At 69.3% G+C, this 55,991-nt stretch carries 53 protein-coding genes (2 of these 53 running past the window's edge); 35 read left to right on the forward strand and 18 right to left on the reverse strand.

All coding sequences use genetic code 11. The annotated features are described in order from the left end of the window. The 5 genes from rplL to ACIRCZ_RS13590 form a co-directional block, all read left to right on the forward strand. On the forward strand, window positions 1-112 hold the final stretch of the coding sequence (gene rplL / locus ACIRCZ_RS13570; RefSeq protein WP_402853966.1) for a 50S ribosomal protein L7/L12. The gene continues 275 nt to the left of window position 1, outside the view; only the last 112 of its 387 coding nucleotides appear in the window; its start codon lies beyond the left edge, outside the window; its stop codon occupies window positions 110-112. Between the two features lie 232 nt (window positions 113-344). After that, complete coding sequence (locus ACIRCZ_RS13575; protein WP_157480029.1) at window positions 345-488, forward strand: hypothetical protein; 144 nt, start codon at window positions 345-347, stop codon at window positions 486-488. A 67-nt stretch (window positions 489-555) separates the two neighbouring features. Continuing rightward, window positions 556-1,197, forward strand: a complete 642-nt coding sequence (locus ACIRCZ_RS13580) for a class I SAM-dependent methyltransferase (protein WP_055890387.1) — start codon at window positions 556-558, stop codon at window positions 1,195-1,197. A gap of 32 nt (window positions 1,198-1,229) precedes the next feature. Continuing rightward, a complete protein-coding gene (locus ACIRCZ_RS13585) occupies window positions 1,230-1,694 on the forward strand; it encodes a MarR family winged helix-turn-helix transcriptional regulator (RefSeq protein WP_055890389.1) in 465 nt (154 codons plus the stop codon). Between the two features lie 44 nt (window positions 1,695-1,738). Next, on the forward strand, window positions 1,739-2,977 hold the full coding sequence (locus ACIRCZ_RS13590) for an MFS transporter (RefSeq protein ID WP_055890391.1): 1,239 nt from the start codon (window positions 1,739-1,741) through the stop codon (window positions 2,975-2,977). A gap of 245 nt (window positions 2,978-3,222) precedes the next feature. Here the strand turns inward: ACIRCZ_RS13590 and ACIRCZ_RS13595 are convergent, their stop codons facing one another. The 5 genes from ACIRCZ_RS13595 to ACIRCZ_RS13615 all read right to left on the reverse strand — a co-directional run bounded on the left by ACIRCZ_RS13595 (window position 3,223) and on the right by ACIRCZ_RS13615 (window position 7,812). Then, window positions 3,223-4,230, reverse strand: coding sequence for a LacI family DNA-binding transcriptional regulator (locus tag ACIRCZ_RS13595; RefSeq protein ID WP_402853973.1), 1,008 nt, complete (start codon window positions 4,228-4,230; stop codon window positions 3,223-3,225). Between the two features lie 15 nt (window positions 4,231-4,245). Continuing rightward, window positions 4,246-4,494, reverse strand: coding sequence for a hypothetical protein (locus ACIRCZ_RS13600; protein WP_055890395.1), 249 nt, complete (start codon window positions 4,492-4,494; stop codon window positions 4,246-4,248). Window positions 4,495-4,496: 2 nt separating this feature from the next. Continuing rightward, window positions 4,497-5,411, reverse strand: coding sequence for a carbohydrate ABC transporter permease (locus ACIRCZ_RS13605; RefSeq protein WP_055890397.1), 915 nt, complete (start codon window positions 5,409-5,411; stop codon window positions 4,497-4,499). Beyond that, window positions 5,411-6,445 (reverse strand): carbohydrate ABC transporter permease, encoded by a 1,035-nt coding sequence (locus ACIRCZ_RS13610; protein WP_055890399.1) that lies wholly within the window; start codon window positions 6,443-6,445, stop codon window positions 5,411-5,413. Before ACIRCZ_RS13610 ends, ACIRCZ_RS13605 begins: the two co-directional genes overlap by 1 nt. Before the next feature lie 83 nt (window positions 6,446-6,528). Further along, window positions 6,529-7,812, reverse strand: coding sequence for an ABC transporter substrate-binding protein (locus ACIRCZ_RS13615; protein ID WP_055890401.1), 1,284 nt, complete (start codon window positions 7,810-7,812; stop codon window positions 6,529-6,531). Window positions 7,813-7,948: 136 nt separating this feature from the next. Here ACIRCZ_RS13615 and ACIRCZ_RS13620 point away from each other — a divergent pair, with 136 nt between their 5' ends. Continuing rightward, window positions 7,949-9,835: an ABC transporter ATP-binding protein gene (locus tag ACIRCZ_RS13620; RefSeq protein ID WP_055890403.1), complete on the forward strand. Its 1,887-nt coding sequence runs from the start codon at window positions 7,949-7,951 to the stop codon at window positions 9,833-9,835. 38 nt (window positions 9,836-9,873) lie between these two features. Continuing rightward, window positions 9,874-11,139, forward strand: a complete 1,266-nt coding sequence (locus ACIRCZ_RS13625; protein ID WP_402853979.1) for an Nramp family divalent metal transporter — start codon at window positions 9,874-9,876, stop codon at window positions 11,137-11,139. A gap of 5 nt (window positions 11,140-11,144) precedes the next feature. Here the strand turns inward: ACIRCZ_RS13625 and ACIRCZ_RS13630 are convergent, their stop codons facing one another. Beyond that, on the reverse strand, window positions 11,145-11,813 hold the full coding sequence (locus ACIRCZ_RS13630) for a metal-dependent transcriptional regulator (RefSeq protein ID WP_402853982.1): 669 nt from the start codon (window positions 11,811-11,813) through the stop codon (window positions 11,145-11,147). A gap of 49 nt (window positions 11,814-11,862) precedes the next feature. On the opposite strand from ACIRCZ_RS13630, the gene ACIRCZ_RS13635 reads away from it, so the two are divergent. The 11 genes from ACIRCZ_RS13635 (at window position 11,863) to ACIRCZ_RS13685 (ending at window position 24,715) form a co-directional block, all read left to right on the forward strand. Beyond that, window positions 11,863-13,227, forward strand: a complete 1,365-nt coding sequence (locus ACIRCZ_RS13635) for a cystathionine beta-synthase (RefSeq protein ID WP_402853986.1) — start codon at window positions 11,863-11,865, stop codon at window positions 13,225-13,227. 20 nt (window positions 13,228-13,247) lie between these two features. Beyond that, window positions 13,248-14,387: a cystathionine gamma-synthase gene (locus ACIRCZ_RS13640; RefSeq protein WP_402853988.1), complete on the forward strand. Its 1,140-nt coding sequence runs from the start codon at window positions 13,248-13,250 to the stop codon at window positions 14,385-14,387. A 34-nt stretch (window positions 14,388-14,421) separates the two neighbouring features. Then, the gene (locus tag ACIRCZ_RS13645; RefSeq protein WP_402853991.1) at window positions 14,422-15,108 is read left to right on the forward strand and encodes an alpha/beta fold hydrolase; all 687 of its coding nucleotides are present in this window, start codon (window positions 14,422-14,424) and stop codon (window positions 15,106-15,108) included. A gap of 294 nt (window positions 15,109-15,402) precedes the next feature. Continuing rightward, window positions 15,403-16,719, forward strand: a complete 1,317-nt coding sequence (locus tag ACIRCZ_RS13650) for a sodium:proton exchanger (protein ID WP_402853994.1) — start codon at window positions 15,403-15,405, stop codon at window positions 16,717-16,719. Window positions 16,720-16,726: 7 nt separating this feature from the next. Further along, entirely contained in the window at window positions 16,727-17,239 is a 513-nt protein-coding gene (locus tag ACIRCZ_RS13655) for a GNAT family N-acetyltransferase (protein ID WP_402853996.1), read from the forward strand. Beyond that, window positions 17,236-18,378, forward strand: coding sequence for a glutamate--cysteine ligase (locus ACIRCZ_RS13660; protein ID WP_402853999.1), 1,143 nt, complete (start codon window positions 17,236-17,238; stop codon window positions 18,376-18,378). The genes ACIRCZ_RS13655 and ACIRCZ_RS13660 overlap by 4 nt, the downstream gene beginning before the upstream one ends. Before the next feature lie 69 nt (window positions 18,379-18,447). Continuing rightward, window positions 18,448-18,726, forward strand: a complete 279-nt coding sequence (locus ACIRCZ_RS13665) for a hypothetical protein (RefSeq protein WP_055890417.1) — start codon at window positions 18,448-18,450, stop codon at window positions 18,724-18,726. Between the two features lie 92 nt (window positions 18,727-18,818). Beyond that, the gene (locus ACIRCZ_RS13670) at window positions 18,819-20,120 is read left to right on the forward strand and encodes a glycosyltransferase (RefSeq protein ID WP_402854002.1); all 1,302 of its coding nucleotides are present in this window, start codon (window positions 18,819-18,821) and stop codon (window positions 20,118-20,120) included. Then, complete coding sequence (locus tag ACIRCZ_RS13675; protein WP_402854005.1) at window positions 20,117-22,222, forward strand: glycosyltransferase family 39 protein; 2,106 nt, start codon at window positions 20,117-20,119, stop codon at window positions 22,220-22,222. The genes ACIRCZ_RS13670 and ACIRCZ_RS13675 overlap by 4 nt, the downstream gene beginning before the upstream one ends. Before the next feature lie 49 nt (window positions 22,223-22,271). Continuing rightward, window positions 22,272-23,609 carry an APC family permease gene (locus ACIRCZ_RS13680; RefSeq protein WP_402854007.1) on the forward strand — a complete coding sequence of 446 codons (1,338 nt, stop codon included), beginning with the start codon at window positions 22,272-22,274 and terminating at the stop codon, window positions 23,607-23,609. 125 nt (window positions 23,610-23,734) lie between these two features. Next, a complete protein-coding gene (locus ACIRCZ_RS13685; RefSeq protein WP_055890426.1) occupies window positions 23,735-24,715 on the forward strand; it encodes a LacI family DNA-binding transcriptional regulator in 981 nt (326 codons plus the stop codon). A gap of 4 nt (window positions 24,716-24,719) precedes the next feature. Here the strand turns inward: ACIRCZ_RS13685 and soxR are convergent, their stop codons facing one another. Next, on the reverse strand, window positions 24,720-25,169 hold the full coding sequence (gene soxR / locus ACIRCZ_RS13690; RefSeq protein ID WP_402854010.1) for a redox-sensitive transcriptional activator SoxR: 450 nt from the start codon (window positions 25,167-25,169) through the stop codon (window positions 24,720-24,722). 36 nt (window positions 25,170-25,205) lie between these two features. Between soxR and ACIRCZ_RS13695 the strand changes: the two genes are divergently transcribed. Together ACIRCZ_RS13695 and ACIRCZ_RS13700 are read left to right on the forward strand one after the other, a co-directional pair. Then, window positions 25,206-26,675: an MFS transporter gene (locus tag ACIRCZ_RS13695; RefSeq protein ID WP_402854013.1), complete on the forward strand. Its 1,470-nt coding sequence runs from the start codon at window positions 25,206-25,208 to the stop codon at window positions 26,673-26,675. Between the two features lie 184 nt (window positions 26,676-26,859). Next, a complete protein-coding gene (locus ACIRCZ_RS13700; protein ID WP_235500292.1) occupies window positions 26,860-27,279 on the forward strand; it encodes a DUF5684 domain-containing protein in 420 nt (139 codons plus the stop codon). Between the two features lie 79 nt (window positions 27,280-27,358). Here ACIRCZ_RS13700 and xylB read toward each other — a convergent pair whose 3' ends face one another. The 4 genes from xylB to ACIRCZ_RS13720 form a co-directional block, all read right to left on the reverse strand. After that, window positions 27,359-28,798 (reverse strand): xylulokinase, encoded by a 1,440-nt coding sequence (gene xylB / locus ACIRCZ_RS13705; protein WP_402854017.1) that lies wholly within the window; start codon window positions 28,796-28,798, stop codon window positions 27,359-27,361. 66 nt (window positions 28,799-28,864) lie between these two features. Further along, entirely contained in the window at window positions 28,865-30,055 is a 1,191-nt protein-coding gene (xylA, locus tag ACIRCZ_RS13710; protein ID WP_402854019.1) for a xylose isomerase, read from the reverse strand. An 11-nt stretch (window positions 30,056-30,066) separates the two neighbouring features. Beyond that, window positions 30,067-31,326, reverse strand: coding sequence for an endo-1,4-beta-xylanase (locus ACIRCZ_RS13715; protein WP_402854021.1), 1,260 nt, complete (start codon window positions 31,324-31,326; stop codon window positions 30,067-30,069). A 76-nt stretch (window positions 31,327-31,402) separates the two neighbouring features. Continuing rightward, on the reverse strand, window positions 31,403-32,431 hold the full coding sequence (locus tag ACIRCZ_RS13720; RefSeq protein ID WP_055890436.1) for a LacI family DNA-binding transcriptional regulator: 1,029 nt from the start codon (window positions 32,429-32,431) through the stop codon (window positions 31,403-31,405). Window positions 32,432-32,598: 167 nt separating this feature from the next. On the opposite strand from ACIRCZ_RS13720, the gene ACIRCZ_RS13725 reads away from it, so the two are divergent. From ACIRCZ_RS13725 to ACIRCZ_RS13740, 4 genes are all read left to right on the forward strand, one after another. Next, window positions 32,599-33,894, forward strand: a complete 1,296-nt coding sequence (locus ACIRCZ_RS13725; protein ID WP_055890438.1) for an ABC transporter substrate-binding protein — start codon at window positions 32,599-32,601, stop codon at window positions 33,892-33,894. 8 nt (window positions 33,895-33,902) lie between these two features. Next, window positions 33,903-34,925 carry a carbohydrate ABC transporter permease gene (locus ACIRCZ_RS13730; RefSeq protein WP_402854024.1) on the forward strand — a complete coding sequence of 341 codons (1,023 nt, stop codon included), beginning with the start codon at window positions 33,903-33,905 and terminating at the stop codon, window positions 34,923-34,925. Window positions 34,926-34,963: 38 nt separating this feature from the next. Then, a complete protein-coding gene (locus tag ACIRCZ_RS13735; protein ID WP_235500368.1) occupies window positions 34,964-35,797 on the forward strand; it encodes a carbohydrate ABC transporter permease in 834 nt (277 codons plus the stop codon). 101 nt (window positions 35,798-35,898) lie between these two features. Then, the gene (locus ACIRCZ_RS13740) at window positions 35,899-38,310 is read left to right on the forward strand and encodes a glycoside hydrolase family 3 N-terminal domain-containing protein (RefSeq protein ID WP_055890442.1); all 2,412 of its coding nucleotides are present in this window, start codon (window positions 35,899-35,901) and stop codon (window positions 38,308-38,310) included. 4 nt (window positions 38,311-38,314) lie between these two features. Here ACIRCZ_RS13740 and ACIRCZ_RS13745 read toward each other — a convergent pair whose 3' ends face one another. Then, window positions 38,315-39,283 carry an acetylxylan esterase gene (locus ACIRCZ_RS13745; RefSeq protein ID WP_055890444.1) on the reverse strand — a complete coding sequence of 323 codons (969 nt, stop codon included), beginning with the start codon at window positions 39,281-39,283 and terminating at the stop codon, window positions 38,315-38,317. A 76-nt stretch (window positions 39,284-39,359) separates the two neighbouring features. Between ACIRCZ_RS13745 and ACIRCZ_RS13750 the strand changes: the two genes are divergently transcribed. The 9 genes from ACIRCZ_RS13750 to ACIRCZ_RS13790 all read left to right on the forward strand — a co-directional run bounded on the left by ACIRCZ_RS13750 (window position 39,360) and on the right by ACIRCZ_RS13790 (window position 50,434). Continuing rightward, window positions 39,360-40,367, forward strand: a complete 1,008-nt coding sequence (locus ACIRCZ_RS13750; RefSeq protein ID WP_402854027.1) for a LacI family DNA-binding transcriptional regulator — start codon at window positions 39,360-39,362, stop codon at window positions 40,365-40,367. A gap of 106 nt (window positions 40,368-40,473) precedes the next feature. After that, on the forward strand, window positions 40,474-41,694 hold the full coding sequence (locus ACIRCZ_RS13755) for a Gfo/Idh/MocA family protein (protein ID WP_402854029.1): 1,221 nt from the start codon (window positions 40,474-40,476) through the stop codon (window positions 41,692-41,694). After that, complete coding sequence (locus ACIRCZ_RS13760; RefSeq protein ID WP_402854032.1) at window positions 41,691-42,383, forward strand: ThuA domain-containing protein; 693 nt, start codon at window positions 41,691-41,693, stop codon at window positions 42,381-42,383. Before ACIRCZ_RS13755 ends, ACIRCZ_RS13760 begins: the two co-directional genes overlap by 4 nt. Continuing rightward, window positions 42,368-43,465: a Gfo/Idh/MocA family protein gene (locus ACIRCZ_RS13765; RefSeq protein ID WP_402854035.1), complete on the forward strand. Its 1,098-nt coding sequence runs from the start codon at window positions 42,368-42,370 to the stop codon at window positions 43,463-43,465. The genes ACIRCZ_RS13760 and ACIRCZ_RS13765 overlap by 16 nt, the downstream gene beginning before the upstream one ends. 85 nt (window positions 43,466-43,550) lie before the next feature. After that, window positions 43,551-44,723, forward strand: coding sequence for an ROK family protein (locus ACIRCZ_RS13770; RefSeq protein WP_402854038.1), 1,173 nt, complete (start codon window positions 43,551-43,553; stop codon window positions 44,721-44,723). A 205-nt stretch (window positions 44,724-44,928) separates the two neighbouring features. After that, window positions 44,929-46,158 carry a multidrug effflux MFS transporter gene (locus ACIRCZ_RS13775; protein ID WP_055891522.1) on the forward strand — a complete coding sequence of 410 codons (1,230 nt, stop codon included), beginning with the start codon at window positions 44,929-44,931 and terminating at the stop codon, window positions 46,156-46,158. Window positions 46,159-46,288: 130 nt separating this feature from the next. Then, a complete protein-coding gene (locus ACIRCZ_RS13780; protein ID WP_402854041.1) occupies window positions 46,289-46,990 on the forward strand; it encodes a phosphatase PAP2 family protein in 702 nt (233 codons plus the stop codon). Window positions 46,991-47,036: 46 nt separating this feature from the next. After that, window positions 47,037-48,305, forward strand: a complete 1,269-nt coding sequence (locus ACIRCZ_RS13785) for a saccharopine dehydrogenase family protein (RefSeq protein ID WP_402854044.1) — start codon at window positions 47,037-47,039, stop codon at window positions 48,303-48,305. Between the two features lie 119 nt (window positions 48,306-48,424). Further along, on the forward strand, window positions 48,425-50,434 hold the full coding sequence (locus ACIRCZ_RS13790) for a helicase HerA-like domain-containing protein (RefSeq protein ID WP_402854046.1): 2,010 nt from the start codon (window positions 48,425-48,427) through the stop codon (window positions 50,432-50,434). A gap of 46 nt (window positions 50,435-50,480) precedes the next feature. On the opposite strand, the gene ACIRCZ_RS13795 is transcribed toward ACIRCZ_RS13790, so the two are convergent. Beyond that, complete coding sequence (locus tag ACIRCZ_RS13795) at window positions 50,481-51,344, reverse strand: aminoglycoside phosphotransferase family protein (protein ID WP_402854049.1); 864 nt, start codon at window positions 51,342-51,344, stop codon at window positions 50,481-50,483. Beyond that, window positions 51,344-52,309, reverse strand: a complete 966-nt coding sequence (locus tag ACIRCZ_RS13800; protein ID WP_402854052.1) for a helix-turn-helix domain-containing protein — start codon at window positions 52,307-52,309, stop codon at window positions 51,344-51,346. Before ACIRCZ_RS13800 ends, ACIRCZ_RS13795 begins: the two co-directional genes overlap by 1 nt. A 17-nt stretch (window positions 52,310-52,326) precedes the next feature. On the opposite strand from ACIRCZ_RS13800, the gene ACIRCZ_RS13805 reads away from it, so the two are divergent. Then, a complete protein-coding gene (locus tag ACIRCZ_RS13805; RefSeq protein WP_402854055.1) occupies window positions 52,327-52,935 on the forward strand; it encodes a GNAT family N-acetyltransferase in 609 nt (202 codons plus the stop codon). Between the two features lie 30 nt (window positions 52,936-52,965). Here ACIRCZ_RS13805 and ACIRCZ_RS13810 read toward each other — a convergent pair whose 3' ends face one another. Then, entirely contained in the window at window positions 52,966-53,502 is a 537-nt protein-coding gene (locus ACIRCZ_RS13810; protein ID WP_235500294.1) for a hypothetical protein, read from the reverse strand. A 50-nt stretch (window positions 53,503-53,552) separates the two neighbouring features. Then, window positions 53,553-53,789 (reverse strand): hypothetical protein, encoded by a 237-nt coding sequence (locus tag ACIRCZ_RS13815; protein WP_157480031.1) that lies wholly within the window; start codon window positions 53,787-53,789, stop codon window positions 53,553-53,555. A 515-nt stretch (window positions 53,790-54,304) separates the two neighbouring features. Here ACIRCZ_RS13815 and ACIRCZ_RS13820 point away from each other — a divergent pair. Continuing rightward, the gene (locus ACIRCZ_RS13820; protein ID WP_055890471.1) at window positions 54,305-54,811 is read left to right on the forward strand and encodes an FBP domain-containing protein; all 507 of its coding nucleotides are present in this window, start codon (window positions 54,305-54,307) and stop codon (window positions 54,809-54,811) included. Window positions 54,812-54,942: 131 nt separating this feature from the next. On the opposite strand, the gene ACIRCZ_RS13825 is transcribed toward ACIRCZ_RS13820, so the two are convergent. Both ACIRCZ_RS13825 and ACIRCZ_RS13830 read right to left on the reverse strand, forming a co-directional pair. Next, window positions 54,943-55,428, reverse strand: coding sequence for a carboxymuconolactone decarboxylase family protein (locus ACIRCZ_RS13825; protein WP_235500296.1), 486 nt, complete (start codon window positions 55,426-55,428; stop codon window positions 54,943-54,945). Window positions 55,429-55,557: 129 nt separating this feature from the next. Continuing rightward, a protein-coding gene (locus ACIRCZ_RS13830) for a DUF5996 family protein (protein WP_402854060.1) crosses the window boundary here: on the reverse strand, window positions 55,558-55,991 show its final stretch. It continues 490 nt past the right edge of the window; the window shows 434 of its 924 coding nt (coding positions 491-924); its start codon lies off the right edge, out of view; it ends in the stop codon at window positions 55,558-55,560.

Genomic DNA, 55,991 nt, shown 5'->3' on the forward strand with positions numbered 1-55,991 from the left:
GGCCCTCGTTGACGGCGCTCCGAGCACCGTGCTCGAAGGCGCCAACAAGGAGACCGCAGAGAAGGCAAAGGCTCAGCTCGAAGAGGCTGGCGCCACCATCACCCTCAAGTAGTCTGCGCCCCATCGGGGCTCTTTCTACCGCAGGTTGACTGCCGGAACGCGACGCGGACTCCTCGCAAGACGAGTATCCGCGTTGTGAAGGGCGTCGCCCCCGCAACGGGGCGACGCCCTTCGTGCGTTTAACGACGCCGATCGACGTGGATGCTCGACCACCCACCGCGTCCGATCGCGCCCGCCTGCGTGCATCGGTGTGCAAGGACGCACAACCGTAAGGAAGAACCACGATGAACCGATCCAGGTGGCGTGCATACGCCGCATACTGGCGCGACCTGACCGTCGCGACCCTCGCGGGCGAGACCAGGGAGAGCTCTGCTCACCCGCCGGATCTGTACCGCAGCATCGCTCTGTACGAGCGATTCCTGCGGTAGCCCCCGACCCGTGAGAACGCCCCCAGTCGGTAGCTGGGGGCGTTTCCTCTTTCTCTAGACTGCTGGCATGACCGAGCATCCCGATGTCGTCGCCACCAGAGCGGCTTACGACGCCGTCGCCGTCGACTATGCGGCGCTGCTGCGCGACGAGCTGGCGGGGAAGGCGCTCGACAGGGCGATGCTCGCGGCGTTCGCCGAGCACGTGCAGACGGCAGGTGGGGGAGAGGTGGCCGACCTGGGCTGCGGACCAGGGCGGGTGACCGTGCACCTGGCGGGGCTGGGGCTGGACGCGTTCGGCGTCGACCTGTCGCCCGCGATGGTGGAGGTGGCACGCGAGACATACCCGGAGCTGCTGTTCGAGGTCGGCACGATGGCCGCGCTCGAGCTTCCCGATGCCGCCCTCGCCGGGGCTGTGGCCTGGTACTCGATCATCCACACTCCTCGAGAGCGGCAGCACATCCTGTTCGCGGAGTTCGCGCGGGTGGTGCGCCCAGGGGGCTGGCTGTTGCTGGCGTTCCAGGTGGGCGACGACGTCGTGAGCCTGCGGCACGCGTACGGCCACGATCTGGAACTGGATGCGTACCGCCAAGACCCCGACCGCATCCACGAACTGCTGGCGGCGTCCGGTTTCACCGAGCATGCACGGCTCGTGCGCGAGCCCGTCGCGCCGGAGAAGGTGCAGCAGGCGTACGTGCTCGCGCGCCATTGATTTATATAGCAAAGCTATATATAATTGTCAGCATGACACACAGCACCCCCAGTGATCTCCGGAACACGATCGGCGACCTCGTGGTCGCCAGTCACCGGCTGACACGTCTCGCCGTCCGCGTCACGGGCAACACGGAATCGCCGGCCGTCTGGCGCACCCTCAGCGTCCTGCAGGCCTCCGGCCCCATGCGCCTCGGCGAACTCGCCGCGCAGAGCAGGGTCTCTCAGCCCACCATGACCAAACTCGTCCGCAATCTCGTCGAGTCCGAGTGGGTCAAGCGCATCGCGGACACCGACGATGCGCGGGCCTGGCAGATCGCTGCCACCGCCAAGGGTGAGACCGCGCTGCAGAACTGGCGCGACGAGCTGTCCGGGGCCCTCGTGCCGATGTTCGAGGACCTCACAGAAGACGAAGTGGCCGCCCTGCGTGCCACCGTGCGCATCCTCGGGTCCCGCGTCGGCCTCTCCGCCCCGGCGGAGCCCGTGATCGCGCACTGACGAAAGCACCACCCACCACCGAACCATCGGAGCCCATCACCTCTATGTCTCACGACAAACCAAGCAACCTCCTCAAGCAGCCGACCGCCGTCTGGGCCGTCGCCTTCGCCTCCGTCATCGCCTTCATGGGCATCGGACTGGTCGACCCCATCCTCCCCGCGATCGCGAAGAGTCTGCAGGCCACCCCGACCGAGACCGAGATGCTGTTCACCAGCTACCTGCTGATCACCGGCATCGCGATGTTCTTCAGCAGCTGGATCTCCAGCCGAATCGGAGCGAAGAAGACCCTGCTCATCGGACTGGCGCTGATCGTCGTGTTCGCCCTCGCGGCAGGGCTGTCCCAGAACGTCGAGTCCATCATCGGCTTCCGCGCAGGCTGGGGACTCGGCAACGCGCTCTTCATCTCCACCGCTCTCGCCACGATCGTGGGAGCGGCTGCGGGAGGAACGTCGTCGGCGATCGTCCTCTACGAGGCCGCGCTCGGTCTCGGCATCGCGATCGGCCCCCTGCTCGGCGGCCTGCTCGGCAGCTGGAGCTGGCGCGGACCGTTCTTCGGCACGGCCACCCTCATGGCGGTCGGCTTCATCGCCATCGTCCTGATGCTCAAGAAGTCGCCGGAGAAGCCGCAGCCGACCAGCCTGGGCGCGCCGTTCAAGGCTCTGGCGAAGCCGGCGCTCGGCTTCCTCGCCGCCGCGGCCCTGTTCTACAACATCGGCTTCTTCGTGCTCCTGGCGTACACGCCGTTCGCCCTCGTTCCGCTCGGCGTCGAGGACGCGATCTCGCTCGGCCTCATCTTCTTCGGGTGGGGCGTCGCGCTCGCGATCACGTCGGTCTGGGGTGCGCCGCTCCTCACCAGGCGGCTGCCGCGCACCAGGGTGCTCTGGATCGTGATGCCGCTGCTCGCCATCGACCTGCTCGCCGCCGGCCTGCTGATCGGCTCGCTCGTCGGACTCATCGTCTGCGTCATCGTCGGCGGCCTGCTGCTCGGCGTGCTGAACACCGTGCTCACCGAGTGCGTGATGGAGGCCACCGACCTGCCTCGGTCCGTCGCATCCAGTGCGTACTCCGGCGTCCGGTTCCTCGGCGGAGCCATCGCACCGCCGGCGGCGACGCTGCTGGCCGACACGATTTCGCCCGCGACGCCGTTCTTCGCAGGAGCCGTCTCGGTGCTGGTCGCGGTCATCCTGATCGTGGCCGGGCACCGCTACCTCAAGCGGGTCGACGGCGTCGAGGAGTCGGGGGTCGAGGAGGCGGAAGCCGTGTCCGTCGGCGACGCAGTCTGACGCCGAAGCGCGCGCAGCCTCGGTCGCAGCGTCCGCGAATTCGAAGAGCCGCCCTGTTCCTAGGCAGGGCGGCTCTTCCCGTTCCCGAGTTAGGAGCTCACGAACGGGCGACATCGACAGCAGTTGATCGCGCCTACCCGAAAGGCACGATCAGCCGGACGTTCGCTCGGCTATTCTTTCAGATCGGTAAGCACTGCACCTATCAGGCAGGCCGCCGCGCGTGTCGGGACGCGAATGAGCGAGGCTCAGGGCCGTGGCGCCGTCGACCCGCGGAGCGTGAGTTTCGCGCTCGAGCGGACGGACCGGCTGCGCGGTTCTCCGCCTGCCAGCTCGTCCAGCAGGATGCGGGTGGCCACCGACCCCTGATCGAACGGGTCCTGCGACATCGTCGTGAGCTGGAACGACTCCGCGAAATCGTGGTTGTCGATCCCGATCACGGACAGGTCGTCCGGCACGGAGAGACCGTGATCGGCCGCAGCGAGCATCGCGCCCATCGCCATCTCGTCCGACGCGGCGAAGACGGCGGTCGGGCGCGGACCAGGCCGGTCGAGCAGGGCGTTCATCGCCGCGCGCCCGAGCGGGAGGGAGAACCCGCCGGGGACCACCCACTCCGGCCGCACGGGGAGTCCGGCGTCGCGCATCGCCTGCTGGAAGCCGTGCAGGCGTCCGACAGGGACCTGCTTGTTCAGGCCCTCTTCGTCCTCGCCGCCGATATGCGCAATGTCCGTGTGTCCCAGCCCGATCAGGTGCTCCGTGGCGATGCGCGCGGTGGCCTTCTCGTCGATGCCGACGCTGCGCAGTCCCTTCACCGGCCCGCCGACGACGATGGTCGGGTGGCCGAGCGAGGCGAGCTGGTGCCGTTCATCCGCCGTGAAGTCGAGGCACAGCGCGAGCAGAGCGTCCGTCCTCTTGCGCAGGATGCTGCGGTGGAAGACCCGCTCTCTGTCGCCGCGGTGCCCTCCCAGATTGAACAGGATCATGTCGTAGCTGGCGGCGCGCAGCTCGGCGTCGACGCCCTCCAGGACCGACGTGTAGAACCAGCGGCTCACCGAAGGGACGACGACGCCCATCGCGAGCGTCCGGCCGCTCGCCAGCCCGGAGGCGCTCGATGAGGCGACGTAGCCGAGCTCGTCCGCCGCACGCCGCACGGCAGCGCGTGTCTTGTCCGACACGTTCGGCAGCCCGCGCAGCGCCCTGGACACGGTCGCCGTCGAGACGCCCGTCGCGCGCGCGACCTCGTCGATCCCTGCCATGCTCGTCCCTCGTCGTCAGGAGCCCTGGTGGGGCATGGTGACGCGTTCGTCGTCCCCCTCCGGCCGACGCGACGCCGCGATGCGGAGCCGCGCCTGCCAGAGGAGCACGAGGATGAGAACGAGAGCCAACAGTGTCAATGCCCAGCCGAGGGCATCGGCGCCCGTGAGCTCGCTCACGATCGTAACGATCAGGAACGCGAACGCGAAGAACCCGACGATGCCGATGCCGACGTCGACCACTTCCAGCGAATCGTCCCAGCGCATGATCAGCCCTTCACACCACCGGCGGTGAGCCCGGCGACGATGCGGCGCTGGAAGATCAGCACCAGGATGACCAGAGGAACCGTCACGATCGTGCCGGCCGCCATGACGGCGGTGTACGGCTCCTGGTGCGGCTGGCTGCCGGCGAAGGAGGCGATGGCGACGGTGACGGGCTGCGTGGCGTCACTCGACAGCTGACTGGAGATCAGGTACTCGTTCCAGGAGGAGATGAACGCCAGGATCGCCGTCGTGAACACCGCGGGAGCGGCGAGCGGCAGGATGATCTTCCGGAAGGCCTGCGCCTGCGTGCATCCGTCGATTCGTGCCGCCTCCTCCAGGTCCCACGGCATCTCGCGGAAGAACGAGGTGAGCGTGTAGACCGTCAGCGGGAGCACGAACGAGATGCTCGGGATGATCAGGGCCTGGTACGTGCCCATCCAGCCGATGTTCGTGAAGAGCTGGAACAGCGGCGTGATGAGGGCGACGCCGGGGAACATCGACGCACCGAGGATGAGCCCGAGCACGATGCCCTTGAACTTGAATTCGAGGCGGGCGAGCGCGTACGCGGCGAACGTGCCGACCAGGAGGGCGATGATCGTGACGCAGGCTCCGATGAACAGCGAGTTCAGGAGCGCCTGGCCGAGATGGTTGCCGAGCTTGGTGGAGAACGCCGTCGCGTAGTTGTCCCAGGTGAAGTGGGTGAACCACGGCGTGGTGTCGAAGGTGTACCCGACATCGCGGAACGAGGTCACGACCATCCAGTAGAACGGCAGCAGGCACCAGAGCACGATGATGATCGCGCTGATCCCGGTGCGGATGCCCGCGTTGCGCTGGCGCGACTTCGTCTTGGACTTCTGCTTGGTGCGGGGGAGGGCGTTCGCTTCGGCGGTGGCAGCTGCCGGCCCGGCGACGGTGGTCATCACTTCGCTCCCTTCTGCTGGGCTTCCTGGGTTCTGACGACGTTGGTCCCGAGGAACCTGACGAAGATGAACGCCACGAGGAAGATGAGGATGAACGTGATCGTCGACAGGGCGGAGGCGCTGTTGAAGCCCTGCCTGATCTGATCGACCACGAGGATGGAGAGGGTGGTCGTGGCATTACCGGTGCCACCACCTCCGCCGGTGAGGATCGCTGGCAGGTCGTAGATGCGGAGGGCGTCGAGCACGCGGAACAGCACGGCGACGAGCAGAGCCGGTTTCACCAGCGGCATCGTCACCCGCCAGAACCGCTGCCAGGTGGTGGCGCCGTCGACCTTGGCGGCCTCGTACACCTCCTCCGGGATGATCTGCAGCCCGGCCAGGATGAGCAGGGCCATGAACGGCGTCGTCTTCCAGGTGTCGGCGATGATCACCGCGAACCTGGATGCCCACTCATCACTCGTCCAGAGGATGTGCGCGCCGAGCACGGCGTTGGCGATGCCGGCGACCGAGAAGATGAAGTACCAGAGCTTCGCGGTGACGGCGGTCGGGATGGCCCACGGCACCAGGATGGCGGCGCGGACGAGGCCGCGGCCGCGGAAGGTGCGGTTCATGATGAAGGCGAACCACATCCCGAGCACGGTCTCCAGGACCACGGTGGTGACGGTGAAGAAGAACGTGACGAAGACGGCGTTCCAGAACTGCGAGCCCAGGTTGCCGGGCGGGCAGGTGATGCTCTCGCCGTTGGGGCCTGCGCACTGCTGGAACAGCCAGTGCGCGTAGTTCTGGAATCCGGCGAAGCCGCCCTGCACGAACAGGCCGGTGGCCGGGTCGAGTCCGGCGTCCTTCTGGAAGGACATGATGATCGCGCTGACGACCGGGTAACCGATGACGACAGCGAGGAGGACCAGGGTGGGGAGGATGAGATAGAGCGCCCAGCGACCTTGCTGACGGCGGTTCTTCTTCACCCCGGCGCGCAGTTGCGGCGACTTGGGGTTCTGGGTTCCTGGCGGGGCGACGACGTTCGACGTTGACATGTGAGGCCTCCGAGACGGGGTTCAGGGGAAGGGGACCGGGCGGCGGGAGAGTTCCCGCCGCCCGGTGGCCGCATCCGGTCGGGTTATCCGGCGCTCGCGGTCTTGATGGCCGCAGCCATGTCCTTCAGCGCCTGGTCGACCGACTTGTCACCCTTCAGCGCTGCGTAGGAGTTGTCCTGCACCGCCTTCGTGATGGCCGGGTAGAACGGCGACACGGGACGCGGGACGGCGTTCTCGATCGACGTCTTCAGGGTCGACAGGTACGGCAGCTGCGTGTTCAGGCTCGCGTCGTCGTACAGCGACGACAGCACGGGAGCCAGCGAGCCCTGGGTCACGAAGAACTTCTGGGTCTCTTCGCTCTGCAGGAACTTGAGGAACGCGAACGCTGTCGCCTTGTGCTTCGAGTAGACGCTGATCGCCGCGTTGTGACCACCGAGGCTGGAGACGCCCGGCTTGTCGGCGGTGACGCCGGGAAGCGGTGCGATTCCGAAGGTGTCCTTCACGGTCGAGCTGCCGTCCGTCTTGGCCAGGTTGTACACGTACGGCCAGTTGCGCAGGAACAGGAGCTTGCCTGCCTCGAACGCCTGGCGTCCCTGCTCCTCCTGGTATGTGATGGCCTCAGCCGGGATCTGCCCGTTCTTGAAGCCGTCGGTCAGACGGGTGAGTCCGGCGTTGGCCTCGGAGCTGTCCACGGTGACGGTCTTGCCGTCGTCGCCGACGATGGTGCCTCCGTTGGTGTTGATCGCCTCAGCCACGTTCACCGTCAGACCCTCGTACTTGGCGAACTGTCCTGCGTAGCAGCCGATGCCCTTCGCCTTGGCGATGTCGCAGTCCTTGAGCATTTCGTCCCAGGTCTTCGGCGGCGTCGGAACGAGGTCCTTGCGGTAGTAGAGGATGCCGCCGTCCGAGGTCTGCGGCGCCGCGTACTGGGTGCCGTTGTACGTGCCGGACTTGACGGTCGGTGCCAGAAGCGCCGAGTTGTCCATCTTGAGGTCGCCGGTCAGCGGCTGCAGCCAGCCCTTGGCGGCGAACTCGCCTGTCCACACGACGTCGACGTCGACGACGTCGTAGCCGGAGTCCTTGGCCTGGAAGTGCTGGACGAGGTCGTCGTGCTGCTGGTCCGCCTGGTCGGACTGCTCCTTGAAGGTGACCTTCTCATCCGGGTGGGCCGCGTTCCACTTGTCGACGAGCGGGCGGACGACGTTCGAGTTGTCCTTGCCCTGAACGTAGGTGATCGGGCCTTTCGACGTGAGGTTGGCGCTGGCGTCCCCGCCCCCGCTGCCCCCTGAACCACCACCGGTGCATCCCGCCAGCGCGAGGCCGACGACGGCCACTCCGGCGATCACCGAGAGACGTGCTGCTTTCATTTCACTCCTCGTTGAGCTCTTGGTGCAGGCGCGGGTGCGCCCTGCACGGACGCTACCCCCGTGTGCGGGTGCAATGCAAGCGTTTACGTCAAGCGCTTGCATCACGGTTGTGTCACGCCGGGTCTACGCTGAAACCATGAGCGGGATGCGCGGCATGGCCGGCGGTGGAGGCGGCGGTCGCGGCCGGGTGAGCGGCGGAGACGCGGAGGCGCAGAAAGCGCTGAACGCGACGGCGCCCAAGATCCCGCACCTGTTCCGGCGCATCACGACGCTCTTCGCCCCCCACAAGACCGCGATCATCGTCACGATGGTGCTCGTGCTCATCGGAGCGGCACTGTCGGTGGTGCCCCCGTTGCTCACCCAGCGGGCGTTCGACGATGGGCTGTTCCCGAAGAGCGGCAAGCCGGACATGGAGGCGCTGATCACGATCGTCGTCGTGATGATCGTGGTGTTCGTCGGGTCGGCGCTGCTCGGCGTGTGGCAGACCTATCTGACCTCGTCGGTGGGCAACAAGGTGATGGGCGCGCTGCGGGTCCGGCTGTTCTCGCACCTGCAATCGATGGAGCTGAGCTTCTTCACCAAGACGAAGACGGGCATCATCCAGTCCAGGCTGCAGAACGACGTCGGCGGTGTGGCCAACGTCCTCACCAACACGATGTCGAGCATCCTGGGCAACACTGTGACGGTGATCGCGGCGTTCGTCGCGATGATCCTGCTCAACTGGCAGCTCACCATCGTGGCCGTCATCCTGATGCCGATCCTGGTCATCGCGCAGCGCAGGGTCGGCCAGGTGCGCGCGCGGATCGCGACGAAGACGCAGGAGTCGCTGTCCGATATGACGGCGATCACGCAGGAGACGCTGAGCGTGTCCGGCATCCTGCTCTCGAAGAGCTTCAACAGGCAGGCCGCCGAGGTCGGCCGGTATTCCGACGAGAACGAGAACCAGATCCGGCTGCAGGTGTCGCAGTCGATGAGCGGTCAGTGGTTCTTCGCGATGGTGAACATCTTCCTGTCGTCCATCCCCGCCATCGTCTATCTGGTGTCCGGCTGGCTCGTGCTCGGCGGCGCCACCGACATCACCGCGGGCACGATCGTGGCGTTCACCACCGTGCAGGCCAGGCTCCTGTTCCCGCTGCTCGCCCTGATGCGGGTGGCGCTCGACCTGCAGACCTCCGGCGCGCTATTCGCCCGCATCTTCGAATACCTCGACCTGAAGCCGGCCATCTCCGACCGTCAGGATGCGACCCCCGTCGACCCGGAGCGGGACCTCGGCCGCGTCGAATTCGACCACGTCGTGTTCCGCTACCCCGATGCGCGCGAGGGGGAGAGGAACACCCTCGACGACGTCTCCTTCGTGATCGAGCCCGGCGAATTCGCCGCGTTCGTCGGCCCGTCCGGTGCAGGCAAGACGACCGTCTCGTACCTCATCCCGCGGTTCTACGACGCGACGAGCGGACGCATCCTGTTCGGCGACACGGACATCAGGTCGCTGCAGCAGGACTCCCTGGTCTCGCACATCGGCATCGTGAGCCAGGAGACATACCTCTTCCACGCCACGATCGCGGAGAACCTTCGATACGCCAGGCCGGATGCGACGCAGGCGGAGATCGAGGAGGCCACCAGGAAGGCGAATATCCACGAGACGATCGCGAGCTTCCCCGACGGCTACGACACGCTCGTCGGAGAGCGTGGCTACCGGCTCTCCGGTGGGGAGAAGCAGCGCATCGCGATCGCCAGGGTGCTGCTCAAAGACCCGGAGGTGCTGATCCTCGACGAGGCGACCAGCGCCCTCGACTCGATCTCGGAGCGGGTGGTGCAGCAGGCGCTCGACACCGCATCCAGGGGCAGGACCACCATCGCGATCGCCCACCGGCTGTCCACGATCGTCGCGGCCGACGTCATCTTCGTGATCGACCACGGGCAGCTCGTCGAGCACGGAACGCACAGGGAACTGCTGGAGCGCGGCGGCGTGTACGCGGGCCTCTACCGCGAGCAGACGGAGGGCGCGCTGCTCGACGACTGAGTGTTAGGCTTGCCTAACAATTCAGTTAGGGGCTTGCAATGGCGGATGCGGTGACGGCGAAGGAGCAGCGCTCCTCCCGCGCGCGCCGCCCGTCCACCCGCCTCTGGTTCCTGCTCGGGCCGGCGTTCGTGGCCGCCATCGCCTACGTCGACCCCGGGAACGTCGCCGCCAACCTCACCGCTGGCGCACAGTACGGCTACCTGCTCGTCTGGGTACTGGTCGCAGCCAACGTGATCGCTGTCTTCGTGCAGTACCAGTCGGCGAAGCTCGGGATCGTCACGGGCCGCAGCCTTCCCGAACTGCTCGGCGCACGCCTCGGCACCGGGGGCAGGCGGGCGTTCTGGGTGCAGGCGGAGCTGGTCGCCGCCGCGACCGACCTGGCGGAGGTGATCGGCGGAGCCATCGCGCTCAATCTGCTGTTCGGCCTCCCGCTTCCGCTCGGCGGCCTGGTCGTCGGCGTTGTCGCGATCGGCATCCTCGCCATCCAGTCGCGCAGGGGGCAGCGGCCGTTCGAGGCGGTCATCCTCGGGCTGCTCGGCGTGATCTCGATCGGCTTCCTCGCCGGCCTGTTCGTGAGCCCAGTCGACTGGGGCGCGGCGGCAGGCGGACTCGTTCCCCGGTTCGACGGCGCCCCGACCGTCCTGCTCGCGGCGAGCATGCTTGGCGCCACGGTGATGCCGCACGCGATCTACCTGCACTCCGCCCTCGCCCGCGACAGGCACGGCCACGCCACCACTCCGGATGCGCGTCGCAGGCTGCTGCGGGCCACCCGCGTCGACGTCGTGGCCGCCCTCGTGCTCGCCGGGGCCGTGAACATCGCCATGCTGCTGCTCGCCGCAGCCTCCCTCGGCGGTGCCGCGGGAACCGACACGATCGAGGGGGCGCACGCCGCGATCACGGCAGCCCTCGGCCCCGTGGTGGGGATCGCGTTCGCAGTCGGCCTGCTCGCGTCAGGGCTCGCATCCACCTCGGTCGGCAGCTATGCGGGGGCGACGATCATGGCGGGGCTGCTGACGGTGCGCATCCCGTTGCTGACGCGCAGGGTGGTGACGCTCATCCCCGCCATCGCGATCCTCGCGCTCGGCGTCGAACCGACGTGGGCGCTCGTGGTCAGCCAGGTGTTCCTGAGCCTCGGCATCCCGTTCGCGATGATCCCGCTCCTGAGGCTCACCGGGTCGAAGGCCGTGATGGGAGACAGGGCGGACAGTGTCTGGATGCGCGTGGCAGGGGTCGGGATCGCGACCCTCGTGGTGGTGCTCAACATCGCGCTGGTGGTGCTGACAGTGGGGGAGTGGGTCGGCTGACGAGGTCAGTCGCCCGTCACCCACACCGCGCCGGCTGCCGTCTGGCCGAGCACGATCTCCGCGTCGCCCAGCCGCACGGTGACGTCGCCGGCGAACTCGCGGTGCTCGTCGACGCTCAGCTCGGCGTCCGGCACGATGCCGCGCTCGGCGAGGTATCGCAGGATGGCCGGCTCGGCGTCGGAGATGCGCGACACCGTCAGCCGCACGCCGGTGCGGGCGGCGAGCAGGGGCGTCGCGTCCGGCCGGTGGGCCGTGCCGTCCGCGGTCGGGATGGGGTCGCCGTGCGGGTCGCGGGACGGGAAGCCGAGCCTGCGGTCGATGCGGTCGATCAGCCCGTCGGAGACCGCGTGCTCGAGCACCTCCGCCTCGTCGTGCACCTCGTCCCAGCCGTAGCCGAGCTCCTCCACCAGGAACGTCTCCAGCAGCCGGTGCCTGCGCACCATCGCGACGGCGTGATGGCGGCCGGTCTCCGTCAGCTCGATTCCGCCGTACGGCTCGTGCACGAGCATCCCCTGGTCGACGAGGCGGCGGATGCCGTCGGAGATGGTGGCTGCGCGCACGCCCAGGCGCTCTGCGAGCTGCTTGACGGTGATCGGGGTCTCCGACCATTCGGTCGCCGACCAGATCACTTTGAGGTAATCCTGGGCCACGGTCGAGAGGTCGGACACTGGCATGACGTAATTCTACGGGCGGTCCGCACGCGGCACTGTTACGGTTGGTCGCGTGAATTACGCAGAGACCATCATCGACTTGGTCGGCGACACTCCGCTCGTGAAGCTCAACAGGCTGACCGACGGAATCGCGGCGACGGTGCTCGTCAAACTCGAGTACCTGAACCCCGGAGGTTCGTCGAAGGACCGCATTGCAACCCGCATCATCGACGCTGCGGAGAAGGAAGGGCTGCTGAAGCCAGGCGGGACGATCGTCGAACCGACGAGCGGCAACACCGGCGTCGGGCTCGCGCTCGTCGCCCAGCAGCGCGGATACAAGTGCGTCTTCGTGCTTCCGGACAAGGTGGGTGAGGACAAGCGCAACGTCCTCACCGCATACGGGGCGGAGATCGTGGTGACGCCGACCTCGGTGGCGCCGGAGCATCCAGACTCCTACTACAGCGTCTCCGACAGGCTCGCGGCGGAGATCCCCGGCGCCTTCAAGCCCAACCAGTACTTCAACCCGAACGGGCCACGCAGCCACTACGAGACCACGGGTCCAGAGATCTGGCGCGACACCGACCAGAAGGTGACGCACGTCGTCATCGGCGTCGGAACCGGCGGCACCATCAGCGGCACAGGCCGCTTCCTCAAGGAGGCGTCGGACGGCGCAGTGCGTGTCATCGGCGCCGACCCAGAGGGGTCCGTCTACTCCGGCGGCACGGGGCGGCCGTACCTGGTCGAGGGCGTCGGAGAGGACTTCTGGCCAGGCGCGTACGACCCCACGGTGGTGGATGAGGTCATCGCCATCTCCGACGCAGAGTCGTTCCACGTCACGCGTCGGCTGGCGCGCGAGGAGGGCATCCTGGTCGGCGGCTCCAGCGGCATGGCAGTCGCCGCGGCGCTCCGCGCGGCGAAGGACCTCACCGCTGACGACATCGTCGTGGTGATCCTGCCGGACGGCGGACGCGGCTACCTCGCCAAGATCTTCAACGACAAGTGGATGCGGTCGTACGGCTTCAGCGACGTGCCGGACGAGGCCACGGTGCACGACGTCATCAAGACCAAGCGCGGCGACCTGCCCGACCTGGTGCACACGCATCCATCGGAGACCGTGCGCGACGCCATCCAGATCATGAACAAATACGGCGTATCGCAGTTGCCGGTGCTCACCGCAGAACCGCCCGTGGTGATGGGCGAGGTGGCAGGGGCGCTCGACGAGACCTCACTGGTGGATGCCGTGTTCAGCGGCCGTGCCGCGATGACGGACGACGTCGGCGCTCACGTGGGCGACCCGTTCCAGCTGATCGGCGTCAACGAGTCGGTCAGCGCGGCCCGCGCGGCTCTCGCGACCGAGAACGCCCTGCTGGTGACGGAGGACGGCAAGCCCGTCGCCGTGCTCACCAGGCAGGACCTCCTCAACTTCCTCAGCGAATAGAAAGAACAGCAGACAGAACCATGAAGTTCGCAACACAGGCCATCCACGTCGGCCAGGAGTTCGACCCCACGACCGGCGCGATCATCCCGCCGATCTACCAGACCTCGACCTTCGTGCAGGACGGCGTCGGCGGCCTCCGCGGCGGCTACGAGTACAGCAGGGGCGGCAACCCCACCCGCACCTCGCTCGAGACGCTGCTCGCCGCCCTCGAAGGCGGCACGAGCGCGCTGTCGTTCGCGTCCGGCCTCGCCGCCGAGGACGCCCTGCTCCGTGCCGTGCTCCAGCCGGGCGACCACGTGGTGCTCGGCAACGACGTGTACGGCGGGACGCACAGGCTGATCAACCGCATCCACGGCGCGTGGGGCATCCGCAACACCACGGTGGACCTCACCGACCTGGATGCGGTGCGCACTGCCCTGCAGACCGACCGCACCCGCGTGCTCTGGATCGAGACGCCGAGCAACCCGCTGATGAAGATCAGCGACATGGCGGCGCTGGCGGAGCTCGGCCACGCGGTCGGCGCGCTGGTCGTCGTGGACAACACGTTCGCATCCCCCGCGCTGCAGCAGCCGCTGTCGCTCGGCGCGGACGTGGTGGCGCACTCGACCACCAAGTACCTCGGCGGCCACTCCGACGTGCTCGGCGGCGCCCTCGTCTTCTCCGATGAGGAGCTGGCGAGCAAGGTGCAGTTCATCCAGTTCGCCGCCGGTGCCGTGTCTGCGCCGATGGATGCGTGGCTCACCACGCGCGGCATCAAGACGCTCGCCGTGCGGATGCAGCGTCACACCGAGAACGCGCAGGCCATCGCGGAGACCCTGGTCGGCCGCGCTGGGATCGACGCCGTCTACTACCCCGGCCTGCCGACCCACCCTGGCCACGAGCTGGCCGCCCGCCAGATGAGCGGCTTCGGCGGAATGCTGTCCGTCGCGCTCAGCGGAGGGGCCGACGCTGCGCGCCGGTTCGCGGAGTCGACAGAGGTGTTCCAGCTCGCCGAGTCCCTGGGAGGGGTCGAGTCGCTGATCGGCTACCCGAGCGAGATGACGCACGCCTCCGTTCGCGGCACGGAACTCGAGGTTCCAGACAACGTCATCCGCCTCTCCGTCGGCATCGAAGACGTCTCCGACCTCCTCGCGGACATCGATCAGGCGCTCTCGCGCTAGGACCCACCATCGCAGAGGGGACGCTGACCAGCTGATGCGGTACATCCTGCTTCCCGGCGCAGGCGGCGCCGGATACGTCTGGCACCGCGTCGCCGAGCAGCTCAGCGCTCGCGGGCTGGATGCGGTCGCCGTCGACTTCGAGACAGGAGACGGCCACGCGCTCGCCGAGTACACGGCGGCGGCGGTCGCTGCCGCGGACGGCGCGGACGATGTGGTGATCGTCGCGCAGTCGATGGGCGGCTTCACGGCCGCACTCGCGGCGCAGGTGCTCCCGGTGAGCCGCATCGTGTTCCTCAACGCGATGATCCCCGTGCCGGGTGAGTCGGCGGAAGGCTGGTGGGAGGCGGTCGGTCACGGCCCCGCCATGCGGGAGAACGACATCGCAGAGGGGCGCGACCCCGACGCCGAGTTCGACCTCGACCTCTACTTCCTCCACGATCTTCCGCAGGAGGAGCGCGACGGCCTCGAGCAGCAGGAGGGCGAGCCGGACTCGGCGGAGATGTTCGCAGAGGCGTGCGACTTCCCCGGCTGGCCGGACGTGCCCATCACGGTGATCGTCGGCGAGGACGACCGGCTGTTCCCCGCCGCCTTCCAGGAGCGGGTCGCGCGCGAGCGACTTGGCGTGGATGCGCACCGCGTGCCTGGCGGGCACCTCGCCGCCCTGGCGCATCCGGAGCAGATCGTGGAGCTTCTCGTGCCGGGCGGCCGAACGGCGGAATGAGCCTGACCTGAGTCGCCGTGTCAGCCTGGCCTAAACGCTGGGAAGGTGCCCAGCCGGTTCACAGGATCGCGCGCATCCGGGCAGGATGGAAGGCATCGAAGGGGAGTAGTTCCCACCGCCGCGAGACGGCGAAGCGGTGCGTCGACATACTGGCGGGTCACGGTGACCTGCCCGGCGCCCCACCCGAACGGCACAGTCCGTGCGGGCGAACGAGACCTTCGGTCGGCCATTCACGGCGACCGAGTCACCCCTGCACTCTTCTCGGTCGCTGCCTGTGATCGAAAGGGTCTCCCCGTGTCGAATACTCACCGTCCCGCACCGCCAGGAACAGCGCAGGCGCCCGCATCAACCTGGCGCCGCCTCGTCATCCCGCTCGGGATCGTCGCGCTGATCGCCGCCCAGGGCGTCGCCCTGCGGCTGACCGGCGTTCACGTCCCGCCGCTCCTCGGGGTGCTCGCGTTCGGCGTCGCGATCGTCGCAGCCGCCTTCGCCCTCGCGTGGGCGGGGGAGGCCGCCGAGGTCGACATCTCCGGAGGCCTCGCGGTGGGGCTGCTGGCGATCATCGCGATCCTGCCCGAATACGCCATCGACCTGTACTTCGCGTTCACCGCGGGCTCCGACCCGTCGCAGGCGCAGTATGCGGCGGCGAACATGACAGGCTCCAACCGGCTGCTGCTCGGCTTCGGCTGGCCGTTCATCCTGCTGATCGCGTTCCTCGCCTTCCGCGCAGCGCGGCGCCGTCGCACGCCTGTCGATCCGGACGTGCAGGCCACGCCGTTCGCCATCGTGCTGCCGCGCGACAACCGCGTGGAGCTCGGCCTCCTGCTGGTCGCCTCCGTCCTCACCCTGCTGATCCCGCTCACCGGACAGATCCACGTCGTGCTCGGGGTGCTGCTGCTCGCCCTGTTCGCGTACTACCTGTGGCGGGTGTCGACCGGGGAGAGCGACGAGCCGGAGCTGATCGGCGTCGCGCACAGCATCGGCACACTGCCCACCCGCGCCCGCCGGACGACCGTCATCGCGATCTTCGTGCTCGCCGCCGTGATCATCCTGCTGCTCGCCGAACCGTTCGCGAACAGCCTCGTCGAGGGCGGCCGGTCGCTCGGCATCGACGACTTCCTGCTGGTGCAGTGGCTGGCGCCGCTTGCGTCCGAAGCCCCCGAGTTCGTGATCGCGGTGATCTTCGCCCTGCGCGGCAAGGCGGCGATGGGCATCGGCATCCTGCTCGCCAGCAAGGTCAACCAGTGGACGGCGCTGGTCGGCACCCTCCCGATCGCGCACCTCATCGGCGGCGGAGGTCTCGCCCTTCCGATGGATGGGCGCCAGGTCGAGGAGTTCACCCTGACGGCGACGCAGACCATCCTGGGGGTGGCCATGCTGCTCACCCTCCGGTTCAGCGGGCGCTGGGCCGTCGCCCTGTTCGTCCTGTTCGCCGCGACGTTCGTGTTCACCACGACGGAGGCGCGCCTGATCGTGTCCGCCGTGTATGCAGTGCTCGCCGTCACCCTGTTCGTCCTGCGCAGGCGCACGCTGCTGCCGACGCTCGCGGCGCCGTTCCGGTTCGGGAAACGGGAAGCGCCTGCCGTGCTGGAGGAGGAGCGCGCGGGATGATCGAGGGATGACGACGACCATCCGCCCCGCCACCGCAGCCGATGCCACGGCGGTCCTCCGCCTCTTCGACGACGCCATCGCCTGGTTCGTCAGCATCGGGAACACCCGGCAGTGGGGCACGGAACCGTTCTCCACCCAGCAGAAGCAGGTGGACAGGGTGACCGGCTGGGTCGCGGAGCCGGGCGCGTGGGTGGCCGAGCATCCGGATGCGGGGGTCGTCGGGGCGCTGATCCTCGGCGATGCGACCGACTATGTCCCTGCGGCGACAGAGCCGGAGCTCTACGTGAAAGTGCTGATCGGCTCCCGCGACCCGCGAGCGAAGGGCACGGGCAGGGCGCTCCTCGCGTTCGCCGACGAGCAGGCGAAAGCGGCGGGCGTCCGGATGCTGCGCGTCGACTGCTACGCGGGAGGCACGGGCGACCTGGTGAGGTTCTATGAGTCGTGCGGTTACGTCACGACAGACACGTTCCTGGTGGGGGACTGGCCAGGGCAGGTGCTGGCGCGGATAGTTGGTGCATGAGGACTTTCGGGGTGGAGGAAGAGCTGCTGCTCGTCGACGAGCACACCGGCGCCCCGCGAGCCGTCGCACCCCAGGCGCTCGCCGCGGCGGCGGGCGACGACGAGCCGGGGCGCGGCCACGGAGAGGCCGCCCCGGAAGTGGCCGCGGAGATCCACCAGGAGATGCTCGAGACGCAGACCAGGCCGCTGACCTCCACCGGCGACCTCCTGGCCGACATCGTGGCAGGCAGGGAGCGCGCGGACCAGCTGGTCCGCCCTCTCGGCGTGCGCGCGGCGGCGCTGGCGATGTCTCCGCTGCCCGTCCAGCCGCATCCCACGGAGAAGGAGCGCTACGGCGAGATGATGCGGAGGTACGGGGCCACCGCTCACAAGACGCTCGTCTGCGGCTGCCACGTGCACGTCGGCATCGCGTCGCGCGAGGAGGGCGTCGCTGTGCTCGACCGCATCCGCACCTGGCTGCCCGTGATCCTCGCGCTGAGCGCCAACTCGCCGTTCGCGGACGGCGCGGACACCGGGTACGCGAGCTTCCGCTTCCTCACCTGGCACCAGTGGCAGAGCGCAGGGCCCACGGAGGTGTTCGGATCAGTGGAGGAGTACGACCGGTTCGAACGGGTGCTCGTCGACACCGGCGTCATCCTCGACTACGGAATGGTCTACCTCGACGCCCGGCTGTCGCACAAGCAGCCGACGGTCGAAGTGCGCATCGCGGACGTCTGCCTGGATGCGCGGGACGCCGTGGTCCTCGCCGCCATCATCCGCGCGCTGGTCGACACGGCGGCGGAGGAGTGGCACGTGGGTGTGCAACCCTCCGATCTGCCGTCCGCTGCGCTGCGGCTGGCCGGGTGGCAGGCGGCGCTGACCGGCACGCAGGGCAGGCTGCCGCATCCACAGCACGGGGCCGGCGCATCCATCGCTGACGCGCTGGACGCCTTGCTCGCCCACATCGGAGCCGCCCTCGAGGCGAACGGCGACCTGGAGCTGGTGCGCGACGGGCTCGAGCGCATCGTCGCTGCAGGCGGAGGGGCCGGCAGGCAGCGGGCGGCGTTCGCCGTGCGTGGGAGCCTCGAGGACGTGGTCTCCGCAGCGGTGGATGCGACGCACGAGCTGAGCAGGTCGGGCGACGACCTGTCCGTGCTCTGATCCGCGGTCGGCGCAATACGGCTCAACACCCGCTATCGCACCGCGGTGTTTGCGAATACTCTGCCGGACATGACCGGGAAGCAGCTCGACCACCAGCACGCGGTCTACAGCTACGGCACGACGCCGCTCACACTCATGTACAGCCCGACGGCGACCGCGGCGTGGGAGGTCTACTACGGCGGAGAGTACCTCGGCCTGATCGAGGAGGTGCACCTCGACGGCGAGGCGTGGCCGCGGTTCGTTGCGCGACTCCCCGGCGAGGAGGAGGGCACAGAGGTGGGCGACGGCGTTCCGGCGTCGGACTGGCGGCTCGCAGTGGAGGTGCTCGCGGCGCACGCAGGACTCTGACCGGCGGCGCATAGCGACCGCGGAGGAGATGCATTCACCCCGCATAGGGTCAGCAAAGGTCACAGGAATGTAACGACGTGAGGGTTGTCCTCATGTCGCACACACTCTCACCCCTGTCGCTCGACATCGTCGTGCCCGTCTACAACGAGCAGGCGACGCTCGAACAGTCCATCCGTCAGCTCAACGCCTACCTGACCCGCGAAATCGACCAGACCTGGCGCATCACGATCGCCGACAACGCGAGTACGGACGCGACCGCACAGATCGCCGACGCGCTCGCGGGCGAACTCCCCGGCGTCGTCGCGGTGCACCTCCCGCAGAAGGGCCGGGGTCGCGCGCTCAAGCTGGTGTGGGGCTCGTCGCCGGCCGACGTGCTCGTCTACCTCGACGAAGACCTCTCCACCGACCTCGCCGCCCTGCCACCGCTCGTCGCTCCGCTGCTCTCCGGCCACTCCGACCTCGCCATCGGCACCAGGCTCGGCCGAAGCGCGCGGGTCACCCGCGGCGGCAAGCGCGAGTTCATCTCCCGCAGCTACAACCTGCTGCTGCGTCGCACGATGGCGGTCGGCTTCAGCGACGCACAGTGCGGGTTCAAGGCCATCAGGCGGGAGGTGGCGCACCGGCTCCTCCCGCTGGTCGAGGACGACGCGTGGTTCTTCGACACCGAACTGCTGATCCTGGCTGAGCGGGCCGGGCTGCGCATCCACGAGATCCCCGTCGACTGGGTGGACGATCCGGACAGCTCTGTCGACATCGTGTCGACGGCGCGAGCAGACCTCAAGGGGATGCTCAGGGTCGGCAGCAACATCGCGCGCGGCCGCATCCCGCTCGAGTCCGTGTACGCGGAGCTCGGGAGGCGGCCGTTCGACCCGCCGAGACCGCCGAGCTTCTTCGGGCAGGTGGTGCGCTTCGGCGTCGTCGGCGTGCTGTCGACCGCCGCGTACGCGGTGCTGTATCTGCTGCTGCAGGGGCTGATCCCCGCGCAACTCGCGAACTTCGCCGCGCTGCTGATCACCACGATCGCGAACACCGGGGCGAACAGGAGGTTCACGTTCGGGGTCAGGGGCAGGAGCGGTGCCGTGCGGCACCAGTTCCAGGGGCTGATCGTCTTCGGGGTCGCCTGGGGGATGACCGCAGGATCGCTCGCCGTGCTGCACCTGTCGGCGCCGGGTGCAGGAGCCAGGGCGGAGCTGATCGTGCTCACGGTCGCGAACCTCGTGGCGACCCTCGTGCGGTTCGTGCTCCTGCGGCTCTGGGTGTTCCGAGCATCCCGTCGCCCGGCTCCCAGCGCCGCACCGCCAGCGGTGGACGCTGCCCCTCCCATCCCGATCGAGTCGATGCGGGACTACGCACTGCACACCACCGATCTCCGACAGGAAGCGAACGGATCATGACCACCACGACGCAGGACCACCCGGCGGTGACATACCCCGCCTCCGAACAGCCGACAGCCGGAGGACGGCTTAAAGCGGCCGGACGCCGGCTCATCCGGGGAAGGGTGGGGAGCGCCGCCTGGGAGCGTCCAGCTCTGCTCGGTCTGCTCGGCGTCGCAGCGCTCCTCTACCTGTGGGATCTGGCGGCGAGCGGCTACGCGAACTCGTTCTACTCGGCGGCCGTGCAGGCGGGGAGCGTCAACTGGGAGGCGTTCTTCTACGGCTCGAGCGACGCCGCCAACTCGATCACGGTCGACAAGCCGCCGGCGAGCCTGTGGATCATGGCGCTCTCGGTGCGGCTGTTCGGGCTGAGCTCGTGGAGCATCCTGGTGCCGGAAGCGCTGATGGGTGTCGCGACCGTCGCCATCGTCTACTGCATCGTACGGAGGCACTACTCGGCGCAGACCGCGCTGCTCGCGGGCGGTGTGCTGGCGATCACACCGGTCGCCGTTCTGATGTTCCGGTTCAACAACCCGGATGCGCTGCTGGTGCTCCTGTTGACCGCATCCGTCTACTTCACTCTCCGCGCCATCGAGTCCGGCCGGATGCGCTGGCTGCTGCTGGCAGGGGTGGCGGTCGGATTCGGCTTCCTGACGAAGCAACTGCAGGCGTTCCTCATCCTCCCTGTGCTGGCCGGTGCCTACCTGGCCGTGGCTCCGGTCTCCTGGAGGAAGCGGTTCGGTCACCTGTTCGCCGCCCTCGGCGCGGTGATCGTGTCTGCGGGCTGGTGGGTCGCCGTCGTCGAGCTGGTGCCTGCGTCCATGCGCCCGTACATCGGCGGATCGCAGACCAACAGCTTCCTGGAGCTGACGTTCGGCTACAACGGGCTCGGTCGCCTCACCGGCGACGAGACAGGCAGTGTCACCGGTGGCGGCGGGACGACCGCTGGCGGAGGGATGTGGGGAGCCACCGGCATCCTGCGTCTGTTCGAGAACGAGATCGGCGGCCAGATCGCCTGGCTGCTGCCCGCCGCCCTGGTGCTGTTCGTGCTCGCGCTGGTGCTCGACCGGGCGGCGAAGCGGACGGACGCGCGCAGGGCGACGCTGCTGCTCTTCGGCGGGTGGCTGATCGTCACGGCCCTCGCGTTCAGCTTCATGGCCGGGATCTTCCACGCCTACTACACCGTCGCTCTCGCTCCGGCACTGGCGGGGACCGTCGCCATCGGGGCCGCTGCGGCCTGGTCGGCGAGGGAGAAGCCTTGGGTGCGCATCCTGTCGGCGGTGACGCTGATAGGCACGGCGGTGTGGGCGTGGGTGCTGCTCGACAGGGCGGCGGACTGGCTGCCCTGGCTGAAGGCGGTGGTGCTGGTGCTGGCGATCGTCGGGGCGGTACTGCTCGTGCTGCCTCCGCGCGGTCGGATGTTCGCGGGAGCCACCATCGCCACCACGCTCGTCGCCGCACTGCTCGCCCCCGCCGCGTACTCGGTGGAGACCGTGGCGACGCCCCACACCGGCTCGATCGTGACCGCAGGCCCGACAGTCTCCGGGTCGATGGGCGGCCCTGGCGGAGGTGCGGGCCGCGGCGGCTTCGGCGGGGCGCAGGGAGGCGCGGGAGGACCAGGCGCGGCTCCCGGACGGACGGGGGCCGCAGGAGGAACGGGCGGCACCGGTGGTGCAGGCGGTGGGTTCGCGCCTCCCGGCGGGACCGGAACGACGCAGGGCGGCGCAGGGACCACCACCGGCGGCACCGCTCAGGGCGGCGGGATGGGCGGCCTCCTCGGCTCCTCGGCCGTCAGCTCGCAACTCAGCGCTCTGCTGAAGTCCGACGCGTCGTCGTACACCTGGGTCGCTGCGGCGATCGGCTCCAACTCGGCGGCCGGATACCAGCTCGCGACGCAGGAGGCCGTCATGCCCATCGGCGGCTTCAACGGCTCCGACCCTTCGCCGACGCTCGCGCAGTTCATGGCGTACGTCGCCGCGGGGAAGATCCACTACTTCATCGCGGGCGGCGTCGGGCAGGCGAACGGAGGGAGCAGCGCATCCAGTGCCATCGCGAGCTGGGTGGAGCAGAACTTCACGGCGACGACGGTCGGGAGCACGACGGTCTACGACCTCACCAGGTAGACCGGCGGCCGCAATAGGCGATGTCGGGGGTCCGCGCCATCATGGAGACATGACGGAAAGCGGGCCCTCGATCGCGCGCGCCCGGGGCGACCACGACGATGGCCGACCGGGGGATACCGCCGAACCGCGCGGGCACCTTGGCGTCGCCGGCGGCACGGCGCTGTACGTCGCCGCCGTCCTCGGCACAGGCATCCTCGTGCTTCCGGCGCTCGCCGCGTCGGTGGCCGGGCCGGGCTCGATCATCGCGGTCGCCGCCCTCGCCGTCATCTCCATTCCGCTGGCCGCCACGTTCGCGGCGCTCGCACGCCGGCATCCGGATGCCGGCGGCGTCGCGACCTTCGCCAGACGCGCCTTCGGCCCGACCGCCGCCCGCGTCATCAGCTACTGGTTCTTCTTCGGAACGCCGATCGGGGCGCCGATCGCCGCACTGATGACGGCCAGGTATGTGGTCGCGGTCATCGGCGGGGATGCGCTGACCACCACGCTCATCGCCATCGGTCTCATGGTCATCCCGGTCATCGTGACGGCGTTCGGCGTGCGGTTCGCCGGGTGGCTGCAGCTGGTGCTGTCGGCCGCACTGGTCGCCGTGCTCGTCTTCGTGCTCGCCGCCGCCGTCCCGCACGCGAACCCGGCCAACCTGCAGCCGCTGCTGCCGCACGGCTGGGAGGGCGTCGGCCTCGCGATGAACCTCTACATCTGGGCGTTCGCCGGATGGGAGGCCGTGGCGGGGATCGGTGGGGAGTTCCGCAACCCGAAGCGGGACATCCCGCGGGCGACGGCGCTGGCGCTCGTGATCGTGTCCGTCGCGTACCTGGCGATTCAGACGGTGACGGTCCTGGTGCTCGGCGGACGCGCATCCACCAGTGCCGTGCCTCTGCTCGACCTGGTGGTGGTGTCGTCCGGCAGGGGAGGCGGGATCGTGGTGGCGGTCATCGCTGCCATCGTGGTCACCGGGGTGTTCAACGCGTACCTGGCGGCGTTCAGCAAGCTGGGCGCCGCGATGGGGCGCGACGGCGACCTGCCGCGCTGGTTCGGGCGCGGTGCGGAGAACGGCGGCATCGCGCGTCGCGGCCTGCTGCTGTCCGCCGTGATCATGGCGGCGTACTCCGCGGTGGTGCTCGCCAGCGGCGACCTGCAGCCGTTCATCCTCGTGCACACGAGCATCGCCGCGGCGGTCTATGCGCTCGGCGTCGCTTCGGCGCTCGTGCTGCTGCCGCGCCGGTCGGTCGGCTGGTGGATGTCGCTCGCGTCCTGCGTCTTCGCGGCCGGCCTCCTCCTCCTCGCCGGCTGGCACCTGGTCTTCCCGCTCGCCCTCGCGATGGCTGCCGTCCTCATCCGCCCCCGCCGTCACTCACGTCCCGCCCCCACCCCCTCCGCTCCCCGATGATCGAGTCCGAACCTGTTCAGGCGACGCGCCGGGGTCTGGCCTGAACAACTCCGGACTCGAACGCGTGGTGCGGCACGCATAATTGGGGGGTGACGCACGAGGAAGGCGCGGGCAGGGCCGCCAGTATGCGCGATGTCGCGCGCGTCGCCGGAGTATCGCACCAGACCGTGTCGCGCGTGCTGAACGGGCACCCGAGCATCCGGGCGTCGACGCGCGAGAGGGTCGTCCAGGCGATGGATGCGCTGCACTACCGGCCGAACCGCGCAGCGAGAGCGCTGGTCACCGCCAGGTCGAACACGATCGGGGTGCTCACCTCCTCCGCCGCCGCGCTGTACGGCCCGGTGTCGAGCATGGGCGCGATCCAGAACGCCGGACGCGAAGCTGGGTACTACGTCACCGTGGCGCAGCTCGCCGACCTCAGTGCGGAGAGCATCGCGGACGGGATCGACCACCTGCTCGCGCAGGCTGTGGAGGGCGTCGTCGTGATCGCCCCGCAGGAACGGGTGCTCGACCAGATCGCCACCAGCCTCGACGTTCCGTACGTGACGCTGCAGGCGGGTGCGCAATACGCGGAGAAGGAGCTGTCGGTCGACCAGATCGCCGGAGCCCGCGCCGCCACCCGCCACCTGATCGACCTCGGGCACCGCAGGATCGCCCACGTCTCCGGGCCCCTCGGCTGGATCGAAGCGCAGGCCAGGGTGCGCGGTTTCGAGGAGGAGCTGCGCTCGGCCGGGCTCGATGCTCTCCCGCCGATCCGCGGCGACTGGTCTGCGCAGTCCGGCTACGTCGCCGGTCTGGAACTGCTCGCCGACCTGACCATCACGGCCGTGTTCGCCTCCAACGACCAGCTCGCCCTCGGGGTCATGCACGCTGCGCGCGACCTCGGCAGGGACATCCCCGGCGACCTCAGCATCGTCGGCTTCGACGACATCCCGGAGTCTGCGCACTTCTGTCCGCCGCTCACGACGGTCAGGCAGGACTTCGCCGAGCTGGGCCGCCGCTGCGTCGCCAGGCTGGTCGCCGAGATCGAGTCGACGGAGGAGCCGCACCCCGGCAACGTGCAACCGGCGCTCATCGTGCGCGCCTCCACCGCCGCGCCGCGCTGACCGGTCAGTCGTCGTCCATCCATCTGCGCGGTCCTGGTCCGCTGCCGCCGAGCTCGTCCGACGGGTTCTGCAGCGCGCAGGTGCGCAGGCTGAGGCACCCGCATCCCATGCAGCCCGTGAGGTCGTCGCGCAGGTGCTCGAGATCCCGGATGCGGTCGTCGAGCGCATCCCGCCACAGCCGCGAGAGCCGTGCCCAGTCCTTCTTGGTCGGCGTCCTCTCCTCCGGTAGCGAATCGAGCGCGATCCGGATCTCGGCGAGCGGCACGCCCACCCGCTGCGAGACCCGGATGAACGCCACCCGACGCAGCACGTCCCTCCGATAGCGCCGCTGGTTGCCCGCCGTGCGTTCGCTGCTGATGAGGCCCTGCCGCTCGTAGAAGTGCAGGGCGGACACGGCGACGCCGCTGCGCGCGGCCAGGTCGCCGACGCTGAGGATCGGTTCGGACGGGTTCATTGACCTCAACCGTAGTTGAGGTCATAGGCTCGCACCATGACCAGTGACGACATCGACCGCACGGGCGCGCCAGCGCAGCCGGGCGCGGCCGTTCAGCCCGATGCGCCGGAACGGCAGGGTGCGCCGGAACAGCAGGGCGCCGCAGTCGCCGATCTCTCTCCGCCAGGGGGTGTGCTGAGCCAGCAGTACCGCTGGGTGAGCATCGGGATGTGCGCCCTCATCATGCTGGCGGCGTTCGAAGCGCTCGCCGTCACCACGATCATGCCCACCGTGAGCCGCGAGCTCCACGGTGCGAGCCTGTACGCGTTCGCGTTCGCCGGCCCGCTCGCCGTCAGCGTGGTCGGCATGGTGCTCGCGGGTGCATGGTGCGACAGGGGCAGCCCGAGGAACGCGCTGTTCGCCTCCGTCGGGATGTTCGTGGCCGGGCTGCTCGTGGTGGGCACAGCCCAGAACATGGGCGTCTTCGTGGCGGGCCGGCTCATCCACGGTTTCGGCGGAGGGGCGCTGACGGTGGCGCTGTATGTGATCGTCGCCCGCGTCTATCCCGCGTCGCTGCACGCCAAGATCTTCGCCGGGTTCGCGGCGGCCTGGGTCATCCCGTCGCTGATCGGACCGCTGATCGCGGGGGCGCTCGCCGAGTCGGTCGGGTGGCGCTGGGTGTTCCTCGGCGTCGTCGCCCTGGTGGTGCTCGCGATGCTGATGGTGGTGCCCGCGATGCGCGGGGTGCACCGGCCTGCCGATGGCGAGGAGCGTCCACCGCTCGACCTGCGGCGCATCGGCTGGGCCGTGCTCGTCGCTGTCGCGGTGCTCGCGCTCAACCTGACGGCGGAGGCGCGCGGCCCCGTGCAGTGGATCGCGCCCGTGTTCGCCGTGGCCGTCGCGCTGTTCGCCATCCGTCCGCTGCTGCCTGCACGGGCGCTCCGCGCGGCCCGCGGCCTGCCGAGCGTGATCCTGGTGCGCGCGATCGTCGCGGGGACGTTCTTCGCCGCCGAGGTCTACGTCCCGCTGCTGCTGGTGACGGAGTTCGGTTTCACGGCGGCCCTCTCCGGCCTCGCTCTGACCGCTGCAGGCGTGAGCTGGGCGGCGGCGTCATGGGTGCAGGGCAGGTTCCCCGCGATCCGCAACAGCACGGCGGCGATGCTCGGCTCCGCCGGACTCAGCATCGCGGTCGGTTCGCTGCTGCTGACGGCGCTCTTCCACCTCCCGCCGGTGATCGTGGTGCTCGGCTGGGCGTTCGCGGGGGCAGGCATGGGCATCCTGTACCCGAGGCTGGGCGTGCTCACGCTGGAGTACTCGACGATCGAGAACCAGGGCTTCAACAGCTCGGCGCTGTCCATCGCGGACGCGATCGGCTCGTCGATCTCGCTCGCGGCGACCGCGATCGTCTTCGCGGCGCTCGCCGGACTGGGCGGCGCGTGGCCGTTCGTGGGAGCGTTCGCCTTCACGGGCATCCTGTGCCTGGCGTCGTGGGCGGCAGGCCCGCGCATCCTGGTGTCGCGCCGCTGACGCGGCACCCATCCAGACTCGTCGCGGCGGCAGCCGGACGGCTCCCGAACCGCGGGGCCGAGCGACAGCCGTCCGCCGCCGCGACGATACTCCGAGGTCACACGACGACACGCCCGGTTCACCTCGCGTCCCCCTGTTGAAACCCTGAGTGGATACTGTCATTCCGTTCACAGAGAGGACACCCATGTTCCCCATCGCCTTGGCCGCCGACGGCCTGATCGCCACCGAGACCACCGCATACAACCCTGTGCCGTCCGTCATCGGCGGACTCATCGGATACATCCTTGTCGTCATCGCCCTGTGGCCCGTGTTCACCAAGGCAGGCAAGCCGGGCTGGGGCGCACTCATCCCGATCTACAACACCTACCTGCTGGTGAAGATCGGCGGATTCCACGGCGCGCTCGTGATCCTGTACTTCATCCCGATCGTCAACATCATCGTCGCGATCATCGTGGCCCTCGGTGTCGGCCGTGCGTTCGGCAAGGGTGCTGCGTTCAGCATCTTCCTGCTCTGGCTGCTCGCGATCATCGGGTACTTCATCGTCGGCTACGGCAGCTCGCAGTACGTCGGTCCCGGCGGCAGGCGCGAGGCCGTCACGGCGTAGTCACCGCCAGTCACGCAGAAGGGTGCGGCCGGGAATCTCCCGGCCGTACCCTTTCGCGTTCGCGTCTGCGTACTCCTGCTCAGGCGCTCGCGCTCGCCGTCGCACGCGCGTACTGCTCGCGGATGACCTGCCTGGTGTCCACGGCCAGCGCGGGGGCCGCATCCACCGTCCAGGACGGGCGTGTGCCGGTGAGCGCCCATGCCGCCTGAACCGCCGCGCCGTCCGCGACGTACTCGCCGGGCGACGGCACGACGACGGGCGCGTCGAAGACCTGCGCCGCGATGGCAGCGACCGCACGGTTCTGCGCCGCACCGCCGATCAGGAGCACGCGCTTCTCGCGCACGCCGACCGCGCGAACAGCGTCGAGACCGTCTGCGAGGCCGCAGAGCATCCCCTCGATCGCGGCGCGTGCGAAGGTCGCCGGCCGGGTGCTCGCGATGGTGAGCCCGTGGATGCTCGCGGTCGCGTCCGGCAGGTTCGGCGTGCGCTCTCCCTCGAAGTACGGGACCAGCACCACGCCCTCTGCGCCGGGCTCGGCGGACAGTGCGAGCTCGGCGAGCGCGTCGAAGTCGACGGAGAGCAGGTCGGCGATGGAGCTGAGCACGCGGGCGGCGTTGAGGGTGGCGATGAGGGGCAGGCTGAGCCCGCTCGCGTCGGCGAAGCCGGCGACGGTTCCCCTCTCGTCGGCGACGGGAGCGTCCGTGACCGCGAACACCGTTCCGCTGGTGCCGATGGACACGACCACGTCGCCGTCCGCGGCGCCGAGCCCGAGTGCAGCGCCCGCGTTGTCTCCCGCCCCTGGCCCGACCAGTACGCCGGACGGGGTGCGCCCGGCCGGCTCCGCCGGCCCGAGCACGCGGGGGAGCACGACGCCGTCGCCCGCGGCGCCGGCCTCGCGGGCGCCGCGGCCGAATGCCTGGGAGAACAGGTCGAGGTCGTACGCACCGGACGCGGCACCCCAGTACGCCGTGCCGCTCGCGTCGGAGCGGTCGGTGGTCAGGGCGTCGAGGTCGGGGCCCAGCTCGCTCTCGCCCTCCGGGCCGTAGCCGAGCAGGCGCCAGGTGAGCCAGTCGTGCGGGAGTGCGACGGCCGCGACGCGCGCGGCGTTCTCCGGCTCGGCATCCCGGAGCCAGCGCAGCTTGGTGGCCGTGAACGACGCGACGGGCACGACGCCGACGCGCGCGGCGTACTCCGCGGCGCCGACCTCTGCGATCAGGTCGCGGGCAGCCTGCGCGGAGCGGGTGTCGTTCCAGAGCAGGGCGTCGCGGACGACGCGGCCCTGTGCATCCAGTGCAACCATCCCGTGCTGTTGTCCGGCGATGGAGACGGCGGCGACGTCGTCGAGTCCTCCGGCCTCCGCGATGGCCTGCTGCAGCGCAGTCCACCACGCGGCGGGGTCGACCTCCGTGCCATCCGGATGCGCGGCACGGCCGAACCGCACGACGGCTCCCGTCTCCACGTCGCGCACGACGATCTTGCAGCTCTGGGTGGATGAGTCGACTCCGGCGACCAGGGTCATCCGCTCTGTCCTTTCAACGGGGGAGAGGGGCGCCCCGGTCGGAGCGCCCCTCAGGAGTGGGTCGGTTCAGCGTGCGCCGAGCAGGTGCTCGAGAGCCAGCTGCTGCAGCCGGACGAAGCCGAAGCCCTTGCCGCCGAAGTACGCGTCGGCGTCGAAGTCCTCGAATGCCGAGCGGTCGGCGAGCAGGTCGTCGTAGCTCTCGCCGTCGGCGATGGTCGGCTGCGCGAGCTGGGTGACGCGCGATGCCTCCAGGGCCTCCTGCACCTCGGGGTCGGCGCGGAACGCCTGCGCGCGCTCCTTGAGCAGGAGGTAGGTGCGCATGTTGGCGGCTGCGGAGTCCCAGACGCCGGTGATGTCCTCCGTGCGCGACGGCTTGTAGTCGAAGTGGCGGGGGCCGTCGTACGACGGGCCGCCGTTCGGGCCGCCGTTCTCGAGCAGGTCGACGAGCGCGAACGCGTTCTGCAGGTCGCCGTGACCGAAGACCAGGTCCTGGTCGTACTTGATGCCGCGCTGGCCGTTGAGGTCGATGTGGAAGAGCTTGCCCTGGTACAGCGCCTGGGCGATGCCGGCGGCGAAGTTCAGTCCGGCCATCTGCTCGTGGCCGACCTCGGGGTTGACGCCGACGAGCTCAGGGCGCTCCAGGGTCTCGATGAACGCCATGGCGTGGCCGACGGTCGGCAGGAGGATGTCGCCGCGGGGCTCGTTCGGCTTCGGCTCGATGGCGAAGCGGATGTCGTATCCCTTGTCGGTGACGTACTGGCCGAGCAGGTTGACGGCCTCGCGGTAGCGCTCGAGCGCAGACCGGATGTCCTTGGCGGCGTCGTACTCCGCACCCTCGCGGCCGCCCCACATGACGAACGTCTTGGCGCCGAGCTCTGCCGCCAGGTCGAGGTTGCGGAGCACCTTGCGCAGCGCGAAGCGGCGCACGGCGCGGTCGTTGGAGGTGAAGCCGCCGTCTTTGAAGACCGGTGCGCTGAACAGGTTGGTGGTCACCATCGGCACGATGACGCCGGTGTCGGAGAGGGCGCCCTTGAGGCGGTCGATCTGCTTCTGACGCTCTGCGTCGGTGGAGCCGAACGCGAACAGGTCGTCGTCGTGGAAGGTGAGGCCGTACGCGCCGAGCTCGTTGAGCTTGGTGACGGCCTCGACGACGTCGAGCTGCGGGCGGGTCGGGCCGCCGAACGGGTCTGTGCCGTTGTATCCGATGGTCCAGAGGCCGAACGAGAACTTGTCTTCGCGGGTGGGTGTTGCGGTCATGGGAGTTTCCTTCAGGTGTTCGATGGGATGGAGATCGGAATGCGATCGGTGGTGGGGTCGATGGTGAATGCGGTGGCGCCGTCGCCGACGCGCGCCAGGTAGTCGCCGCTGAAACCGGAGACGGCGACGCGACCGTGCTCGTCGGTGATGGTGCTGGTGGGGGACAGCCACCAGTCCTCCTTCACCAGGCGGCGCAGCGCGTCGTACGAGGGTTTGGGCGTGCCGTCGGCGCGGACGAGCCCGATCGGCGCTCCGAGCCAGGCGTCCGCGTCGGTGATGCCCCAGTACGTGATGGCCTCGACGGCGGGATGAGCGACGAGCGAGCGGTAGTGCCGCACGAGTTCGTCGGCCTGGCGCTCTTCGCCGTCCGGCGTGGACGGCCACGACGGGATGCGGTAGTCGTTGAGGTCGACGATGTCGGCGGGCATCAGGTGCCCGGAGACCAGCGATGTCTCCGTCAGGTGCAGAGGGAGGCCGTAGCGGGCGAACCGGTCGACCGTCGCGAGCATCGCATCCTCTCCCCAGTAGCCCTGGTGCATGTGCGTCTGCAGGCCGATGGCGTCGATCGGGATGCCGGCCTCCAGCACGCCCTCGATCAGGCACTCGTATGCGGTGGACAGGTCGAAGTCGTTGAGCAGCAGCTTCACCCGCGGGTTGGCCGCTCGCGCTTCCTCGAACGCCATCCGGATCATCTGGATGCGGCCTCTGGCGCGGGCGAGCGGGCTGATCGCGTTCACGCCGTTGTCGAACACCGGCATGATGACGACCTCGTTGATTGCGTCCCAGGTGTCGATCAGGCCGTCGAAGTCGCGCACGTCGCGGTGGATGCGTTCGCGCTGCAGGCGCTCGACCTCGTCGAGCGGCAGGCCGAGCAGCCAGTCGGGCTGCACCGTGTGCCAGACCAGAGGGTGACCCTTCAGCGCGACGCCTCTCTCGCGGAACCAACGCGCCGTGCGCTGCAGCCGCAGCGTGTCCGGTTCTCCGCGGCGCTGCTCGAACCTGCCCCAGTAGAACGGCAGCGTCGCCGTGTTGAAGACGTCGGTGTACAGCGCGGCGAGGCGCTCGTCCGCGTCGCTCGTGCTCTCGCCGTTGGCGATGCCGATGAAGTCGAAGCCGATGTTGCCGAACGTGAAGGCGTGCCTGGTCTGTTCGACCGTGACCTCGACGCCCGCGAGCGGCTCTCCCCGTGTATCCAGAACCGTCACGACGGCCTCGTGGATGCGGTGGGCCTGCGCCGTGCTCGACGGTGCGGCTGCGGAATAGATCGACACTGATTCACTCTCGGAGGGGAATTGTTGTTTCTAAGAACATATCAGCGAGAGCGGCCGATGGGAAATGGAATTTTCGTCAGGCGGTCGGCGCAGGCCCCGTGCTGGCGCGGACGACGAGTTCCGCCGGCAGGTGGACCCCGCTGGACACGGGCTGGTCGTCCAGCAGGGCGAGCAGCATCTGCAGCGCGCGCTCGCCGAGTTCGTGCAGGGGTTGCGCGACGGTGGTGAGCGGGGGCGTGGCGTTCGCCGCATCCGGGATGTCGTCGAAGCCGACCACCGACAGATCCTCCGGGATGCGCAGCCCGAGCTCGCGAGCCACCGACACGACGCCGAGTGCCGAGGTGTCGTTCGCGGCGAACACCGCCGTCGGCCGGTCTGGGCGGCTCAGCAGCTCCCTGGCGACCGTGGCCGACTGCGCGGCCGAGTACTCGCCGAAGAGCACGAGCTCCTGGTCGAACGGGATGCCCGCCTCTTCGAGTGCTGTGCGGTAGCCGTCCTCGCGGAGCTGGGCGGATGCGAGGTCCCTGCGGCCACGGATGTGCGCGATCCTGGTGTGACCGAGCTCGATGAGGTGGCGCACGGCGACGAGCGCGCCGCCGACGTTGTCGGAGTCGATCGTCGCCGGGCCGCCCTGCCCGGTGTGCGGGTCGATCGCGACGACAGGGATGGACGTGCTCGGGATGAGCGTGGTCGGCGTCACGATGATCGCGCCGTCGATGAGCGTCCCCGCCAGGCGGGAGAGCGACTTGCGCTCCCAGCCGACGCTGCTCTCGCCGGAGACGAGCCCGGTGTACGCGAGTAGCTCGTACCCGGTGCCGGTCGCGGCGACGGATATGCCCTTGAGGAGTTCCACCGAGAACGGCTCGAACTCCGCGACCAGGATGCCGATGACGTTCGTGCTGCGCCTGCGCAGGCTGCTCGCCACCAGGGACGTCTCGTAGCCGAGCTCGTTCACGACCTCCATCACGCGGCGAGAGGTGGTCGGTGCGACGCCGTATCGTTCGTTGACGACCTTCGAGACGGTGGACACCGAGACGCCGGCCGCCCGAGCGACGTCGTTGATCGTCACCCTGCCGAAAGAGGATGGATCGAGTTCGGTGGACATAGTGGACACAGTACCGTGCGCCCAGCGGTTTTCCGGGTTGCCGACAGCAATCTCGATAACGATATCGAAAACGTTATCGACAACGTTTGACAAAGCGCGCGATCGAATGCGAAGCTCTCCGCGGCGGACGATTGTGCGTCAATGAGGACAACCAAGGAGTTTCCACAATGAAGAGGCAATTTCGGGTCGCGGGTATTCTCGCGGTCGTTGCGGGCACAGCGCTGCTCGCGACGGGCTGTTCTGGCAACAGCAACAGCAGTTCGAGTGACGGCAAAGTCTCGATGACTTTCTGGACCAACGCGACCACCGGTCCTGGCCAGACCTTCTGGAAGAAGACCATCGCGGACTTCGAGAAGGCCAACCCCAACGTCACGATCAAGATGCAGACCATCCAGAACGAGGACCTCGACGGAAAGCTGCAGACCGCGCTCAACTCGGGCGACGCTCCCGACATCTTCCTGCAGCGCGGCGGCGGCAAGATGGCCGCCATGGCGGACGCGGGCCAGCTCATGGACATCAGCGACTCGATCGACGCAGACGTCAAGAGCGCTGTCAGCGACGGAGCGTTCAAGGGCGAGTCGTACCAGGGCAAGGTCTATGCCATGCCGATCGACGTGCAGCCGGAGGGCATCTACTACAGCCAGGACCTGTTCAAGGCAGCGGGCATCGACACCCCGCCGACCACGATGGACGAGCTGAACGCCGACATCGTCAAGCTCAAGGCGACCGGCGTCGCACCCGTCGCCGTGGGCGCGAAGGACGCATGGCCGGCAGCGCACTGGTACTACAACTTCGCACTCCGCGAGTGCAGCGAGTCGACGCTCGACAAGACGGCGTCGACCCTCAAGTTCGACGACTCGTGCTGGACCAAGGCCGGAGACGACCTGAAGGCGTTCAACGACACCAAGCCGTTCAACGACGGGTTCCTCACCACCGCAGCCCAGCAGGGCGCAGGCAGCTCGGCCGGTCTCGTCGCGAACCACAAGGCGGCCATGGAACTCATGGGCGCCTGGGACCCGGGAGTGATCGCGTCGCTCACGCCCGACGAGAAGCCGCTGCCCGACCTGGCGTGGTTCCCGTTCCCCGCGACCTCCAGCGGTAAGGGAGACCCCGCATCCATGATGGGCGGCCTCGACGGATACTCCTGCTCGGCCAAGGCGCCGAAGAAGGAGTGCACCGCGTTCCTCAACTACACCGCCACCAAGGACGTCCAGGAGGCGTACGCCACCGCGTTCAACACCATCCCGGTGAACAAGGACGCTCAGGGCGGCATCGAGGGCGCGTACATCAAGCCGGTCCTCGAGGCGTACAACAAGGCGCCGTTCGTCTCCCAGTACCTCGACACCCTCTACGGCCAGAGCGTCGGCAACGCGCTCAACACCGGTGTCGTCAACCTGCTGGCAGGTCAGGGTTCCGTCGCCGACATCATCAGCGGCGTCAACCAGGCCGCCGCTAAGGGGTAATCAGAACCATGAGCAGTTCCCTGGATGCGAAGTCGGAGATCGACACGCAGCCGAGCGGGGACGTGCAGACGGTCGGGGGCGGCGCACAGCGTGCGTCGTCCCCGGCCGGGGCGCGGCCCAAGCGGAAGGCAGATCGTCGCAAGGGCCTGGAGATCGCGATTCTCGCCGGGCCAGCGATCATCATCTTCGTCGGCTTCGTGATCCTGCCGGTCATCATGGCCGCCTACTACGGCTTCTTCAAATGGAAGGGCTACGGCGCCCCCACCGACTTCGTCGGAATCAACAACTACCTCATCATCTTCACGGACAGCGCGTTCCACCAGGCGCTGCTCCACAACGGCATCATCGTGGTGCTGTCCCTCGTCATGCAGGGCCCGGTCGCGATCATCCTGGCCCTCCTGCTCAACCAGAAGATCCGCGGGCGCTCGATCATCCGCGTGCTGATCTTCGTCCCGTACGTGATCTCCGAGGTGATCGTCGGAACCGGCTGGAGCCTCATGCTCCAGACCTCCGGCGCGATCAACGACCTGCTGGAGCACATCGGGCTCGGCGCGTTCAAGGCCAACTGGCTGTCCGATCCGAAGATCGCCATCTGGACCCTGATGATCATCATCTCGTGGAAGTACATCGGCTTCGCCGTCATCCTCTTCCTCGCCGGCCTGCAGAGCATCCCGGAGGAGCTCTTCGAGGCCGCGCAGATCGACGGGGCGAGCTACTGGCAGATCCAGCGCAGGATCACCCTGCCGCTGCTCGGGCCGACCGTACGCATCTGGGCGTTCCTCTCGATCATCGGGTCGCTGCAGTTGTTCGACCTGGTGTACATCATCTGGGGCCAGTACGTCGCATCCACGGCGGGCACATCGACCATGGCGACCTACATGGTGGCCAACGGGCGCAACTCGGGGAACTACGGGTTCGGCAACGCCGTCGCCGTCGTGATCTTCGTCATCTCGCTCGTCATCGCACTGATCTACCAGCGCTTCGTGTTGCGACGTGACATGGCCGGCGCGATCACGGAGAAGGAAAAGTGACCACCACAGCACTCCGCACGGCGGCCAGGAAGGAGTCGGTGTCGTTCGGCACCCGCTTCCGTCGCGCCAAGCCGTTCACCTACCTCGTCGCACTCGTGTTCATCGCGGTGTGCCTCGCCCCCGTCCTCTACATCGTCGTCGGCGGCTTCCGCACCAATTCGCAGATCACGAACGCGCCCTCCGCGTGGCCGAACCCGTGGCAGTTCGACAACTACCTCAACGTGCTGGTCAGCTCGACGTTCTGGCAGGAGGTCGGGAACTCGGCCATCGCCGGGCTCGCGACCACGCTCGGCGTCGTCGTCCTCGGCGTGATGGTGAGCTACGTGCTCGCCCGCTACGACTTCGTCGGCCGCGGTGCGATGTACGCCCTGTTCGCGGCCGGCCTGATGTTCCCGATGACCGTGGCCATCACCCCGCTGTACCTGCTGGTGAAAGACCTCGGCCTCACGAACAACCTCGCGGGCGTCATCCTGCCGCAGATCGCGTTCGGGCTGCCCACCACGGTCATCATCATGGTGCCGTTCCTCAAAGCGATCCCGATGGAGATCGAGGAGGCGGCATCCATCGACGGTGCGAGCAGGCTCGGCTTCTTCTGGCGCATGGTGATCCCGCTGTCGCTGCCCGGGGTCGTCACCGTCGGCATCCTGGCGTTCATCGGCAGCTGGAACAGCTACATGCTTCCCCTGTTCATCCTGAACGACCAGTCGACGTTCACGCTGCCGCTCGGCGTCCAGGCGTTCTCGTCGCAATACTCGGTGGACACGGCCAAGGTGCTGGCGTTCACCTCGCTGTCGATGATCCCGGCGCTGATCTTCTTCTCGCTGTTCGAGCGCCGCATCGTCGGCGGCCTGACCGGCGCGGTCAAGGGCTGACCGCGGCTCCCGCCCGTTTCCCTCTCCCCGCATTCAGCTCTCTTTTGTGATTGGTTCCTGTGAAGAAAAGCACTGAGTCCGCGACCGTTCCTCCCGCGGCCATGCCAGACGTCTCGGAGCGCGTCCGCGCGCTGCACGCCCGGATGACCCTCGAAGAGAAGCTCGCGCAGATCGTCGGATACTGGCTCGACCAGAACGGCCTCGTCGCCCCCATGCAGGGCGAGATGGCCGCGGGTCAGGAGACGAAGGGCAGCCTCGCCGACGTGACCCGTCACGGGATCGGGCACTACACCAGGGTCTACGGCACCCGGCCGGTCGATCCTGCGGAGCGTGCAGCCTGGCTCTGGCAGGAGCAGCGCAGGCTGAAGCGAGAGACCAGGCTGGGCATCCCCGCCCTGGTGCACGAGGAGTGCCTGACCGGGCTCGCCACCTGGAAAGCCGCGACCTTCCCGACGCCGCTGGCCTGGGGTGCGTCTTTCGACCCTGAGCTGGTGCAGCAGGTGGCCCGCTCGATCGGCGACGCGATGAAGCAGCTCGGCATCCACCAGGGTCTCGCCCCCGTGCTCGACGTGGTGCGCGACCCCCGCTGGGGTCGCGTTGACGAGTGCATCGGCGAGGACCCATACCTCGTCGGCACCGTCGGCACCGCGTATGTGCGGGGCCTGCAGGATGCGGGGGTGCACGCAACGCTCAAGCACTTCCTGGGATACTCGGCGTCCCGTGCCGGCCGCAACCACGCGCCGGTGCACGCGGGGCCGCGCGAGATCGCCGATGTCTTCCTCCCACCGTTCGAGATGGCCATCCTGGACGGCGGCGCCCGCTCGGTGATGAACTCGTACACCGAGATCGACGGCGTCCCGGTGGCCGCCGACCCGGATCTGCTCACCGGGACGCTGCGGGAGAAGCTCGGCTTCGACGGCGTCGTCGTCGCCGACTACTTCGCCGTCGCCTTCCTGGAGGTCATGCACGCCGTCGCCGCCGACCGCGGAGAGGCGGCAGCGCTCGCGCTGGAGGCCGGCATCGACATCGAGCTGCCGACAGGAGACGCCTACCTGCAGCCGCTGGCCGACCGCATCCGAGCCGGTGCGTTCGACGAGGCGTATGTCGACCGCGCCGTACTCCGTGCGCTCGCGCAGAAGGAGGAGCTCGGACTGCTCGACGCCGACGCGTTCGAGGACGAGCCGCCTGCGGTGGTCGACCTCGACTCGCCGCGGCACCGTGAGCTGGCCAGACGCCTCGCGGAGGAGTCGGTCGTGCTGCTCAGGAACGACGGCGTCCTCCCGCTCGGCGCACGCCGGACCCCGGTCTCGACGGTGGCGGTGATCGGCCCGAACGCCGACAGGGCAGAGGCGCTGCAGGGCTGCTACTCCTTCGCCAACCACGTCCTGCCAGCGCACCCCGGCCTCCCGCTCGGATTCGAAATCCCGACCGTGCTGGAGTCGCTGCCAGGCGCGTTCGCGGACGCGGGGCTCCCCGTCCCCGAGTTCGTCCACGCCGAGGGCTGTGCTGTTGAAGGCGACGACGAGTCCGGTTTCCAGGCGGCGGTGGATGCGGCGACCGGGGCCGACCTCGCCGTCGTCGTCGTCGGCGACCAGGCGGGTCTGTTCGGCCGCGGCACGGTCGGTGAGGGCAACGACTCAGAGTCGCTCGAGCTGCCCGGCGCCCAGCGCCGCCTCGTCGAGGCCGTCATCGCGACGGGCACGCCGGTCGTGATGGTCCTGCTCACCGGCCGCCCGTACGCGATCGACTGGGCGCTCCACAGCGAGGCGGCCCCTGGCGCCGTGCTCCAGGCCTTCTTCCCCGGCGAAGGCGGAGGACCCGCCATCGCCGACATCCTGACCGGACGCGTGAACCCGTCCGGCCGCCTCCCCGTCTCGATGCCGCGCTCGGCAGGAGCACAGCCGTACTCCTACCTGCACCCGATCCTCGGCGGCCCGTCCGACGTGACGGCGACCGACTCCACTCCGGTGCTCCCGTTCGGCTTCGGTCTGTCGTACAGCTCGTTCGCGTACTCCGACCTCGCGGTCGACCTGACCGCATCCACCGACGGGTCGTTCGCAGCGACGCTGACGGTGACCAACACCGGCTCCGTGCGCGGAGCGGACACCGTGCAGCTGTACGGCCGCGACGTCGCAGCGACCGTCACCCGCCCGGTGGCGCAGCTGCTCGGCTACGCCAGAGTCACCCTCGACGCCGGCGAATCGGTGCGCGTGACCTTCGATGTGCCTGCCACCCGGTTCGCGTTCAGCGATCGCGGGATGGTCAGGGTCGTCGAGCCGGGAGACGTGGAGGTGTGGGCGGCGACGCACGCGGCCGCATCCACGGGTCTCCGCGGCGACGAGGTCACCGGCGGCGCCATCGTCAACGAGAAGCAGGCGGATGTGCGGGACATCCCTGGTGCGGCGACGCCGCGGGCGACGCTGACGCTGACCGGCGCCGTGCACCAGGTGACGTCCGCGGACAGACGGACCGTGCGGGTGCTGCTCTCGGAGCGCGTGCCGGAGACGGTCTAGACCGCTAGAGGCGCGTCGCCAGCCAGCGCGCCTGCTTCTGCCACTGCACGGCGGACCCGCCCTCGTGGTCGTTGAACGGGTACACCTCGAGCGTCGTGTCCTCCGCCGCGAGGTGGTTGTACGCGGCCACCGTGGTCGACGGCGGGACGACGCTGTCCATGAGCGCCACCGAGAACAGCGACGGGGCGTGGATGCGGCGGGCGAAGTTCACGCCGTCGAAGTACGAGAGGGTGCGGAACACGGCATCCACCTCGTCGCGGTGCACGGCCAGGTAGGTGGCGAGTTCCAGGTACGGGCCGCCGACCGCGACCTCGGCGCCGCGGCGGAAGGCGCAGAGGAACGCGACGTCGGGGAGCACGGCGCGCACGCCGTCGGCGAGAGCCGCCGCGGCGATGGCGATGCCGCCGCCCTGACTTCCGCCCGTCACGGCGATGCGGCCGGCGTCGACGAACGGGAAGGCGCGTGTCGCATCCACGGCCCGCACCGCGTCGGTGAAGACGCGGCGGTAGTAGTACGCGGACGGGTCGTGGATGCCGCGGGTCATGTATCCGGGAGTCGCAGGGCCGGAGCCGTGCGGGTCGGGGGTGTCGCCTCCCGTGCCCCAGTTGCTGCCCTGGCCGCGGGTGTCCACGAACACGTGAACGTAACCGGCGAGCGCCCAGAGCACGTTCTCGCCTGGCAGGCCCCGCCCTCCGCCGTAGCCCTGGAACTGCACGACGGCGGGCAGGGGACCCTCCGCATCCCGTGGCCGGGAGACCCAGGCGCGCACCGGCTCGCCGTTGAAACCGGGGAAGGTCAGGTCTTCGACGACGAGCTGCGTGATCGGGGTGTCCGCCGGGGTGAGGGTGGTCTCGCCTCCGGCTGCGCGCGCTTCGGCGAGCGTCTCCGTCCAGAACGCGTCGAAGTCGGCCGGCTCGTCCACCTCGGGGCGGAAGGCGAGCAGTTCGGCGGGGGAGAGGTCGGTGAAAGCCATCTCTGAGCGAGTCCTCCTGGGAAGTTTTCGCCGGATCGGGCGAAAGGGATGGGCCACATTGTGGCACAGTGTGTGCATGTCCGATCACAACCGGCCGACACTGGAGGCGATAGCGCGGCAGGCGTCCGTCTCGCTGTCGACCGCGTCCAAGGTGCTGAACGGTCGGCCGGGGGTGTCCGCATCCACTCGCCAGCGGGTCGAGGAGCTGCTGCGGGACTCCGGCTACGCCAGGCGCGGCCTCGATCCAGAGCGCGGCGGGCTGGTCGAGCTGGTGGTCGAGGATCTGCTGAGCGAGTGGTCGGTGGAGATCATCCGCGGCGTCGAGCGGATCACGCGCGAGGCCGGGTTCGTGCTCGCCCTCTCCGCACTCGGCGACCACCACAAGCCGCGGGACGAGTGGATGACCGGGGTGCTGCAGCGCAAGCCCGTCGCGGTCATCCTGCAGTTCTCCGACCTCACCGTGGCGCACCGCAGGCAACTGCGCACCAGGAACATCCCCTTCGTCGTGGTGGACCCGGCAGGCGACCCTCCAGCGGACGTCCCCGCCGTCGGTGCCACCAACTGGGCGGGCGGCGTCGCGGCGACCAGGCACCTGATCGGCCTCGGCCACACCAGGATCGGCGTCATCTCCGGCCCGGCGGACCTGATGTGCTCGCGGGCGAGGGTGGCGGGATACCAGTCCGCTCTGGCCGAGGCCGGCATCCCGTTCGTGGAGGAGCTTGCGGGCTCCGGCTCGTTCGGGCAGCGCGACGGTGAGCGGGAGGGGCGGCGGCTGCTCGGCCTCCGCGACCGGCCCACCGCGATCTTCGCCGGCAACGACCAGCAGGCGCTCGGCGTGTACGACGCTGCGGCGGCTCTGGGGCTGGAGGTGCCACGGGATGTCTCCGTCGTCGGCTTCGACGACGTGCGGCCTGCGCTGTGGGCGCGGCCGCCGCTGACGACCGTGCGCCAGCCGCTGCAGGAGATGGCGGAGGAAGCGACCAGGATGGCGCTGCGGCTGCGTTCCGGCGAGGTCGACAACGCGCGTCTCGAGCTGGCCACGTCGCTCGTGGTGCGGCAGTCGACGGCGGCTCCCACATCCTGAATCGGCGCGGTTCGCGCGAAAGTTTTCCAATGCCCGCTCGAAACTTGTGGCCTCGGTCGAGCCGGCAATAGCGTCGAACGGCGGGACGACGCGAAGGAGCGAGACGATGACGGATGCGGCCACCGAGCTGCGCGTGGCGATGGTCGGCTACGGGTTCATGGGCGCCGCCCACTCCCAGGGCTGGCGGGTCGCCCCGCGGTTCTTCCCCCTCGATGCGCAGCCGGTGATGCACACCATCGTCGGCCGCGACCGCGACAGGGTCGAGGACGCGAGGGAGCGCTTCGGCTGGCAGCACGCGGAGACCGACTGGCGCCGCGTCGTCGACGACCCCGCCATCGACGTCGTCGACATCTGCTCGCCTGGCGCATCGCACGCCGAGATCGCCATCGCGGCCCTGGATGCAGGCAAGCACGTCCTCTGCGAGAAGCCGCTGGCCAACACGGTGGAGGAGGCGGAGGCGATGGTCGCCGCCGCCGAGCGCGCCGCAGCCCGCGGGGTGCGGTCCATGGTCGGCTTCAGCTACCGTCGCGTGCCCGCCATCGGCTTCGCCAAGCGGCTCGTGGAGGAGGGCAGGCTGGGCACGATCCGCCAGGTGCGGGCGCTCTACCTGCAGGACTGGCTGACCGACGAGAACGGCCCGATGACCTGGCGGCTCGACAAGGACGCGGCAGGCTCCGGCTCGCTCGGCGACATCGGCGCGCACGCGATCGACCTGGTCGAGCACATCACGGGCTCCCGCCTCGACAGCGTCTCCGGCACCCTGGCGACCTTCGTCGCGGAGCGCCCACTGCTCGGAGAGACGGTCGGCCTGTCCGGCACGGCGTCGACGGAGCGCGGCAGGGTGACCGTGGACGACGCCGCCTGGTTCACGGCGCGGCTCGGCGGAGGAGGAGCAGCATCCGGAGCCATCGGCGCGTTCGAGGCCACCCGCTACGCCACCGGCCGAAAGAATGCGCTGCGGATCGAGCTGAGCGGTTCGCTCGGCGCCATCGCCTTCGATCTGGAGGCGATGAACGAGCTCCAGTACTACGACGCGACCGCCCCGGCGGGGGAGCAGGGCTTCACGCGCATCATCGTGACGGAGCCCGAGCATCCATACATGGCCAACTGGTGGCCGACCGGGCACGCGATCGGTTACGAGCACGCCTTCAGCCACCAGATCAAGGACTTCGTCGACGACATCACGCGCGGCCGCGATCCGCAGCCGTCGTTCGCAGACGGGCTGCACGTGCAGCGCGTGCTGGCCGCCGTGGAACGCAGCGCGGCCACCGGCAGCGCGTGGACGGCGACCGCCGTACAGGCAGAACAGACAGGACAGGAAGCATGACCAGGAACGCACTCGTCGTCCGCGGCGGCTGGGACGGGCACATGCCCGTCGAGACCACCGACCTCTTCATCCCGTATCTCGAAGCGAACGGCTTCGACGTGCGCGTCGAGGACGGCCCGGCGATCTACACCGACGAGGCCTACCTGGACACGGTGGACCTGGTGCTCCAGATCAACACGATGAACACCATCGCCAAAGAGGAGTTCGCCGGCCTGCAGCGCGCCGTCCTCAACGGGACGGGCCTCGCCGGCTGGCACGGCGGCATCGCGGACGCCTACCGCGACAACGCCGACTACCTGCACATGATCGGCGGCCAGTTCGCCCATCACGCCGGCATCGACCCCGCAGACTGCACCGGCGAGCAGTCGGACAACTACATCCCGTACACGGTGCACATCACCGACTACGGCCGCACGCACCCCATCACAGAGGGCATCGACGACTTCGACCTGGTCAGCGAGCAGTACTGGGTGCTGAGCGACGAATACAACGACGTCCTCGCCACCACGACGCAGGCTGTGCGCCCGTGGGATGCGTGGAACCGCCCCGTCACGGCGCCCGCCATCTGGACACGCCAGTGGGGCAAGGGCCGGATCTTCGTCTCCGCACCCGGCCACCGGCTGGAGATCGTGGAGAGCCAGCCCGTCCGCACCATCATCGAGAGGGGGCTGCTGTGGGCAGCACGTTGAATGTCGGCGTCGTCGGGGTCGGCAACATCAGCCGCCAGTACTTCGAACGGTTCCCGCAGTTGCCGAACCTGTCGCTGACGGCGGTCGCCGACCTGGACCTCGGCCGCGCATCCGCCGTCGCCGCCGAGCAGGGCGTCGAGGCGCTGACCGTGGATGCGCTGATCGCCGACCCGCGGATCGACGCCGTCCTCAACCTCACCATCCCCGCCGCGCACACCGAGATCGCGCTCGCGGCACTGGATGCTGGCAAGCACGTCTACGGCGAGAAGCCGCTCGCGCTCGCCACGGCCGACGCCGTCCCCGTGCTGGAGCGCGCCGCAGAGAAGGGGCTGCGCGTCGGGAGCGCGCCGGACACGGTGCTCGGCACGGGCATCCAGACCGCTCGCGCACTGCTCGACGACGGGCGGATCGGGCGACCGGTGGGAGCCGCGGTGTCGTGGACGGCGCCAGGACACGAACTGTGGCATCCAGCGCCCGCGTTCTACTACCAGCCGGGCGGCGGACCGCTGTTCGACATGGGGCCGTACTACCTGACCAGCCTGGTCACGTTCTTCGGCCCGGTCGTTCGGGTGTCCGGCGCTGTCGGCCGCTCAGAGCGAGCGCGCACGGTGGCGACGGGACCGCTCGCCGGAACGGTCATCCCCGTCGACGTCGACACGCATGTCACGGCGATCCTGGAGCACGCCGACGGCGTCATCTCCACCGTGACGGTGTCGTTCGAGGTGTGGGAATCCCGCATCCCGCTGTTCGAGGTCTACGGCACGGGAGGCACCATCGCGGTGCCGGACCCGAACGCGTTCTCGCAGACCGCATCCATCGCCACCGCCGACGACCGCACCTGGCGCGAGGTTCCGGATGCGGCAGGGTACGTCGACGCCGGACGTGGCGTCGGGCTCGCCGACCTCGCCCGCGCGGTGGAGACCGGGAGGCCGCACCGCGCATCCGGAGAGCTGGCGTTCCACGTACTGGACATCATGGAGTCGATCATCGCTGCCGGGCACAGCCACGAGGTCGTCACGCTGCGCTCGACGGTGGAGCGGCCGGAACCGGTGCCGCTCGGTGCGCGCCCAGAGAGCTGGTGAGGCGCAGAGGACCGCTGACGGGGCGCCGTCTGCTGGTGCTGATGCGCCGACCCGTGTGGCGCGAAACGGTACAGTACACAGGACCATGAACACGACCGGCACCAACCTCGACACCGTGCGCCGGAACAACCTCGCCACGGTGCTCGGGCTCGTGCACCGCGGCGGCCCGGCCGCCCGCTCATCGCTCACGCACGCCACGGGGCTGAACCGGTCGACGGTCGGCGCGCTCGTGGCAGAGCTGGTCGAGCTGGGGCTCGTCACAGAGCGAGAGCCGGAGACGAGCAACAGGGTCGGGCGTCCGTCACCCGTGGTCGTCGCGGACGGCCGCGTGGTCGCGCTCGCGGTGAACCCCGAGATCGACGCGGTCACCGTCGGCGTCGTCGGCCTCGACGGCGCCGTGCACCGGCGCGTGCGGTTCCCGCTGGACCACGTCCCGGGGGCGGAGGAGGCGGCAGCGGTCGCCGCCGCGGTCATCGACGGACTGCGCCCCGACCTCTCCGCGGCGAGCAGGGTGGTCGGCATCGGCGTGGCCGTGCCAGGGCTGGTGCGCGAGGGCGACGGCGTCGTGCGGCTCGCGCCGCACCTGGAATGGCGCGACGAACCGTTCGCCTCCGAGCTCGCCGCTGCGACAGGGCTCACCGTCAGCGCGGCCAACGACGCCAACCTCGGCGCGAACGCCGAACGGCTCTTCGGCGCAGGACGGGGAGCGAGCGACCTGGTCTACCTCAACGGCGGCGCATCCGGTATCGGAGCAGGCGTCATCGTGGGCGGCGTATCGCTCACGGGCGTCTCCGGCTACGCGGGGGAGCTCGGCCACACGCTCGTCAACTCCAACGGCGTGCGCTGTCACTGCGGCGCCATCGGCTGCCTGGAGACCGAAGTGAGCCAGCGGGCGCTCCTGGCGGCCATCGGGCTGGAGGCGGCCGACAGCGAGGAACTGGATCGCGCGCTCGCCGCGACGGTCGCAGCAGGGGATGCGAGGGTGGGCGCCGAGATCGAGCGGCAGCTCGGCTTCCTCGCCATCGCACTGCGCAACGCGACCAACGTGTTCAACCCGGAGCTGGTGGTGCTCGGCGGGTTCCTCGGCTCGCTGTTCGCCGTCGCGCCGGAGCGGCTCGCGGCGCTCGTCGCCGAGCAGGCGATGGCGGCGTCGGGGGAGCACCTGCGGATCGCGCGCGCGGAGCTCGGGGCGAACATCCTGATGATCGGCGCGGCAGAGCTCGCGTTCGCACCGCTCCTCGCTGCTCCGGCCGACTGAGCGCATCCCCTGTCGAATTCCCCCCGAACTCGGGGATGTGCACGGTAACATTCGTGCCCGGTATCCGATAGGATTGTCGAGCAACGACGGTCGAATCGATTCGAACGAGCGAGTAGCACCACCGCCGGAATCCCGGCAGCACCCCTCCCACCCACGCACCGCGGCTTCCCCCGCGGTGTTCGTCTTCCCAGTCAAGGACCCCTTCGTGACCACCGTCGTGCATCCAGGAGACTCGCTCTCCGGTCGCCAGCGCCTCGCATACATCCTGATCCTCGGTGCGCTCACCGCGCTCGGGCCGTTCACCATCGACACGTACCTCCCCGCGCTGCCGACGCTGCAGGCCGACTTCAACGTCTCGACGGCGGCGATCCAGCTCACGCTCACGGCCACGACGATCGGGTTCGGCGTCGGCCAGCTGCTCGTGGGTCCGTGGAGCGACAAGATCGGTCGCCGCCTGCCGCTCATCCTGTCGACCATCGTGCACATCCTGGCCTGCCTCGGCGCTGCCGCAGCCCCGAACGTCGAGCTGCTCGGGCTCGCCCGCGCCATGCAGGGCATCGGCGCCGCGGCGGGCGGTGTCGTCGCGATGGCGATGGTGCGCGACCTGTTCGGCGGACGGCCGCTGGTCAGGATGCTCAGCCGCCTCGCGCTCGTCAACGGCCTCGCGCCCGTGCTCGCGCCGGTGATCGGCTCGTGGCTGCTGCTGGTCATGCCGTGGCGCGGCATCTTCGTCGTGCTCGCCTGCTACGGGCTGTTCGTCGTCATCTGCGTCTCGCTCTGGATCGTCGAGACCCTGCCGAAGGCCCGTCGTCACGACGCAGGCCACTCCACCATGCGGCAGCGGTACAAGGCCGTGCTGAGCGACCGGATCTTCGTCGGCATCGCCATCGTCGGCGCCGCCAACTTCACCGGCCTGTTCTCCTATCTCTCGTCGAGCTCGTTCGTGTTCCAGGAGATCTACAAGTTCAACGCGCAGGAATACGGCCTGCTGTTCGCGGTCAACTCCATCGGCATCATCATCGGCGTGCAGTCGGCGGCGCGGATCACGAAGTACGTCGGCCCGCAATGGATCCTCGCCGTGTCGACGGTCGTGATGTTCGTCTCCAGCGTGCTCATCGTCATCCTCGACCAGGCGCACGTCGGACTCTGGGGAACGGCCATCCCGCTGTGGTTCTTCATCGCGGCGTGCGGGTTCGGGTTCCCCTGCGTGCAGGTGCTCGCGTTGAACGGTCACGGGCACGAAGCGGGGACCGCCGCCTCCCTCCTCGGCGCGCTGAACTTCGGCATCGCGGGCATCGTCTCCCCGATCGTCGGCATCCTCGGCGTCGGAAGCGCCACCCCGATGGGCTTCGTCATGGCCATCTGCGCCCTCGTCTCCATCGCCGCGCTCTGGTTCATCGTGCGCCCCCGCACCGTCCCCGCCCTAGCCCAGTAGCTCCCCCCTCCCTCTCCTCTCCCGCTCCCCGATCATCGAGTCCGGAGTTGTTCATGCGCCACGCCGATGCTGGCTGTGAACAACTCAGGACTCGATAGTTCTCCAGCAGGGGATGAGTACGTTGGTCGACATGGGATCGGCACACGAGGACATCCAGCAGGCCGCGAAGGTGAGCAGGAGGTGGCCGGTGATCTCCGCGTCCGTCGCCGTGGGGCTCGTCGTGGTCCTCGGCGTCATCATCGCCTTCCGCCCGAAGGAGCCGTTCGCGCTCGACCTCGAGTGGATGGGCGAGATCGTCGAGCATCGTTCGCCGATCTGGCTGGGGCCCGCGCTGTTCTTCAACTACGCGGGCGGCGGCATCGTCGGGTCGATCGTCATTCCCGTCGTGATCTTCCTTCTGCTGCTCGCGTTCCGCAGGCCGTGGGGTGCGACGTTCTTCGCCGTCGCGAGCATCCTGTCGGTTGCGGCCGTTCAGCTGCTCAAGCACACGGTCGGCCGTGCCCGCCCGACCGAGATCCTGGTGCAGTCGGACACCGGCTCATTCCCGTCAGGGCATACAGCCAACGCCGCGACGATGGTCGTGGTGCTCGCGATCATCTTCCCGCGCGTCTGGGTGTGGATCCTCGGCGCCGTCTGGGCGATCCTGATGGCGGTCAGCCGCACCTACCTGGGGGCGCACTGGCTCAGCGACACGGTCGGCGGTTTGCTTCTCGGGGCGGCCGTCGCGGTGATCGTGTGGGCTCCGCTCGCGCTCCGGCTGGTCAGGGAGCGGCAGCAACCCCATCCGTTCGTACTCGCGGGCGGCAGGCGCGCGCGCCAGGGTGAGCTCTAGCCGAACTCATCGACCGCGGGCGTCCCATGCACGCTAGCGTTGCGCCATGAGAATTCTGCTCGTGGGCGCCGGCGGGGTCGGCGACGCCATCGCGAAGATCGCCGCACGCCGTTCCTTCTACGACGTCATCGTCGTCAGCGACTACGACATCGGCAGGGCCGAGAAGACCATCAGCTGGATTCGAGGGAAGCACGGTGACGACGTCGCGTCGCGCTTCGTCGCTGCCGCGATCGACGCGTCCGACCCGGATGCCGTGGCCGCCGTCGCCAGGGAGCACGGCGCGACCCACGTCATGAACGCCGTGGAGCCGAAGTTCGTCCCCACCATCTTCGCCGGAGCCCTCGCAGCAGGCGCCGACTATCTGGACATGGCGATGAGCCTGTCGGAACCGCATCCCACCGACCCGTACGCGAAGACAGGCGTGAAGCTGGGCGACGACCAGTTCGCGCTCCGCGGCGACTGGGAGACGGCGGGCAGGCTCGCGCTCGTCGGCATGGGCGTCGAGCCGGGGCTGAGTGACGTGTTCGCCCGCTACGCGTCCGACACGCTGTTCTCGCGCATCGAGGAACTCGGAACGCGCGACGGGGCGAACCTCGTGGTGCGCGACAGCGACGGCAACGAGATCTTCGCGCCGTCGTTCAGCATCTGGACCACGATCGAGGAGTGCCTGAACCCGCCGGTGATCTTCGAGAAGGACGCCGGCTGGTACACGACGCCGCCGTTCAGCGAGCCGGAGGTGTTCGACTTCCCGGAGGGCATCGGCCCGGTGGAGTGCGTCAACGTGGAGCACGAAGAAGTGCTGCTGATGCCGCGCTGGATCGACGCGGAGCGGGTGACGTTCAAGTACGGGCTGGGCGAGGAGTTCATCGGCATCCTGCGCACGCTGCACCAGCTCGGATTGGACTCGACGACGCCCATCAGGGTGCGCAGCCAGAACGGTCCTGTCGAGGTTGCGCCGCGCGATGTGGTCGCCGCCGCCCTGCCTGACCCTGCAACGATCGGGCCGCGTATGACCGGCAAGACGTGTGCGGGCGTGTGGGTGAAGGGCACCGGTGTGGATGGGAACCCGCGTGAGGTGTACCTGTACCACGTGAGCGACAACGAGTGGACGATGGCCGAGTACGAGTCGCAGTGCGTCGTCTGGCAGACCGCGATGAACCCGGTGATCGCGCTTGAACTTCTCGCGAGCGGAGCGTGGGAGGGCACGGGAGTGCTCGGCCCAGAAGCGTTCGACGCCGCCCCGTTCCTCGAGCTGATGGCGCGCCCAGTCGACGAGGGAGGCTACGGCCAGCCCTGGGGGCTCCGCGAGCAGTAACCAGACGCTCCCCGCGACAATCCAGTCCGAAGTTGTTCACCTCTCCGTGCGGCGTGTCGGGCGAACAACTTCGGACTCGATTGCTGCGAGCGGGCAGACCGCACCTTTAGAGTGAGCGCATGAGTGACGCGGATGCACTTGCCCAAGCCCAGGCCGACGCGAAAGCCGCCGCGGAGAACGCGGCCAGACTGCAGGCGGAAGCGGCCGAGGCGCTGAAACGGGCACAGGATGCTGCTGCGGAGGCACAGGCGCAGGCCGACGCGGCACAGGCGCGAGCCGAGGCAGTGCAGGCTCAGGCTGTTGCGGCGCAGACGGCCGTCGCAGCCTCGGATGCGGCAACCGCCGCCAGCGCAGCGGCGACGGAGGTCGCGCCGCCCGCGCCCGCCGCGACCGCGGCGACGGAGGTCGCGCCGCCCGCGCCGCCCGCGCCGCCCGCGCCGCCCGCGCCGGCCGCGCCCGCCTCGCCGAGCGCCCCGACCCCTGCAGCGACCGGCCAGCTCACCGAGCAGGAGGTGGACGCCGTCCGCGCCGGCTACGCCTTCACCGGGGCGGCCTTGGAAATGGGCGCCCTGGTCAACGGGGAGGCGCGCGCCGACGTTCCTGTGCGCATCCCGTTGTCGATGACGAACCGGCACGGCCTGGTGGCAGGGGCGACGGGCACGGGCAAGACCAAGACGCTGCAGGTTCTCGCCGAGCAGCTTGCCGCGAACGGCGTCCCCGTTTTCGCTGCCGACATCAAGGGAGACCTGTCGGGCATCGCGACAGCCGGGGAGTCGAACGACAAACTCCTCGAGCGCACACGCGGCATCGGCCAGGACTGGGCCCCGCACGCCACCACCACCGAGTTCTTCTCCCTCGGCGGCATCGGGAAGGGCATCCCGATCAGGGCCACCGTCGCCGGATTCGGGCCGCTGCTGCTGTCGAAAGTGCTCGGGCTGAACGACACGCAGGAGTCCAGCCTCGGGCTCGTGTTCCACTACGCCGACAAGGCAGGGCTCCCGCTGCTCGACCTCAGCGACCTGCGCGCGGTCCTCACCTACCTGAACAGCGCGGACGGGAAAGCGGAGCTCGCCGACCTCGGCGGCCTGTCGAGCGCGACGGTCGGCGTGATCCTGCGCGAGCTCATCACGTTCGCCGACCAGGGAGCAGACGCGTTCTTCGGCGAGCCGGAGATCGACACGGCCGAGTTCATCCGGCTCGCCCCGGACGGCACAGGCGTCGTCAGCCTGCTCGAAGTGCCCGGCGTGCAGGACAAGCCTGCCCTGTTCTCCACCTTCCTGATGTGGCTGCTCGCCGACCTGTTCAACGACCTGCCGGAGGTCGGCGATCTCGACAAGCCCAAGCTGGTGTTCTTCTTCGACGAGGCGCACTTGCTGTTCAAGGACGCATCCAAGGACTTCCTCGCCTCCATCACCCAGACCGTGCGGCTGATCAGGTCGAAGGGCGTCGGCATCTTCTTCGTCACCCAGACGCCGAAGGATGTGCCATCCGAGGTGCTCGCGCAGCTCGGCTCGCGCGTGCAGCACCAGCTCCGCGCGTTCACCCCTGACGACGCGAAAGCGCTCAAGGCGACGGTGTCCACGTATCCGAAGTCCGGCTACGACCTGGCCGAGGTGCTGCAGCAGCTCGGCACCGGCGAGGCCATCGTCACGGTCATGGGCGAGAAGGGCGCGCCGACCCCGGTCGCGTGGACACGGCTGCGCGCACCGCAGGGCTCCATGTCACCCGCGCCGGAGGCGCAGATCGACGCGACCATCGCCGCATCCCCACTGCTCGCGAAATACGGGACGGCCATCGACCGCGACTCCGCCCGCGAAATGCTCACACGCAAGCTGGATGCGGCAGCCGCAGCCGCAGCGGAGCAGGAGCGCGTGATCGAGCAGGCCAAGGCGGCAGTGGATGCGCAGAAGGCGGCGGACAAGGCCGCCGCGGCGCAGGCGAAAGCGCAGAAGGCGGCCGACGCGGAGTACGAGCGGCTGCTGAAGTCGACGGGGCCGACGACGCGCGGCAGGCGCACGACCTCGAAGCCGCAGCCGAACATCCTGGAGCAGGTGCTCGGCTCGAAGGCGACGGCGTCGATCCTCACGGGCGTGGTGGAGGGGATCTTCGGCACGAGGAAGCGGCGCTAGAAGCGGCGCCGGCGGAGCGAAGGCCCGCGTGCGCGGCGGTTCCGCCTCAGCCAACCGCATCCGGTAGCAGCGATCGCGCCAGCCTGGCCACCTGCACGGTGTGCCCGGCGTCGTCGCCTCCGCGCTCCGACCAGCAGGAGGAGAGGGCTGCCCACGCGAACGCCCAGCGCAGCATCCGCGCTGGCGCGACGCCGGTTGACGCGCAGATGACCCCGAGTTGCCGCTCGAAGCGTCCTGCGGCGAGAGCGGTCCGCGCATCCGGGTTGCACAGGATGTTGGCGTAGTCGAATCCGGGGTCGCCGGCGACGTGCTTCGGGTCGATCGCCAGCCAGCCGTCCGCTCCGAAGTCGAGGACGTTGCCGTGGTGGAGGTCGCCGTGCAGCACCAGGTCGGCGACGGGATGTGCGATCAGCTCCCCGGCGACGGTTGCGGCGTGCGCGTACAGGCCGTCGTGCGCATCCGGGTGGTCGGCCGCCTCCTCGAACAGCTCCCGGAACCAGACGGCCAGCCCCACGAGACCGGCCGGTCTGGGCCGGTCGTCGACGGCGTGCAGGCGGTCGGCCGTACTGCACAGGATGCGCGTCGCCGCGTCGTCGCCGTCCTGCCCCGATCCCGCGATGGTCACCAGATCGCGGTCGCCTGTGGCGCGCTCGATGAGGATCGCGTCGCCGTCCGCCGCGTAGACCGGCGCGGCTCCCCGGCCATCCCACCAGGCCAGCAGGCGCGACCCTGCGGCCTCCTCCGCGACCGTCGCCAGCTTGAGGAACGCGGGGCGCCCGCGCCACTCCACCGGTTGCAGCACGCTCGACGGGGTGGCGAACGCGTCCCCGGCCGGGGTGAGCTGCCAGCGGTCGCGCCAGGGCGCGAGGGCGGCGTCCGGGGCGGCGCGTGACAGACGGCGTCCGGCCATCAGACGGATTCCGTCAGTGGGCGCGCGCCGTCTCGCCCGCGCGTCGTCTCGGCCAGGTACGTGCCGGGCGTCGACCCGATCACCGCTTTGAACTCGCGGCCGAAGTGGGCCTGGTCGGAGTAGCCGAGCTCGGCGGCGAGCTCGGCGAGCTGCGGCGGAGCGGGGGAGCGCAGTGCGGCAGCCGCCTCCTGCAGCCGGTAGCGCTGGATGAGCCATTTCGGCCCGAAGCCGATGTGCCCCGCAACGAGCCGCTGCAGATGCCGGACGCCGAGACCGAACCGGTCGGCGAGCTGTTCGACGCGCGTGATGGTTCTGTCGGTCTCCACCGCAGCAACGATGGCGTCGACCATCCGCGCCTCGGCACCGGGAGCAGGCAGCGTCGCCGTCCACTCCTCGAACGCCTCGACGGCAGCGCGGTCGTCGCCCCGCCGCATGGCATCGTGGATGCGCCCCTTCAGCGCATCCACGCCGGGAAGCAGCAGTGCGTGATGCTGGTAGCCGCCGGCCGCGTCTGCGACGCCCACGCCGTCTGCGACGCCCGCTCCGTCTGCGAGCGGGACGGCCGATGGCAGGCTGCGGACGCTCACTCCGGCGAGGCCGCGCGCCACGCCGGGGCGGAGCATCGCCCCGAACGCCCAACCGTCGCCGCGCAGGGTTTTCACGCTGAGGCCGCGTCGCGCTAGGTGGAGCGCCGTCGTGTCCTGCTCGAAGACCACGTTCGCCGTCGGGTACTCGAGCACCTGCTGACGGAGCGACGCTCCGGGGACGAGTCGCCAGCGCGGGGTCCAGTAGTGGCGGACGAACACGGCGGCGCCCTCACCCGGCCAGAGCCGCTCGATGGTCACGGGTGCCGACGCGCTCTCGTTGAGGTGCCCGTGACTCACCGGCTGAGCGTCGCGATCGGCGCCGGAGCGGGCGCCGGAGCGGGCGGCGGAGTCGGGGACGGCAGCGGCGGAGGTGCTCACGCTGACATACTTTCACGGTGAGCTCGATCCGTCCCTACCAGCCCGGCGACCGCGACGACGTGTACACGGTGTGCATCCGAACGGGAGCGAGCGGGGGTGACGCGACGGGGACGTACAGGGACGACGATCTCATTCCGGACGTATTCGCGGGCCCGTACGTGACGTACCAGCCCGACCTCGCGTTCGTGGTCGACACCGGGGAGCACGTCGCGGGGTATGTGATCGCGGTCGCGGACAGCGCAGCGTTCGTCGACTGGTACGCCGTCGAGTGGCTGCCGTCGTTCGCCGCCAAGTACCCTCTCGACACGGCGCCCGACGACAAGGAGCGCGAAGCCATCACGTTCGGTCTCGACCTGCAGGGGATGCTCGTCCCCGAGCTCGCTGCGTACCCGGCGCACCTGCACATCGACCTGCTCCCCGAACTGCAGGGGCAGGGCTTCGGCCGCGCACTGATCCGGACGCTCCTCGCCGCCCTCCGCGAGCGCGGGGTGCCAGGCGTGTACCTGCGGATGTCGCCGACGAACCACGGTGCGCGCGCGTTCTACGAGAAGCTCGGCTTTCATGAGCTGCCGTCGAGCACGCCGGACGGCCCGGTGTACGCGATCGCGACCGACGCCGTTCTGTAGCCGACGCCGTTCTGTAGCCGGCGCCGCAGGTCAGCGACCGAACCGCGGCAAACGCTCGAACCAGTACAGCAACCCCGGGGATGCACGCCGCAGCTCAGAGAGCGTCATCGAGTCCGCGCGTCTGGTGACAGGCACGTCGAGTTCTTCCGCCACCCGCTCCATGTCTTCGAGCGCCCAGAACTGCCCGCGCATGCGGATCAGCAGCCGGCCGTCCGTGCCGGTGATGAAGAGCTGCGGCTGGGTGTCGAGGGTGCTGCCCTCGTACAGGTTGACCAGGATGACCTGGCCGACCGAGCCGGGAAGCACATCCACTGTCCTGCCGAAGAAGCCGCGTTCGCGCACGACATCGCGGCTGAGCTGGATGGTCGTGCTGAAGAACGCGAGGACGGCGAGCGTCGTGCCCGCGATCACCACGATGTGGACGCCGAGCACGAGAGGCCAGACGCCGTCCGGGATGGTCAGCCAGTAGAGGACGGCGAAGACCGGAGTGGTGAGGGCGAGGATGGCGATGATTCCGCGCGCGAAAAGGTGGGCGTGCGGGCGCAGAACCACTGTCTGCTGCACCACGCCCGTCTCCTGTCTCAGCTCCCGCCGACCCTCCATCCTTCGAGGATCGCCTATCGCGCAGACCTTTCGGTAGCGGCATTTTGGGGGACACGGGCGTCCGGTTTTCGAGCGGCGGCCTGCTCGCGCATCCGGATGTTGCGCACCCGGAACGCGCTCAGAACGGTGATCAGGACACACACCCCGAAGACGACCGCCATGCCCAGGTCGTGCATGTTGCGCCCGATGAGCAGCGTGATGGCGCCGAGCAGCACGGTCGTGCAGAGCTGGGCGAAGACCTTCTTGCTCACGGAGCCACCTTCCGACGGGCCGGAGTCCATCGTAGTGTCGGTGTCAGGGCGACTGCCCGGCCGCCGTAACGGAAAGGACACGACCGTGACGAACAAGACGCCGCGCGAAGAAGCCATCCAGAAGGAGCAGGAGCGCAAGGACGAGGAGAAGGAGCGCCTCGAAGAAGAGGAGGAGCGCCGCCTGAAGTAGCAGCGCCGTTCTGTTGAGCGGGCGGGGGAGCCGGCGGTGGAGGCCGCCGCGGGCGTTTGTTACACTCCCAAGGTGTCTTCCCCGCTCATCCCCGTGCTGCCCTCCGGGCGTCAGGAGGTCGTCGGCGTTCTGAACGCCGGCGCGAGATAGCGTCGTCTTCCCCTGCCTTCCACCCTCGTTTTCGCGCGAGGGATGCGGTGATCGACCCCGTGCATCCAGCTGTGGTGCCTGTCGTCCCGCGCAGATTTCGACGCACGACACGGCGCTTCCGCCCGTGCGCTCTCTCCGGCCGTCGCGGCCGCACTCCGATTGGTGACACACCCTCATGCTCCCTCTGACCGAGCAACAGCTCCGCTCCTCGTTCGTCAATGCCTCCCGCAAGGAGGTGAGCGACCTGACCCTGCCCGCCGACTTCCAGACCATCGACTGGGATGCGCTCGACTACCTCGGCTGGCGCGACCGCAAGCAGCCGAAGCGCGCGTACGCCGTCGTGATCCTCGACGACGCGCCCGTCGGGCTGCTCCTGCGCCAGGCTGAGGCGTCGGCGCTCAGCCGCCCGCAGTGCTCCTGGTGCCAGGACGTCAACCTGACCAACGACGTCGCCTTCTACAGCGCCAAGCGCGCCGGGCAGGCCGGAAAGAACGGCGACACCGTCGGCACGCTGGTCTGCACCGACTTCGGATGCTCTGCAAATGTCCGCAAGCGCCCGCCGCTCGCCTACGTGGGCTTCGACGTGGATGCGGCCAGGCTCGAACGCATGGCGAGCCTGCGCGAGCGCGCGGCGAGCTTCGCGGTTTCGGTGCTGCACGGGACGGCCCGCACACCGGCCTAGCCCTCCGGCTGCGCATCCACAGCCGCCTCCACAGGCGGCGCTGCGCGGAACGACGAGATGCCGGTAACTGCTCGGAATCCAAGGGGAGCCGCTGCAGTTACCGGCATCTCGTCAGCGGACTGCGACCCGCGTCAGCGCAGGGGACGGCCCTCCGCGTCGCGGGCCTGTACCCGGTGTTCGCTGAGGATCGAGATGCGGTTGAACGCGTTGATCGTCACGGCGATCCACTCGGCGGCGACGTACGCGGATTCGCCGAGCACGGTGTGCGCTCCGACGAGGTCGGCGCGGGAGTCCTCCGTCAGCGGCAGGAGCGTCGCCGCCTCGGCGATCGCGAGCACGGCCTCATCCCTTTCGCTGTACAGCTCGGCGTCGCGCCACGCGGGCAGCATGTCGAGCTTCTGCTGGGGGACCCCTGCTTTGCGTGCCTCGCGGGAGTGAAGATCGAGGCAGAAGGCGCACGCGTTCAACTGGGATGCTCGCACTTTGATGAGCTCCGCTTCCTGCGGGCTCAGACCGCTGCGGAGCGCAGCTTCTGCGACGACGGCGGACAGCTCTCGCGCGGCATGCCAGACGTCGGGCAGCGCTTTGTCGAGGTAGGGGCGCACGACGTTCGTCACCTCCGCGGGAGGCACGGTCGGCCTGCCGGGCCGCTCGGCGGGATGTTCGTGTCGATCCCGTCGGTCATCGTCCGCTCCGCTCCGTCATCGTCCGCTCCGCTCCGCTCCGTCATCGTCCGCTCCGCTCCGTCATCGTCCGCTCCGCTCTCTGCTCGATCCGGTCGTCAGGCCGGCGGGCCACTCGCCGAGGCGCGCGGCCGCGTCGTACGTGGCGTCGAGGAACGCCAGCACCGTCCCGTCGGGGTCCGACGACGTCCTGACCGCCTCGTAAGGCAGGAGGAATTCGCCGTACTCCGCGCTGAACGACGCTCCCTCGGGCAGGTCCGCCTCCGCGTAACCGTCCGGTGCGGGATAGGCGTACGAGTAGAACGCGCCTTCGCCTCCGCCGCCCGGCCAGAATCCGGCACTGCTGAGCTCGTGCGAGTACGCCTCGCGCATCACACTCGGCGGGCAGTTCGGTGCGCCGCCTGGGTGCGTCGGGGCGGTGCGCCCGGAGAACCTGGTGACCGCGAGGTCCATGGAGCCCCAGAAGAAGTGCACGGGGCTGGCCTTGCCGACGAAAC

The organism is Leifsonia sp. NPDC102414, assembly GCF_044765685.1.
Classification (GTDB): Bacteria; Actinomycetota; Actinomycetes; order Actinomycetales; family Microbacteriaceae; genus Leifsonia.

Excerpts from the sequence above, each read along its gene's own strand:
- ACIRCZ_RS13750 (WP_402854027.1), top strand. The coding sequence starts at position 39,360 with ATGTCCGATCACAACCGGCCGACACTGGAGGCGATAGCGCGGCAGGCG.
- ACIRCZ_RS13615 (WP_055890401.1), bottom strand. The coding sequence starts at position 7,812 with ATGAAAGCAGCACGTCTCTCGGTGATCGCCGGAGTGGCCGTCGTCGGC.
- ACIRCZ_RS13820 (WP_055890471.1), top strand. The coding sequence starts at position 54,305 with ATGCTCCCTCTGACCGAGCAACAGCTCCGCTCCTCGTTCGTCAATGCC.
- ACIRCZ_RS13600 (WP_055890395.1), bottom strand. The coding sequence starts at position 4,494 with ATGCGCTGGGACGATTCGCTGGAAGTGGTCGACGTCGGCATCGGCATC.
- ACIRCZ_RS13580 (WP_055890387.1), top strand. The coding sequence starts at position 556 with ATGACCGAGCATCCCGATGTCGTCGCCACCAGAGCGGCTTACGACGCC.
- ACIRCZ_RS13760 (WP_402854032.1), top strand. The coding sequence starts at position 41,691 with ATGACCAGGAACGCACTCGTCGTCCGCGGCGGCTGGGACGGGCACATG.
- ACIRCZ_RS13755 (WP_402854029.1), top strand. The coding sequence starts at position 40,474 with ATGACGGATGCGGCCACCGAGCTGCGCGTGGCGATGGTCGGCTACGGG.
- ACIRCZ_RS13795 (WP_402854049.1), bottom strand. The coding sequence starts at position 51,344 with ATGGCCGGACGCCGTCTGTCACGCGCCGCCCCGGACGCCGCCCTCGCG.
- ACIRCZ_RS13730 (WP_402854024.1), top strand. The coding sequence starts at position 33,903 with ATGAGCAGTTCCCTGGATGCGAAGTCGGAGATCGACACGCAGCCGAGC.
- ACIRCZ_RS13660 (WP_402853999.1), top strand. The coding sequence starts at position 17,236 with ATGAGGACTTTCGGGGTGGAGGAAGAGCTGCTGCTCGTCGACGAGCAC.
- ACIRCZ_RS13610 (WP_055890399.1), bottom strand. The coding sequence starts at position 6,445 with ATGTCAACGTCGAACGTCGTCGCCCCGCCAGGAACCCAGAACCCCAAG.
- ACIRCZ_RS13770 (WP_402854038.1), top strand. The coding sequence starts at position 43,551 with ATGAACACGACCGGCACCAACCTCGACACCGTGCGCCGGAACAACCTC.
- ACIRCZ_RS13595 (WP_402853973.1), bottom strand. The coding sequence starts at position 4,230 with ATGGCAGGGATCGACGAGGTCGCGCGCGCGACGGGCGTCTCGACGGCG.
- ACIRCZ_RS13645 (WP_402853991.1), top strand. The coding sequence starts at position 14,422 with ATGCGGTACATCCTGCTTCCCGGCGCAGGCGGCGCCGGATACGTCTGG.
- ACIRCZ_RS13675 (WP_402854005.1), top strand. The coding sequence starts at position 20,117 with ATGACCACCACGACGCAGGACCACCCGGCGGTGACATACCCCGCCTCC.
- ACIRCZ_RS13740 (WP_055890442.1), top strand. The coding sequence starts at position 35,899 with ATGCCAGACGTCTCGGAGCGCGTCCGCGCGCTGCACGCCCGGATGACC.
- ACIRCZ_RS13720 (WP_055890436.1), bottom strand. The coding sequence starts at position 32,431 with ATGTCCACCGAACTCGATCCATCCTCTTTCGGCAGGGTGACGATCAAC.
- xylB (WP_402854017.1), bottom strand. The coding sequence starts at position 28,798 with ATGACCCTGGTCGCCGGAGTCGACTCATCCACCCAGAGCTGCAAGATC.
- ACIRCZ_RS13725 (WP_055890438.1), top strand. The coding sequence starts at position 32,599 with ATGAAGAGGCAATTTCGGGTCGCGGGTATTCTCGCGGTCGTTGCGGGC.
- ACIRCZ_RS13790 (WP_402854046.1), top strand. The coding sequence starts at position 48,425 with ATGAGTGACGCGGATGCACTTGCCCAAGCCCAGGCCGACGCGAAAGCC.
- ACIRCZ_RS13785 (WP_402854044.1), top strand. The coding sequence starts at position 47,037 with ATGAGAATTCTGCTCGTGGGCGCCGGCGGGGTCGGCGACGCCATCGCG.
- ACIRCZ_RS13655 (WP_402853996.1), top strand. The coding sequence starts at position 16,727 with ATGACGACGACCATCCGCCCCGCCACCGCAGCCGATGCCACGGCGGTC.
- ACIRCZ_RS13605 (WP_055890397.1), bottom strand. The coding sequence starts at position 5,411 with ATGACCACCGTCGCCGGGCCGGCAGCTGCCACCGCCGAAGCGAACGCC.
- ACIRCZ_RS13685 (WP_055890426.1), top strand. The coding sequence starts at position 23,735 with ATGCGCGATGTCGCGCGCGTCGCCGGAGTATCGCACCAGACCGTGTCG.
- ACIRCZ_RS13665 (WP_055890417.1), top strand. The coding sequence starts at position 18,448 with ATGACCGGGAAGCAGCTCGACCACCAGCACGCGGTCTACAGCTACGGC.
- ACIRCZ_RS13575 (WP_157480029.1), top strand. The coding sequence starts at position 345 with ATGAACCGATCCAGGTGGCGTGCATACGCCGCATACTGGCGCGACCTG.
- ACIRCZ_RS13630 (WP_402853982.1), bottom strand. The coding sequence starts at position 11,813 with ATGCCAGTGTCCGACCTCTCGACCGTGGCCCAGGATTACCTCAAAGTG.
- ACIRCZ_RS13780 (WP_402854041.1), top strand. The coding sequence starts at position 46,289 with ATGGGATCGGCACACGAGGACATCCAGCAGGCCGCGAAGGTGAGCAGG.
- ACIRCZ_RS13585 (WP_055890389.1), top strand. The coding sequence starts at position 1,230 with ATGACACACAGCACCCCCAGTGATCTCCGGAACACGATCGGCGACCTC.
- ACIRCZ_RS13620 (WP_055890403.1), top strand. The coding sequence starts at position 7,949 with ATGAGCGGGATGCGCGGCATGGCCGGCGGTGGAGGCGGCGGTCGCGGC.
- soxR (WP_402854010.1), bottom strand. The coding sequence starts at position 25,169 with ATGAACCCGTCCGAACCGATCCTCAGCGTCGGCGACCTGGCCGCGCGC.
- ACIRCZ_RS13670 (WP_402854002.1), top strand. The coding sequence starts at position 18,819 with ATGTCGCACACACTCTCACCCCTGTCGCTCGACATCGTCGTGCCCGTC.
- ACIRCZ_RS13700 (WP_235500292.1), top strand. The coding sequence starts at position 26,860 with ATGTTCCCCATCGCCTTGGCCGCCGACGGCCTGATCGCCACCGAGACC.
- ACIRCZ_RS13745 (WP_055890444.1), bottom strand. The coding sequence starts at position 39,283 with ATGGCTTTCACCGACCTCTCCCCCGCCGAACTGCTCGCCTTCCGCCCC.
- xylA (WP_402854019.1), bottom strand. The coding sequence starts at position 30,055 with ATGACCGCAACACCCACCCGCGAAGACAAGTTCTCGTTCGGCCTCTGG.
- ACIRCZ_RS13640 (WP_402853988.1), top strand. The coding sequence starts at position 13,248 with ATGAAGTTCGCAACACAGGCCATCCACGTCGGCCAGGAGTTCGACCCC.
- ACIRCZ_RS13590 (WP_055890391.1), top strand. The coding sequence starts at position 1,739 with ATGTCTCACGACAAACCAAGCAACCTCCTCAAGCAGCCGACCGCCGTC.
- ACIRCZ_RS13625 (WP_402853979.1), top strand. The coding sequence starts at position 9,874 with ATGGCGGATGCGGTGACGGCGAAGGAGCAGCGCTCCTCCCGCGCGCGC.
- ACIRCZ_RS13680 (WP_402854007.1), top strand. The coding sequence starts at position 22,272 with ATGACGGAAAGCGGGCCCTCGATCGCGCGCGCCCGGGGCGACCACGAC.
- ACIRCZ_RS13695 (WP_402854013.1), top strand. The coding sequence starts at position 25,206 with ATGACCAGTGACGACATCGACCGCACGGGCGCGCCAGCGCAGCCGGGC.